Genomic DNA, 56,262 nt, shown 5'->3' with positions numbered 1-56,262 from the left:
GGTGTTGGCCGCCACGGGGACGACCTCGACGTCGGCCTCGGGCACCCAGCTCAGGTCGCGCAGCTTGCCGTCGGCGTCACGGACGACCACGATCGCGTCCGGCGTGCCCCGCCGCGGCAGCCCGGCCTCGCCGACCGCGGCGCCGGCGCTGGTGCCGGCAGGCACCTTGATCGGGCGCTGCGGCGATCGGTCTGCGGGGGCGCTCATCGCGTTGGGTCTCCAAGGCTCAGTTGTGCGGGGGGTGACTAACGATCCGTGAATAGTCGTTGCCATGCTATCGGGGCGCGCAGGCGAGGGCCCAAGCCATTACCGGCCGGCAGCGATTCAGGGCTGGCCGGGCTTGAGCCGCACGAACAGGGCGTCGGCCTCGGTCAGCAGCGTGTCGCCGTCGGTCAACCGGCCGGACACGAAGATCTTGCGCCCGTCGACCCGGTCGACGCCGGCGTCGAACTGCAATTCCTTCTCGATCGGCACGATGTGGCGGTAGTCGATCTTCAGGTATGCCGTGCGCTGGCGCCGGCTCCCGGTGAGAAGGACTGCCGTCAGCCCGAGCACGGTGTCGAACAGCATTCCCAGGCATCCGCCGTGCACCGCGCCGTTGCGGCCGAGATGAAACCGGGCGAAGCGGGCCGAGCCGTGGATGCGGCCGTCCTCACCCCTGCGCGCCGACATGGGCACGGTCAGGATGTTGCCGCGCATCGGCAGGTCCATCCGGCGCCCCGACGGGGAGTGCCACTCGTCGGCGTCGAATGGGCTGAGCAGCGCCGACACCTTGTCCAGTAGGTCGGCGGCCTCGGTGATCACCGCGTCGGGCGCGTCGACGGCGCGGGCGTGGTCCTGCAGGGTGCGCACGGCGTCGATGAACCTGCCGTAGTCGGGGCCGCCCTTGGTCGTCGGCTCCGGCGGGTTGAACCCGCCGCCGGGATGCCCGGCCTGTTCGCTGGTCACCCGGACACCGTATCGGCCCGGGGCGGTCAGACGGTCTTTTGACCTGCGGCGGTCGACAGCGCCTCGAACTCGTCGTCGCTCAGCTCGATCTGGGCGGCGGCGACGTTCTCCTCCAGGTGCGCCACCTTCGACGTGCCCGGGATCGGCAGCATCACCGGCGACCGCTTCAGCAACCAGGCCAGCGCCAGTTGCGACGGGGTCGCGCGGTGCTCGGCGGCGATGCGCTGCAGCGGGCCGTCGGCGGCGGCCAGCGGGCCGGCGGCCAGCGGGAACCACGGGATGAAGCCGATGCCCTGCTCGGTCGCGGCGTCCAGCAGCGGTTCGGCGCTGCGGGCGGACAGGTTGTACATGTTCTGCACGGACACGATCTCGGTGATCCGCCGGGCCTCGGTGAGCTGGTCGATGTTGACCTCGGACAGGCCGATGTGGCGGATCTTGCCTTCGTCTTTCAGCGCCAGCAGCTCGCCCACCTGGTCGGCCAGCGGGAAGTCGCGGTCGATGCGGTGCAGCTGGAACAGGTCGATGGTGTCGACGCCGAGGCGGCGCAGGCTCATCTCGCATTCCTGGCGCAGATAGCTCGGGTTGCCCAGCGGGATCCAGACGTCCGGCCCGGTGCGCAGCAGCCCCGCCTTGGTCGCGATGACCAGCCCGTCGTACGGATGCAGCGCCTCGCGAATGATGTCCTCGGCGATGTAGGGCCCGTAGGAGTCCGCGGTGTCGATGAAGTTCACGCCGAGCTCGACGGCGCGCCGCAGCACCCGGACGGCCTCGTCGCGGTCGGCGGGCGGGCCCCACACGCCCTTGCCGGTGAGGCGCATGGCGCCGAAGCCGAGCCGGTTGACGGTCAGGTCACCGCCAAGCGTGAACTTTCCGGAAGCTTCTGCAACGGTTTTCGAGTTTTGTGCGGTCACTTTTACGACCGTACGCCGGAAATGCCACTGCGCATCGCGGCGTGGCAAGCTGATCGGGTGGACTTGGCAGCGCTCGAGGAACTCCCGTTGACGTACACCGAGGTGGGCGCGACCGCGTCCGGCGCGCTGCCCGCGGGATACGGCCACCTGCACACCGAGACCCAGATCGGCACGGGCCGGCAGCGCTTCGAGCGGGCCGCCGAGGCCGTCATGCGCTGGGGCATGCAGCGCGGGGCCGGGCTAGGGGTGCGGGCCAGCTCCGAGGTGGCGGAGGTCGACACGGTGGTGGTGGTGCGGATGGGTTTTCTGCCCGCGCCCTGCCGGGTGGTGTACGTCGTCGACGAACCCGACATGCGCGGATTCGCCTACGGCACCCTGCCGGGACATCCGGAGTCGGGTGAGGAACGCTTCGTCGTCCGGCGCGACCCCGTCACCTCCGCGGTGTTCGCGGAGGTGACGGCGTTCTCGCGGCCGGCGACCTGGTGGAGCAAGGCGGCCAGGCCGGTGGTGTCGGTGGCCCAGCGCGTGATGGCCAAACGCTATCTGCGCGGCGTCTGAGCCGAACGCTACGAACCCCAGCCGGCAAGCAATCGCTCTGCGCCCGAACACATTTCGTCGATCACGTCGGCCACCGAGGCGTCGTCGCGAATCATCCCGACGCCCTGACCGGCGTCCACGGGGGCGATGCGGCGATCGTCGGCGGCGATCGATGCCACGAGTTCGTCGCAGGCCTGCGGATTGAGCGCGTCCTCGTTGCCCGTCCAACGCTCCACGAAGTCGTTGGTCAGCACGCGCGACGGGAATCGCGCGGGCCACGGCCGGGCCTGGGCGACGTCGAAGGCCCGCGTGACCGCGGTGTCGGTGGCCCGGGCCGCGATCAGCGCGCGGCGGCTGCCGTCGCCGGAGAGCGCCTCCGGACAGGCCGCCAGGCGGGTGCCCACCCACGCCCCGCTCGCACCGGCGGCCAGCACGGCGGCCAGGCTGCGCGCCGACGCGATGCCGCCACCGGCGAGCACCGGCACCGAGACGGCGTCCAGCACGGTGTCGAGCAGGGGCAGCGTCGCGAGCTTCGCCTCCCCGTGCCCGCCGCCCTCCGCACCCCGGGCCACCAGAATGTCGACGCCGGCGTCGGCCGCCTCGCGCGCCCCGACGCCGTCGTATACCTGCGTGGCGGCGGGGATCCCCGCATCGTGCGCCTTGGCGACCCACGACCAGTCGGTGCCGAAACTGACCGACAGCAGCGCCGGCCGTGCGGCCAGGGCGTCCTCGAGCAGCCCCGCCTCGGTGCGCATCACCCAATCGACCAGGCCGATGCCGAACGTTCCCCGCACCTGCTGCAGCTGGGTGCGGAGCAGTTCCCTCGTCGCGACGCTGCCCATGCCGATCATGCCCAGACCGCCGGCCGCGGTGACCGCCGCGGCCAGCCGGCCGCCGGCGACCCCGCCCATCGGGGCGTTGACGATCGGCACCCGCAGCCCGAAGTCCCTTGACCAGGGCGTGGAAAGCATCGGCTAGTGAGCCGAGGGGATGGTCTTGAGCACGGTCAGCATGACCACCGAATCCTCGACCGCCTGCAGGGCGTGCCGTTCGGCGGGAATCGCGACATAATCGCCGGTTTTGCCGACCCAGGAGTCGCCGCCGGTGGTCAGGCGGACGTGGCCCTGCAGCACCTGCAGCGTCGCCTCACCGGGGCTGTCGTGTTCGGCGAGTTCGTGACCGGCAAGCAACGCCAGCACCGTCTGCCGAAGTTCGTGGGTGTGGCCACCGTGGATGGTGTGGGCCGCCCGCCCGCTGTGCGATTCCTTTGCCTCGGCGAGCTTTTCGGACGCGAGGTTGGTCAACGAGATCGATTCCATAGCTGAGTCCTTTGCGGTTGAGCGGACGCGATCAGGCCGTCAGTAGCAGTATCCCCGCCGCGACGAGCGCGCCGACCTTGACCACCTCCAAGGCCACGTACACGTAGTGGGCCCGGGAGCGGGGTCCGTCCGACCCGGCAAGCACGCTGTCGGATCGGCGCGTCAATCGCGGGCGCACCGCGATCAACTGCAGGGCCAGCGCGCCGGTGGCGACGAAGATCGCCACCGCGATGTTCGCCCTGATCGGGCCGGCGACCACGATCGCCAGGACGACGAGGGCGAAACAGACCTCGACGGTGTTGAGGGCGCGAAACACCAGCCGGCCGATGCCGAGCCCGATCTGCAACGTCACGTTGGGCGCGCGGAACTTCAGCGGGGCTTCCAGGAACGAGATCGCCAGCACCATGCCGAGCCACACGAAGGTGACGGCGACGGTGATCGCCGGCCCGGTGCTCACGTGGCCGCTTGCTGCGGCGCCAGGTGCGCGACACACAGGTCCGGTTCGACGAACGCCTCGAGCCGCTCGACCGACACCGGCGCCCCCCAGGCCTCCATGGCGCCTTGCATGAGTCCCAGATGCACGGGGCAGACGACCGCCGTCCGGTTCTCCGCCAATTCCAGGAATGGGCAGTGCCGCAGCCCGACCTGCTGCTCCCCCTGCGCCGCCCGGCGTTCGGGCGCAAAACCGAGCTCGTCGAGCATGTTGACCAGATGGTCGATGGCGTCGTCGGCGCTCGCGGGCCCGGTCGGCACCGCTTCCACACTGGACTCGAGCTTGCGCCCCCAGGCCCGGCCCGCGGCCACCGCCTTGGCGCTGGCGTCCGGCTCAGCGGCGAACGCCGTCGCCAGCACCTCGGCGAGCAGGCGATAGTGCCGCGTGCCGCCGCGGTCCATCTGGCGGACCGCGCAGAACATCAGCGGAGGGCGGCCCGGCCCCTTGCGGCCCGGTTCGACGTGCTCCACCTGGCCGTCGGCGACCAGGCTGTCAAGGTGGAACCGCACGGTGTTCGGGTGCACGCCCAGCACGTCGGCGATCGCGGCGATGCTCATGGGATCGGGCGACCTCCGCAACACCCGCAGCACCTCGCGGCGTCGGCTGGCGGATTCCCCGATCGACGAGGGCGGCAACTTCACGGGACCCTCACGCTCCTTCCGCTTGGTCGGCCCTCGGCTGAGCGGCCACCAAAGGCGTGTCTACACCGAGCGGACCGATCTTGGCCGCCCCACCCGGAGATCCCAGGGGAACGTCGCGGCCCGGCAGCGTTTCGGCGAAGAACGCCTCATTGTCGGCCAGGTACGGTCGGAGTTCCTCGGGCAGGTCGTCTTCGTAGTAGATCGCGTCGACCGGGCACACCGGCTCGCACGCGCCGCAATCCACGCATTCGTCGGGATGGATGTAGAGCGCCCGGCCGCCCTCGTAGATGCAGTCGACGGGACACTCGTCCACACAAGCGCGGTCCATCACGTCGATGCATGGCTTCCCGATCACGTACGTCATGCGGTAGAGTTTACACAACATCACTTGTAAAAACGAGTGCCATGGGAGAGCCGGTGCAACAGTTCCTGAAAAGCCCTGCGGGGCGGGCATTTTGATGATCAAGCCACGGGCCGAGGTGCGGCCTCCCCTGCCTTCAGCGAGTCGCGCCGACGACACGGTGGCGGGCCATTGGCTGTTGGCCCGCCTGGGCAAACGCGTTCTTCGCCCCGGGGGCGCCGAGCTCACCCGCGCATTGCTGGGCCGCGCCGAGGTGGCGGACGCCGACGTGGTCGAGCTGGCTCCGGGCCTGGGCCGCACCGCCACCGAAATCGCGGCCCGCCGGCCACGGTCGTATGTCGGCGCCGAGGCGGACCCCGACGCGGCCAACGTGGTCCGCGGCGTGCTCACCCGGCTCGGCGTCAAGAACTGCGACGTCCGGGTCGCCGACGCGGCGGCGACCGGATTACCGGACGCCGGCACCGATGTCGTCATCGGGGAGGCGATGCTGACCATGCAGGGCGACGCGGCCAAGCACGCCATCGTCGCCGAGGCGTCGCGATTGCTGCGGCCCCGCGGCCGGTACGCGATCCACGAATTGGCGTTGACACCGGACACGGTCTCGGAGGAGGTCAGCACCGACATCCGGCAATCGCTGGCCCGCGCGATCAAGGTCAACGCGCGACCGTTGACGGTCGCGGAATGGTCGGAGCTGCTGGCCGACCACGGGCTGGTGGTCGACCACGTCGCGACGGCCCCGATGGCCCTGTTGCAGCCGCGCCGACTGGTCGCCGACGAGGGGCTGCTCGGGGCGCTGCGGTTCGCCCGGAACGTGCTCGTCCACCGGGATGCCCGCACGCGGGTCCTCACGATGCGCCGCACGTTCCGCCGGCACCGCAAACAGCTGGCCGCCGTCGCCATCGTCGCCCACAAACCCTGACTTCGACTGCGCGGCCTAAATGGGCTGGGCCGAGGCCGGTTTCGCGTCGTCCGGGTGGGCGAGCCGGTACACCTCGATGAGCCTCGCCACATCGGTTGGGGTCACGATGCCGACCACCTGGCCGCCCTCGAACACCAGGGCGCGACTGCGCGGACCGGCGGGCGCCATCCGCTCCAGCAGGGCGGTCAGGGGCTCCTGCGGCGCGCCGGACGGCACCTCGTGCAGCGGTTGCGCGATCTCCCCGACGGTGGTGGTGGCGCGCCGCCCGGGCGCGACATCACGCAACTGCCGCAACGTGATCAACCCCGAAACCGACCCGTTCCGATCCACGACCGGGTACGCCGAGTGGCGATCACCGAGCACATAGCGCTGAACGAAATCGTCGACGGTGATCCATCCGGGGGCGGTATGCGGCCGGGCCGTCATCGCGTCGGCCACGCGCACCCCGGAAAACATCTGCCGAGTCGATATCCGCGTCTCCTCTTCGCGGCTTGCCGCGAATATGAACCAGCCGATGAAGGCCAACCAGACGCCGCCGACCAAGCCGCCCAACAAGAATTCGGCCAACCCCAACCCGATCAGGATGAACGCGACCACCCGTCCCGCGTGCGCGGCTCCGATGCTGGCGCGCACGCTGTCGCCGTGGCGGCGCCACAGGAACGCCCGCAGCACCCTGCCACCGTCCAAGGGTGCGCCCGGCAACAGATTGAACAGGCCCAGCAGCAGGTTGATGCCGGCCAACCAGGAGGCGACGCCGACCACGATGGGGGCGGCGCCCAGCGTCGGCAGCGCGGCGACCAGGCCACCGAAGAGGGCCGCCAGTGCCAGGCTGGTGGCCGGGCCGGCAATCGCGATCCGGAAGGCCGCCCGGGGCGTCTTCGCCTCGCCACCCAGGGTCGTCACACCGCCGAACAGCCAGAGCGTCACGCTTCCCACGGCCACCCCGGCGCGGCGGGCGACGACGGCATGCGCGAGTTCGTGCGCCACCAGCGAGGCCAGCAGCACCAGCGCGCCACACGCCCCGGCCGCCCAGTAGGCGACGGGCGAATATCCCCTGACAGTGCCGGGCAGGGTGCTCGCCAGGCTCCAGGTGAACAACCACAGAATGACCAGCACGCTCCAGTGGACATTCACCGGAAAGCCGGCGATCCGCCCCAATGGGATCGCATCGCGCACCTGAACCTCCAAAGTCGTCGAGGTGAGGCGGTTCGACGGCCGCCTCCTGTCCGAAGGTAGGGCGACGCCGCGGCCGTCACTAGGGCCGTTGGACCCCCGCGGGCGGCCGATCGGCCTCTTTGGACACGATCAAATTCGCACCCGCGGAATAGCTGAATTCCCGCGCGGCGCTGCGCCCTACAGATCGTGCGCACGCCCAAATGTCCTCGCCACAAACGTGATAAGGACTTCCGTCCCTACCGCGGCGCGGACTCACGTGGTCGGATCGAAGACGTCCGGAAAGACAAGAAACATCTCAGGAGAAGACAATGACCACCGCACTGCCCGCGACGCAGAAGCCGCACACGCTGTTCCCGGAGTTCTCGGAATTCCTCTCGGCGTTCCCGGCGTTCGCCGGAATCCGTCCGATGTTCGACACCCGGCTCATGCGGTTGGAAGACGAGACGGTTGACGGCCGTTACGAGGTGCGCGCCGAGATCCCCGGCATCGACCCGGTCAAGGATGTCGATATCACCGTGCGCGACGGCCAGCTCACCATCAAGGCCGAGCGCAGCGAGAAAAAGGAATTCGACGGCCGATCGGAATTCACCTACGGTTCATTTGTCCGTACCGTGTCGCTGCCGTCCAACGCGAACGAAGACGACATCAAGGCCACGTACGACAAAGGCATTCTGACTGTCTCCGTTCCGGTTTCGGAACCCGCGCCCGAGGAGAAGCACGTAAAAGTCGCCGCCAAATAGCCGGCGCAACCGAGGTCCCGGGCATCGGCGCCCGGGACCGCGTGCCGACTGCGGTAATGACTTTGGGCCCTATCCGCAATCTGGGCGTAACGCAATAATGGCGTCGTCTGACGTAATTTTGCGGTTGCGATTTGCGGCTGAACAAAGGAGCATCACGGCTATGGGTGGTAGCCCGACGATGTTGTTGACCGACTCTGACGTGGACGCCCTGGCTTCGGAATTCCTGCAGTCGCGGTATCTCGGCCCGATTTATGCCGACTGGTCCCCCGACCGGCGCCTCGACACGTTCCTGCGGCGCCGCGGCCTGTCTCGCGTCGCCGACGACGGCGATCTGGCCAATACCGTGTTGGAACGCATCATGGCCCACGTGGGCCGCGCATCCCGGCTGGCACGGGGCTGACCGCTCCGCTCGAAGCGGAATGTTGGCTCAGCGGCGGTCTTCCCGGCGTTCTTCCGAAGGAAGATAACGTTTCTCGACAGCTTCCACGAGTTGCCGACGGATGCGTTCCAGATCGGCGGCGCGACGGGCTTCCAGGTCGTCCTCCCAGGCGGCCACCCGCGCCGCGAGCTCTTTATCCGCGATGGTGCCTTCCAGCCAGCGGGAGAAGTCGCCCCGTTCGAGATGGTATTCGAGCGCTTGTTGGTCGAGCTGACGCAACGCGACCGAGAAGTCATGCATCGTCGCGGCCGGAGCGGTGGGCAGCCCTGTGGCGTGGAAGTAGAACCGCCGCTCCGCCGGCAGGTGAATGTCGGCGTATTTGTGGCGGTGGCGCACGTGCCTGGTATGGCGTTCCCCGATGGTGAACTCGCGCGGCGGTCCCGAGCCGAATCGTATGGTGGCGCGGCGCCGCGAGGCGAGGTCTGTCGCCGTGTCCGAGGACGTGAGCGCCAGCACGACGTCACTGCTGTCGGCCTCGTGGGCGGGCAATGACGCGGGGGCGAATGAGCACAACACGTAACCGCCGCGGCGTGCCCAGTGAGCTTCCTCTGCGTTGCCCAGCAGATGGGCCTCGTCGTAGATCACCCAGTGCGGGAACCCGTACTGTTCGCGGTGCGCCTCAGCGGTCGACCGCAGCCGATGCACGTAGTCGGTCTTGGTCGGTTCGGCCAGTCCCGACAGGTCCACCACCACGCCGGCGTTCGGACGCAGCGCGTTGACAAGCTCGGCCGGTTCCGGCAGGTGGTTGCCGCCGTCGACGACCTGCACGTGGCCCAGTTGCTGCAGCTGCAGGTGGTCGCCCTCGGGGTCGATGACGAGAACGCAATAGCCGGCCGAGATCCATCGCTCCGCCATCAGACCGACGAGGTAGCTCTTTCCGGACGCGGCCGGCCCGCCAATCAGGATGCGTGCCTGGCTGCCCGGCAACCTGGCAGGGCTTCCGTCCTCGAACGCTCCGATGTCCAGCCAGTGCCGCGGCGGGCACAGACGTTCTGCCCCGGAAAGATACGGTCCGGCCAGCAGTCCGGCCACGCCGGCTCCACCCGGCTCGTCCAAGACCACATCGGCAGATCGCCGAAGCGATCGGACCGCGTCTGACACGGCCGCACCCACCTCGGCTACCGCCAGTAATGACAAATCGTTCTCGGCGTCGCCCACGGCCACGGTGTTGTGTGGGGACAGATTGATCTTCTCCAAGAATGCGGTCAACCCGGTTCCCTTGGTGATGCCTGCCGGCAGCACCATCAGCGCGGTCCGATTTCGTATCTGCTGGTAGTCCATTCCCAGCTCACCGATCACCTCGGAGACGGCCGCCTGGTGTTTACCGTCGACAGCCACCAACACCTCGCCCCGCCGGTACGGGATTCCCCGCTTGGTGAGCGCTTCATCAAGGTCCGGACCCACCGGCGGCGCCAGCGCCTCTGTCTGTCCGGCGAACCACAGCACCGCGCCGTTCTCGAGTATCAGCGCGTCGACGTGCTCGGCCAACTGGGGGAACTCGCCGTGCAACTCGGCCCCGATGCGACCGGTGGCCACCACAATCGTCAGGCCGTCGCTTCGTGCCTGGTCGATCGCCCGCAGGACCGCTGGGTCCAGTTTGCCGCTCGACGTCAGGGTGCCGTCGAAGTCGGCGGCGACCACCTTGAAAAACGTCACAGCCCTACCCACCTGTACTCGCGGAACTGAGGTCGGAATGCGTGTGCCGGGACATCCCCAGGTATGTCCGATGCTCAATTTATGGCCCGCAGCGGCGACGCTCTAGGGCCGTTCGTCCCCGTTGGGCATTGGCGAGCGACCTCGCCGTATCACGGCGCCGCGTGTCAGCCGGCACCCAGGGCGTCCTCGAGCTCGGCCAGACACTGCTCGGTCAGCGGTATCAGCGACTCGATATCGGGCACCACGTCGCGGCCCGCGGCGTAGCCGAATCCGATCCGCTCGGCGTAGGAGCAGGTGGTGATGTTGAGTCCGTGGCCGTCGTAGACCGTGGACACCGGGTACATCTCCTCGATACGCGCGCCGTTCCAATACATTTCGGCCGCCGGGCCGCGAACGTGCGAGATCGGCAGGTTGTATCCGGTCCGGATTTTCGGCGTGAACGGCAGGAGCGGGCCGATCGCCGTCGCGGCGATGCTCCCGGCGTTCGTCAACAGTGACGCCGCCGCTCCCCGTTTGGCCACCCAGTGCTTTCCCTCCGACATAGCGCGATGGATTACGCTCAGTCGGGCCAGCGGGTCGTCCAGGTTGGTGCCCAACGGGCACATCCACAGCCCAAACTTGTTGGCGTGCTGATCGTTCGGGTCTTCGTGATCGGGGTCCCGCACCGTGATCGGGCATGCGGCCACCAGCGGCCGCTCGGGCAGTTCCCCGCGACCCAGCAACCAGCGCCGCACAACACCGGCCGCCATTGCGGTGAGCACGTCGTTGACGGTCACGCCGGCCGCCCGCCGGACGGCCTGGATGCGATCGTGTGCCCAGCTGCCCGCGGCCACCGCGCGCTCGGGGCCCAGGCGGTCGTTGAACCGGGTGTATGGCGCCCCCAGGGGCAGGGCGGTGGTGTGGCCGACCAGGGCGTCCAGCACCGTCGCGATTTCCCCGGTGGCCACCCGCCCGATCAACCCCGCACTCGATGCGGCCGCGCCGGTCACCGACCGCAGCGGCGACAGCAACCGAGACACCAGACCGCCCGTCGCCGGTGACCCGGGCGCCTCGCGACGGCAGTCGGCGTAAAACGGCCGCATCGACCGAAGTTTCGGGTCGTCGCTCAGCGCATCGGTGATCATCCGGAAACCGGCCACACCGTCCACCACGGTGTGGTGCACCTTGATGTAGAAAGCGAAGCGGCCCCCGTCGAGGCCATCGATCAGATACGACATCCACATCGGCCGCGACCGATCCAGACCCAGCGCATCCAGCTCGGAAATGAGCGGCCAGAACCCGTCCCCGGAAACCGTGCGACGCTGGCAATGTCGGCTCACATCAACGGGATCCATGTGTCGCCAAACCCACATCCCGCCGGTGTCCACACCGCGATGCGGATACTTGCACAGCCGGGGATCGATCGAGTCGCTCCCGGCCAGCGTCGTCCGATGCAGTTCGTCGACGTAGTCTGGCCCGGCGTCGTCGGGCGGCGACAGGATCAGCACGGCGCCGACGTGCATCGGGTTGGACACCCACTCCGCGGTCATCATCGCCGCGTCCAGCGGATCCAGCGGGTGCATCTTTGAAACCTCGGCGACTAAGCGGGAAGGTCGCGCTGGTCTGCGGCCCCGTTCAGCAGGCCCGACTGCTGCAAGGCCGCCTCGACGAACCGCTGTACCGGACGCGCGCGGAAGAAGCCGGTATGACCGCCGCGGTACCAGACGATTTCGGGCTTGCCCCAGTGTTCCCAGAGTCGGACCACCTGTTCCCGTGGATGCACCACCTGATCGGCGAGGCCGGCGTAGATGAAGCGGCCCGGCATGGGCACGAGCGGGGCCAGCGACAGGGGCGACGTCATCCGCCCGATCGGCCCGGCGAGTTCGATCGTCCGGCGGCGGGGATCGTCAGGGCCAAGCCCGGAATGCCGGCTCAGCAGGCCGACCAGGTCGGCCACCGGCACTCCGAGGATCGCGCAGGTCAGCCCCGCTTCGAGGCTGGCTACCAACGCGGTGATGTAACCACCCAGCGACAGGCCGTTCAACCCGATCTGCGATTCCGGCTCCTGCCGGCGTATCCAGGACAACAACCGGCGGATGTCCCACACCGCCTGCCCCGTCGCGTGCACGTCGTCGAGCACATCCTCCCCCGGAAACACCGCGCCCCTGGGGAGATTCCGGGCCCGGGGACCATGCATCGGGAGGACGGGCATCACGACGTTCAATCCGAGATCTTCGTGTAACCGCCAGGCCCGGAACAGGGCGAGATCCAAAGCGGCTCGGCCCATTTCGGTTCCGTGCACGCACACCAGCCAGGGCCGTGGTTGCGGGTGACGCAGCAACAGGGCGTACTCGCGGTTGTTTGCGGTGTAGCTCATCCACCGGTCCCCGCCCGGTTCGCCCGGCCGAGGCAGGTATCCGCTGTCGAAGACCATTCTGTAGAAGGAGCGCCTGCCCTTCTTGACCCTTCGGATCGTGACGTCCGTAAGCGGCGGCGGGGCACCGAAGAATCTTTTCGGGTGGTCGAGCCAACCGCGATCGCCGTAGAACTTCAGCCCCGCGACCACCTCGCTCGTGATGCGCTCGAACTCCTCGGGCCGGCTGACCGGGCGTCGCGCCTTAAGGCCCATCAGGACGACCTCGTCGCGGAACGCCTGCGCCGCCAGGGCGAGGGTGGGTCGCGCGATCGGAAGCTCGTCAGGCGCCTGGCTGAGGTAGTCGCGCCACGATTCGGCGACGTACCGACCGGTGCTGGTGAACGGTTTGACGGCACCGCCCAGGCCGACGCCCCCGGGCGGGCTCAATGGCAAAGGGGCGTGGCGCCGCGAATCGCCGTCGTTAGTCGGTACCGCCATGGTGGCAAGCTAGCAGGCGGGCAAATCCGTGTGTTAGGGCCTAACGGCCCGGCCGGGCCCGCGAAAGTCCTTGGCCGGCAAGCCGGGGGCGTGGTCCGAAGCGGTGGCGGTCCGGTGCGACGCCCTAGTCGAGTGCATGGATCACCTGGCGGGCCACCTGCCGGATCTGCTGATACATGCCGCGACCGAGGGGCAGATCACGAAAGCGCGGGATCGCCCCCGTCGTGGTCACCACGCCCGGTTCCTCGTGCGCCCAGCACGCGTCCACCTTGTCGCCCAACGCGCGCGCGGGCGGGTTGTCTGCCAGCACGCGGGCGTGGAACCGCTTGATGCCGTCGACGCGCGCCGCGACCGCCAGCGCGCCGAGCAGCATCGTGCCGATCCCGCGGCCCTGGTAGCCGTCCGCCACGGTGAGCGCAACCTCCGCCGAGGCGGGATCGTCTTGATCCCGGATGAATCGGGCATCCGCGACGACCGGCCCCGCCACGCCGTCGGTGACGACCCAGACGAAGTGGTCGACATAGTCGACCTCGAACAGGTAGGTCAGCCGGGCATCGGTCGGAGTGCCGCCTTGGTACCGCCGGTACAGCGTCTCCCGGGAGAAGGAACCACTGCTCTTGAACCGCTCAGCGTCGCCCGGCAGGACGGGACGCAGCGACAGCACGGCACCGTCTTTGGTCGATACCGGGATGGGGACGATGTAGGCGGCCAGCCGCTGCCGCGCGGTACGCAGCATCCGGTCGGCGACGGCCGGCATGGCCAGCATGGAGTCGAAAGCGGCGCTGTATCCGGTATAGCCCGACACCTCCCCCCGCGCGGTCACCGTCGCGTTTCTGGTCGCGTGGCGCAGCAACGCGATCTCGCCGACGATCGTCGCGCACGACAGCTCGGTGGTGGTGACCTGTCCCTTCGGGCCGACGTGCCTGACCACGACCGAACCGGACGCGATGATCGCGAATGACTCCGCTGGTTCCCCCTGCCGCATCAGCACCTCGCCGGCGGCGGCGTGCAGGGGCTCGAGAAGGGCGGCCAACCCCGCGAGGTCGTCGGCCGGGATGTCGGCGAACACGGGCACCGCCGCGAGCTCCTGCGCACTGACAGACATCACACCGGCCCACCCGTCGGTCTCGGACACCGACCCGAGTCACGCCCCGATTGCGAATCCATTGCTAATGCGGTCATCTCGCCGGTTTCGGAATTCGGGGGCATTGAAGCGAGTAACGTGGCGATGCACCCTCTCCGATGTACGGTACGCGACCGGCACCGGCATCGCCGGAGAAGTAAGTAGGTGACCACAGTGACAAAAGACCCTGCCGGACTGGGACCTCGGCAGGCCGCAAGTAGACCAAAGCCTTTCGGTAATCGTGCTCTTGGCCTCTACGGCCGGACCTTCGGGACTGGTCGGATGGATCGTTAAGGCTAATGGGGAGGGAACATGAATACAGCGAAGTGGCGGCAGCATTGGCCTCAGCGTAAGCCCACGGCCGCGATCTATCAGCTGACCGACCGCCTGCACGAGGGACATGTCGCCCGCGTGCCCGCCAATCAGATTCCCGCCACCGTATCCGCTTGGTTGGCCGAACTGGGTGCCCACAGCCCGTTGGTCGACGACCTCGAACGCGCCGTCCGCGGCGGCGACTGGCCCGCGGCGCACGCCCTCGGCGAGTGCCTGTCGATCGAGATAGCCCTGGCCGACTGACGGCCGCCGGCTGGCCCGACGCGGTCCCCGGGGACGTTTGCCTACTCCCGACGTGACTTTCGTCTCTATCGCCGGCCTACCCCGCTCCGCAGGATCTAACGGTATACCGGTGCATTACGGCATCGGTATCCGTTCGGCAGCAATGGATTCAAATCATGAAAGCAGCACTCGCCTCAACGGAGAGGCCGGATTTCCGCAAGATCGAGAACCGCGCGCCGTCGGTGGCGCGGATGTTCGTCAACCGGGTCGCCGCCACCCCGCAGGCGGAGGCGTTTCGCTACCCGCAAGACCACACCTGGGCGAGCGTGACGTGGCAGCAGGTCGGCGAGCGCGTCAACAATCTCGCCGCGGGCCTGATCTCGCTGGGGATCGAGCATGAGGATCGGGTCGCGCTCGCGTGCGCGACGCGTTACGAGTGGGTGCTCGTCGATTTCGCGATCATGTGCGCGGGCGCCGCGACCACCACGGTGTACCCGACGACGAACGCGACCGACGTCGCCTACATCGTCGCCAACTCGGGCAGCCGGGTGGTGGTCGCCGAAAACCAGACTCAGCTGGACAAGCTGCGCGAGCACCGGGCCGAACTGCCCGATGTGAGCAAGGTCGTCATCATCGACGGCAACGGCGACGACGACTGGGTGATCTCCCTTGCCGAGCTGGATCTGCTGGGCAAGCAGCTGCTCGCGGATTCCCCCGAGGCCGTCAACGAGCGCATCGCCGCCGTCGGCCCCGACCAGCTGGCCAGCCTCATCTATACGTCCGGGACCACCGGGCGTCCCAAGGGTGTGCGGTTGACGCACGGGGCGTGGACCTACACCGCGGCGGCCATCGATTCGCTGGGCATCCTCGGCCCCGACGACCTGAACTTCCTCTGGCTGCCGCTGGCGCACGCGTTCGGCAAGGTGATGCTGGCGTTGCCCCTGCAGATCGGTTTCCCCACCGCCATCGACGGCCGCGTGGAGCGGATCATCGACAACCTCGCGGCCCTGCGGCCGACCATCATGGGCGCGGCACCGCGCATCTTCGAGAAGGCGCACGCGCGCATCGAGGACATGGCCGCCGGGCAGGGCCGGGTCAAGAAGATGATCTTCGATTGGGCGATCGGGGTCGGTTTGAAGGTGTCGGAGGCCCGGCAGGCCGGCAAGAAACCCTCGTTGGTGGCGTCACTGTCCTACAAGGTCGCCGACCGCCTGGTGTTCACCACGATCCGGGAGCGGTTCGGCGGACGCCTGCGATTCTTCGTCTCCGCGGCCGCGGCCCTCGACCGCGACGTCGCGCAATGGTTCGACGCGGTCGGCATCATCGTGCTCGAGGGCTACGGGCTGACCGAAACGGCCGCCGCGTCGTTCATCAACCGCCCCCACGCATACCGGTTCGGGACGGTAGGCCGGCCGTTCCCGGCCACCGATGTGAAGATCGCCGACGACGGCGAGATCCTGCTCAAGGGGCCGGGTCTGATGACCGCCTACCACGACCTGCCGGACGCCACCGCCGAGGCACTCGACGGGGACGGGTGGTTCCACACGGGCGACATCGGACAAATCGACCCCGACGGGTTCCTGCGGATCACCGACCGCAAGAAGGACATGTTCAAGACGTCACAAGGCAAATACGTGGCGCCTTCGGCGATCGACGCGCGATTCAAGGGCCGTTGCCCGTACGTGAGCGAAATCGTCGTCTACGGGGAGGGCAAGCCCTACTGTGTCGCCCTGGTCAGCCTCGACACCGAGGCGATCACCGACTGGGCCGACAAGAACGGTCTGGCGGGCAAGTCGTTCGCCGAGGTCGCGCGTGACGACAAGACACACGAGCTGATCGCCGGATACATCGACGCCTTGAACGCCGACCTGAACCGTTGGGAACAGATCAAGAAGTTCACCATCGCCGACCGCGAATTCACCGTCGAGTCCGGCGATCTGACGCCCAGCATGAAGCTGCGCCGCAAAGTGGTGATCGGAAAATTCGCCGACCGTCTCGACGCCCTGTACGGGTGAAAGGCGTCTTTCCTTCCGCCCCAGCCTCGTTCGGCGGAACGCGGCGCTGCAAAGCTACGGCTGGACCGACAAGACGGTGACGGTTCCCGACCAGTAGTCGCCGACGTAGAGCCGGTCGCCGTCGGCGCTCACCGCCAGCGCTTCGGGGTGACCGTCGACGCCGACGGTGTCGGACACGCATTCGGCGATGGTGTCGACGATCGACACGGTGCCCGCCCCGAAGTTGCTCACGTAGGCGTATTTGCCGCTCGGGCTGATCCGCACGCAGCGGGGCAGGTCGCCGACCGGGATTCGCTCCGCTTGCCCGGCGACCGTGTCGATCACCGACAACGAGCCGCTGTTGATGACATACGCGCGTAAGCCGTCGGGCGTGATTTGCGCCTCAATCGGTTTGTCGCCCAACGTGATCAACTTGACGTCGAAGGACGCGAGGTCGATCGCCGAGACGCAGGAATGGTCGTAATGCGTCGCGTACACCATCGACCCGCCGAGGGTAATGGTGTCGGGCGCGCCGAGCAGGCCGACGGTATGGATCACCACATCTGTTGCGGTGTCGATGACGGCGAGCGAACCGGCGTCGTGTTGGTGGTGGTAATCGCTGCGCCGACGCAGCCCCACGTACAAGCGTTGGCGTTCGGAGTCTGCCGCGAACCCGGTGACGGCGCGGCCATCGAACGCGGCCACGGCGGTGCCGGCGACGGTCCCCTCACCCAGCGCCCACACTCGCCCACAATTCGTGGCATTGCCCGCTGCGTAGATCAGTGCCCCGTCCGGGGTGTCGACCTGCTGGACGCAGCACGCGCCGGGAATGACACCGACGCGGTGGTCGGAGATGTCGATCACCGAGACCGAGCCGCCGTGGTTCACGGTGTACAGCCGGCTTCCGTCGGCGCCGACGGTCAGCGCCCTCGGATGCCCGCCGACCGGGACCACGCACAGGACCTCATGCCGACTGCCGATGAATGCCACCGAGTCGCTCAGCGCCGCGTAGGCAACGGAATTGCCCGGGTTGGCAGTGAGGTCGTGCAGTCGGTCGTCGAGTGTCACGCGTGCGGTGACCGAGCCCCCGGATCGTCGTTCCACCCGTCCCATCGTTGGCGTGCCGGCGGCGACGAAGTAGGGAAGAAAGTCCTCTAAACGGCCGCTCAGGTCCGGGACGCGGCCGTCGAACCGGGACCTTAGACCCGCAGTCGAGGGCCAACGACTCTCGTGGCGTCACCGTCGCGATTCATACGGTGGGGCGAACGGCAACGACGACGTAACCAGTGGAGGCACGGCATGCACTCAGATCGCCTTAAGGGGTTGGCGAAGGCGCAAGGCCCCTTCGCCTCGGTGTACTTCGACGACTCACACGACACTCTGGACGCCGCCGAGCAGCTCGAAGTGAAATGGGGCGACATCAGCAGGCAACTCGAGGATATGGGCGCGGGCGCGACGCTCCTGCGCACGCTCGAGCAGGCCGTGCTGCACCATCGGCCCGCCGTCGGTCGGCAAGGCCGCGCCGTGATCGCGACGAGCGATCGGGTGCTGGTCAACGAGCACCTGATCACCCCCCCGCCGGCCATGGTGGTGCGCCTTTCGGACTACCCGTATCTCGTGCCGTTGATCGGCATGCAGGTGCAGCACCCGACGTACGTGTTCGCCGCGGTCGATCACGCCGGGGCGGACATCCGCCTCTATCAGGGGGGTGCCGTCACCTCGAAGACCGTCGACGGCGGCGGCTACCCGGTGCATAAGCCGGTCACGGCCGGGTGGAACGGGTACGGCGACCTCCAGCACACCACCGAGGAGGCGATCCGGATGAACAGCCGCGCGGTCGCCGACGAGCTCACCAGGCTGGTAGACGAGGCGAACCCCGAAGTGGTGTTCCTTTGCGGGCAGGTGCGCTCGCTCGCGGACGTGACGGCCGAGCTGCCGGAGCGGGTGGCCGCGCGGGTCGCGCAGCTGCACGCCGCCGCCCGCAAGACCGGCATCGACCAGGACGAAATCGGCGAACTGACTGCCGCGGAGTTCGAACGCCGTCGAATCGCCAAAATCACCGGCGCCGTCGAGCGATTCGAAGCCGAACAGGGCCGTGACTCCGGGCTGGCGGCCGACGGCCTGGCGGCTGTGTGTGCGGCGCTGCGCGATGGGAACGTCGACACGCTGATCGTCGGCGACCTGGGCGACGCGACCGTGGTTACCGGCAAGGCGCTGACCACGATCGCTGCCGATGCCGATGCCCTGTCCGAGCTGGGCGAACCGGTGCAGCGGGTGGCCCGGGCCGACGAGGCTTTGCCGTTCTGCGCGATCGCGGTCGGCGCCTCCTTGGTGCGGGCCGACGACCGGATCGCGCCCGAGGCCGGGGCCGGGGCGTTGCTGCGGTATGTCGCGACCGACAGGGTCGCCGGTCGCCGATCGTAGGGAGCCCACCATGAGGCGATTCATCGACCGCGCCGACGCGGGACGCCAATTGGCTTCGCGCATGGGATATCTGCGCGGGCAGGATGTGGTGGTGCTCGGCCTGCCACGCGGCGGAGTTCCGGTGGCCTTCGAAGTCGCCAAGGCGCTGCGGGCCCCCCTCGATGTGCTGATGGTGCGCAAGCTGGGAGTGCCCTACCACCCCGAACTTGCCTTCGGCGCAGTCGGCGATGGCGGGGTGCGGGTTTACAGCGACACCGTGGTTCGCGAGGCGCGGCTCACCCACCAGGAGATGGCTGCGGTCGAGGCCCAGGAGCTGGCCGAGCTGCGACGGCGGTCGGAACGCTTCCGCGGCGCCCGCCAACCGATTCCGCTGCGCGGCCGGATCGCGCTGATCGTCGACGACGGTATCGCGACCGGCGCCACCGCGAAGGCCGCCTGCCAGGTGGCGCGCGCCGAGGGGGCCGGCCGGGTCGTGTTGGCCGTTCCCATCGCGGCAACCGGGGCCGCCCAGCAGTTCGCTCAATACGCCGACGAGGTGGTATGCGTGGAAACGCCGGTGCCGTATCTCGCCGTCGGCCAGGGATACCGTCACTTCCCCCAGACCTCGGATGACGAGGTGGTTGCCTTGCTCGAGAGCGCCCGAAACGATTTCGGAGTGCCCGCCGCCCATACCGACGATCCCCCGCTGCGCGATGAGGAAATCTGGGTGCCGGCCGGATCTGTTTCGGTGGCCGGGCACCTGACCATTCCCGAGCACCCGAAGGGCGTCGTGGTATTCGCACACGGCAGCGGCAGCAGCAGGCGCAGTCCGCGTAATCGCTTTGTCGCCGAGGTGCTCAACAACGCCGGCTTCGCCACGGTGCTCTTCGACCTGCTCACCCCCGAGGAAGAACGCAACCGCGCCAACGTATTCGACATCGCGCTGCTCGCCGGTCGCCTGGTCGACGTGACGAGCTGGCTGGCCGCGCAGCCCGACACCGCCGCATTGCCGGTCGGTTACTTCGGTGCCAGTACCGGAGCGGGCGCGGCGCTGTCCGCGGCCGCCCATCCCGGGGTCAAGGTCGCGGCGGTCGTGTCGCGCGGCGGCCGGCCCGATCTGGCCGGCGAAGCGCTGCGCTACGTCCACGCCCCGACCTTGTTGATCGTGGGCGGACGCGACGAGATGGTGCTGGCGCTCAACCGGCAGGCCCAAGCGGCGATCCCGGTCGAGTGCGAGGTCGCCGTGGTGCCGGGAGCCACCCACCTCTTCGAGGAGGCGGGCGCCCTCGCGCAGGTCGCTGTGCTCGCGCGCGAGTGGTTCATCGATCACCTCGCGCAGCTGGAGCGCTGAATCCGTTCACAAGCCCCACGATTGGGGCGGCGGTCCCGGACGGGGGGATGCCGGGACCGCCGCGGATTCAGTTGGCCTATCGGTGTTCAGCCCGCCGGTGCGATCAGACCGTAGTGTCCGTCGTAGCGGTGATAGAGCACGCTGCCACGGTCACGGGCGGTGTCAACGAAGAACAGGAATGGCAGCCCGAGCAAGCCGATCCGCTCGATGGCCTGCTCGACGTCCAGCCGCGGGGCCGGCTGCGCGCTGATGGTCAGCGGCAACTCGAACGGCGCCAACTCGTCCGCGCCGGCCGGATTGACTTGTGCCAGGCGGTATTCGGTCGGCCCTTCGCGGTAGAGCACGCTGTCCTGCCGCGTGCCCTGCTCGGTGAAGAGGTGGAAGTCGTAGTCGAGCTGTTCCATCTCCTCCGCGGCCTGCTGCACCGTGCAGGTCGGCAGGCTGTACGACTTGTGCCGCATGATTCGGCGTTCGCTTTCCGGCCGCGGGAAGTACTTCGGCCGGTGCGTCGGCTCGGTCTCGTGCCGCCATTCATGCGGACCGCGGCGGGGTATGCCGCCTCGCTTGGCTTCCCAGTGTTCGGCGGCGCGCTCCAGTTGGCGACGCAGTCGCGCCTCGAGTCGGTCGATCGCTTCCCGCGCCGTGACGCCTTCGACCTGCGCACGCACCGGCCGGCCGTTGACGTCGAGGGTCGCCTGAGCGACCACCCGGCGAGCCACCGCCGGGTCGCCGTGCTCGCTCAACCTGACGTGGGCATGCAGCACCGGCTCGTGGGTGAGGTGTCCGAGCTCACCGATCTTCGTCCGTGCGTAATCCTCGGCGCCGGGCAACTGACCGTGCGTCGTCATCTGGACATCGAGGGCGGCCGGTAGATCGGGGCGTCGTCTCATGGTCACTTTCGTATTTCGTCGCCGTCGCTCAGTGATGCAGACCCGTAACGGGTTCGTGCGTACTGGCTTGGATATCGATGGAGGTCGCAGCCAGCAGCTGGTTGGCCAGATCCGACAGCGCACGGGCGATCGCCAGCTCGTCGCCGATGGTGGCGACGGGCGGGTCGGCCGGGTCGAGTCGCGCCAGGCCAACGCCCACGAGGGTCTTGCCCGCCCAGGACAGCCGCGCCTTCGCCCGGGTCTTCTCGTCGCGCTCTTCGACCAGCACGTCGACCTGGCATTGTTTGGTGCCGTCGTCGCTCTTCGTCATCGCCCGATCCCCTCGTATTGCCGGTCGTTTCGCCGGCGCTATTGATGCGACCATTTCGCACATGGGCCGGAGTAGGGGCGGAAGTCCCGAATCGCGAGGTCGTTCGTCGGCCGCACCGCGGGGCCGGGCGAACCGTTGCGGGGAGGGCAGCAAACGTGCGGATGCCCGACGAAGAATGCGCCGACTTAATCGACATTATTGCTGGGCTTAATCAACCGTTTCGGTCGCGTATATCGGCGTGCCCAACAGTAGCGGGCGTGTCCGACCTTCCGACACAGACCAAGTACCCGCATGCCTCGCGGGGCCGTCGGTCGTCGCCTCATTCGGGCGACGACCGCGAACAGGCGATTCTGGCCACCGCCGAGCGACTGTTGCAGGAGCGGCCGCTGGCCGACTTTTCCGTGGACGACCTAGCAAAGGGCGCCGGGATTTCTCGTCCCACCTTCTACTTCTATTTCCGATCCAAGAATGCGGTGTTGCTGTCGCTGCTCGACCAGATGAACGGCAAGGCCCATGCGGCGCTCAGGTCACTCGGGGGCATCTCGTCCGGCGACCCGGCGGAGCTGTGGCGGGCGCGCATCGAGGCGTTCTTCGAGGTGTCGGGCTCTCACCCGGCGGTCGCCGTGGCCGGCGCCTCGGCGAAGGCGACCAACCCCGAGGTGCGGCAGTTGTGGTCCACGCTCATGCGGCGGTGGATCTCGCTGACCACGGCGGCCATCAAGGCCGAACGCGGCCGCGGCGCCGCCCCCGACACCATCCCGGCGGAGCAGCTGTCGGTCGCGCTCAACATGCTCAGCGAGCGGGTGATGGCCGCGACGTTCACCGCCGAGGACGAGGCGATGCCGGAGGACCGGGCGATCGACACGTTGCTGCACATCTGGCTGGCCAGCATTTATCGGCGCTGAGCGAGCGCCCGCCGGGCCCGGTCCACGCTCTCGTCGATCAGTCGGTCGACCGCGCCGAGGTAGGTCGGCGACGGTGGCTTCCCCGCCAGCTCGGCGATGGCATCTTGTTCGCCCAGAACGTCGGCCGCGTCGAGGTTGACCGACATTTGCTCGGCGTGCACTGCCAGGCCCGCGAGCAGCTCGCCGCATTGGGATCCGGCGACGACCGCGCGCCGGGCCAGCGTGCGCAACGTGTCCCATTCGGCGTGCCAGGACCCGTCGGGCCGCTCGTCGTTGGCCAGCGCCGCGGCCGTGTGCAGGGTCGCCGCCAGCTGCGGCGCGGACAGGGCGGCCCGGCGAATGAGGATGGACAACACCGGGTTTCGTTTGTGTGGCATCGACGACGAACTCCCGCGATTCTCACCGCCCGGTTCGCTCAGTTCACCGATCTCCGGGCGGGCCAGGGTGACGATGTCGGAGGCGATCCGGCCCCACGAGTCGGTGCAGCCGACGAACGCGTCGGCGGCCGCGGTGACCGGCATCCGCGCCGTGTGCCAGGGCGATCGGGGCACCAAGCCCAAAGCCGTTGCGGCGCTTTGCGTGAGACCGATGGCAACCGCGGCGGGGTCGGGGCGGCCGGTGAGCAGCGCCGCCAACTCCGTGCCGGCGGCCAATGTCCCGGCGGCCCCCCCGATCTGGATGGGGCAGACCACCGCGGCCAACCCCTCGAAGGCATCGACGACGCCGTTCAGCCAGCCGGCTACCTTCGCCCCGAACGTGGTGGGCGCCGCGTGCTGGGTGAGGGTGCGCGCCACCATGGGCGTCCCCCGGTGCAGGGCGGCGAGCTCGGTCAGCGTCGATGCCTGCCCCCGAAGCTGTGCGGTCAGCTCCCCCACGACCTCCCGCACGCCGAGCATCAGGCCGGTGTCCAGGACGTCCTGGCTGGTGAGACCGCGATGGATCCACGGCGCGACGGGCGGCGCGGCCCGCTGCCGCAGCAGGCCGACGAGGCCGATGACCGGGTTGCCGCCGTCCTCGGCGGCAACCGCCAGGGCTTCACAATCGTTGGCGGTCAACAGCATCGGCAGGTCCGCTCCGGCGCACTCGGGCGGGGCCAGACCCGCGGCGACGAGGGCGTCCAGCCAGGCGGACTCCACCGCGACCATCGATTCCAGCAGGGCCCCATCCGTCATGTGGTCTCGGGCCCGATGGTCTCCGGGCCACAACAGGTTGGTCATCGCCCACCGCCCCGGTACGCCAGGAACACGGTCTCGCGTGGACCCTGCAGGTGGATGTCGAAACGATAATCCCGGCGATCGCTTTGGGTGACGCACAGCAGGGTGGCACGGCGCTCGGCGTCGAGGCTCGCCAGCAGCGGGTCGGCGCCCGGGTCGCCGCCGGGCAGGTAGGCGCGGGTGAACAGCCGGTCCAGCAGGCCCCGCGCGAACACGGTGAGGGCGAAGAACGGCGGCCGCCCGGCGCTCGCCGCAGCGGGCGCCACGGTGGTGAAGCCGTAATGACCCGCGGCGTCGGTCGCACACCGCCCCCACCCCGTGAACGCGGCATCATCGCGATGGTGTCGACCCGCCGCGCCCGGCGCCGGCGCGGCGCTTGCGATCGACATCCGGTCGCGGCGCAGCGAACCGGCCCGTCGCGGGACGCGGCCGGCGCCGTCGGGTTGCCACAGCTCGACCAGGCCGTCGGGTACGCCTTCGCCGGCGCCGTCGTAGACCGTGCCGTGCAGGCGCAGGGCACGCGGATCGTCATCGCCGACCAGCGCGCTCGCCCCGGGATACGGCAACCCGAGGTCGAGAAATGGCCCGACCGTTTGCCCCGGGGTGCAGAGACAATCACTCATCGTCGTCCTCGAGCGGAGTTCGGGCGTCGCCGGACAGCACGATGTCCCACCGGTACCCGGTCGCATACTCCGGCTCGGTGAGGTCGTGGTCGTAGCGGGCGATCAACCGTCGGCGCGCGGCGGGGTCCAGGACCGACTGAAAGATCGGGTCCAAATCGAACAACGGGTCGCCCGGGAAGTACATCTGAGTCACCAGGCGCTGCGGGAAAGCCGTCCCGAAGACGGAGAAGTGGATGTGCGCGGGGCGCCACGCGTTGTGGTGATTGCGCCACGGGTACGGGCCGGGCTTGATGGTCACGAACCGGTACGAGCCGTCCGGCCCGGTCAGACACCGGCCGGCGCCGGTGAAGTTGGGGTCGAGCGGAGCGGGGTGCTGGTCGCGGTGGTGGCGGTAGCGGCCGCCGGCGTTGGCTTGCCAGACCTCGAGGAGCTGGCCGGCCACGGGCCTGCCCGATCCGTCGACCACCCGGCCGGCGACGATGACGCGTTCCCCCAGCGGTTGGCCCGGATGGCCGGCCGTCAGGTCGGCGTCGAGCGGGTCGACGTCCTGGTGGCCGAAGCACGGCGCCCAGCGTTCGACCTCCTCGGGATCAACCGGCACCAGCGCGTGTTCGGGATGGCGCAGGATGGTGGCGCGGTAGGGCGGGTAGTCCAGCCGGGGCTGGGCTCCCCGGCCCCGGTATCGGGCTGCGATGGCGGCGATCTCGGCCGTGATGTCACTCTGAGACGCGACACGGTCGGGGCTCATGAGCCGTGACGCTACTCTCGCCGGCCGGGCCAACCCGGCAAGTCGGCGGGGTTACAGGGAGCCCACCAGCGCCGCCCGCCCCTTGGTGCGCATCTTGTACAGGGCCGACCCGCGGTACTGCTCCATCTTCGCGGCCATCTTGTCGCCGAGCTCCTCGAGTTCGGCGTCGGTGATCTTCACCTCGGGAGGAGCGGGGATCAGGTCTCGTTCCTCCTCGTCGGCGTGGGCCTCCAGCACCGTCTTGAACGAGTTCCATTCGTCTTCGTACCCGGGCGCGCTCTGCGGGGTCTTCAGCAGCACCGAAAGCTGATCGACCACCTGACGGTGCTCGGCGTGGGCCACCGCGATCAGCTTGGTGGCGTCCTTGAGGGCCGGGTAGTACAGGTCGTCCTCGATGCGGAAGTGGATGTCGAGTTCGATCAACATCTCGTCGAAAAGGGCATGCCGCTCCTCGCTGTTCACCGGCGCCTCGCTGACCTTGCGGCCCAGCCCCTTGATCACGATGTGGTGTTCTTTCAGCACGTCGTAGGCGTTCACTTGCCTTCCCCTTCTCCGATCCCCGCCGCTGCGCCGAGCGCGGGCTCGGGTTCTGATCGAACCTCTACCATTCCGTTGACCAACCTCGCCTGATAGCACGGCAGCGGGGCCGCCGCCGGGCCACGCAGCACGTCACCCGACTCGGCCGCGAACCATGAACCGTGCCAAGGACATACGAGCCGGCCCCGGTCGACCCAGCCGTCGGCCATGGGAGCCGCCAGGTGCGGGCACAACTCCCCGAACGCCGCGACCTCTCCTGGCCTGGTCTGGCAGACCACCAGGCCCACACCGTCGACCTCGACGCGCACCGGCTTGCCGTTCAGCGAACTCGCGGGCAGCACGGGCGTCCATTCCGTGGTGCGCAGCCGCGCGCCCGACTGGTCGATGCCGATGCCGGACTCGAACACCAGCGCCCCGCCGAGGTAGCTGCCCGCGGCGGTGATGCCGTAACCCAGTGCGGTGAGGGCGATGCCGCGGCCGTGGCGGCCCCGGCGGCGATCCCACCACGACTGCGCGTAGAGCGCGGTGGCGGCCAGGTTCACCAGGCCGTGCACGGCGCCGACCCGGCGGTCGGCCTCATGGGTGTGCTGCCAATCGGTGACGCCGGTGACGGCCGAGCCGATGCTGGCCAGGATCCCCAGGCCGAGCGCGCGGGACGCGAACTTCGACGCGTCGCGCACCTCGGTGGCGGGCTGGCCCGGCAGCAGGCTGAGTACGTCGAGCGCGACGGTGGTGCCCAGCGCGCCGCTCGTCAGCGACGCCAGCGGCGGGTGAACCGGGTGGCCGAGCCACACACCGTGCAGAGCGTTGGTGACGGTGTTGCGGGCGCCGCCCAGGCCGTTGAACGCGAAGCTCAACAGGTGTTCGAACCGATAGCTCGGCCGGTCTAGCCACTCTTGACGCCCGATGGCGGACACCACTCGCGATCCGAGCTTTTGCAATCGACCATCCGATGACCCAGCGGCCATGGCACCAGTCCTTCCTCAGATGCGTCGCCAATCGGCGAAGAACGCACGCAGAATCAAACGTTTTATCCCGTGGTTACCGCGCGCTCACATGCGCAGCGGGGCTGACGTGACCACCGTATCCCGGCCTTCTGGCCACATGATTGCTAGCAACCTGTGAATTACCACAAAGCCTTCTGGTGAAAAGCTGGCCGCGGGTCGGGCCCGGTGAGGCGCCCGCACACGGCCGATTGACCGGTGCAGGGTGAATGCGGGATTCTTCTTAGCGGAAGATATCTCTGCACAACAGACAGTCGACCGTGGGACGGGGGCACCGTGACAGTCCATCTCGACGCCTGCGACGGCCGTCTCGACCGGGCCGTCGCCAACATCCGCGAGGGCATGATCCCCGCCCACATCTACAACGACCGCGAGCTGTTCGCGCTGGAGAAGGAGCGGCTGTTCGGCCGGGCATGGACGTTCGTGGGACACCGGTCCGAGATTCCCCAGGACGGTGACTACGTGGTGCGCCGCGTCCTCGACGACTCCTTCATCATCAGCAATGCGGGCGGCGAGATCCGGGCGATGTTCAACATGTGCCTGCACCGCGGCATGCAGGTGTGCCGCGCGGAGATGGGAAACGCCTCCAACTTCCGCTGCCCGTACCACGGCTGGACCTACCGCAACGACGGCCGGCTCACCGGCTTGCCGTTCCACCGGGAGGCCTACGGCGGCGACGACGGGTTCGCCAAGGACGCCCAGAACCTGCTGCCCGCACCGAAGTTCGCGAGCTACAACGGGCTGCTGTTCATCAGCATGGACGCCGACGCCGAACCGCTGGAAGACTTCCTCGGCGACTTCAGGTTCTATCTGGACTTCTACACCAAGCAGAGCGCCCGCGGCCTGGAGGTGCGGGGGCCGCAGCGCTGGCGGATCAAGGCCAACTGGAAGATCGGCGCCGAAAACTTCGCCGGCGACATGTACCACACCCCCCACACCCACGCCTCGATCGTCGACATCGGGCTGTTTCGCGAGCCGAAAGCCCAGAAGCGCAAGGACGGCGCCACCTATTGGGCAGACCGGGGCGGCGGTACCACCTACAAACTTCCGCCCGGCGGTTTCGACGAGCGGATGCGCTACGTCGGCTATCCCGACGAGATGATCGGCCGGATCAAAGACGTGTGGACGCCGCGACAGCAGCGCATGGTCGGCGAGGACGGTTTCATGATTTCGGCCGCCACCTGCTTTCCGAACCTGAGCTTCGTGCACAACTGGCCCAAGGTGCGTGACGGCCGCGACGACGAGACGTTGCCGTTCATCTCGATCCGGCTGTGGCAGCCGATCAGCGAGAACGAAACCGAGGTGTGCTCGTGGTTCGCGGTGGACGCCGCCGCTCCCCTGCAGTACAAACAGGATTCGTACAAGGCGTATCTGATGTGCTTCGGTTCGACCGGCATGTTCGAGCAAGACGACGTGGAGAACTGGGTGTCGCTGACCACCACCGCCGGAGGTGCCATGGCCCGGCGGCTGCTGCTGAACAGCCGGATGGGCCTGCGCTCCGACGGCAGCCCGGTGATCGAGCCGCTGACCGCCGAGGCGTTCCACGGGCCGGGCCGCGCACAGGTCGGTTACAACGAGCACAACCAGCGCGCGCTGCTGAACCTGTGGGCGGACTACCTCTCATGAGAAAAACGCTGACATCACTGCCATTCAACGACGATCGCCATCTTCAAGCGCACCGGTTCCTGATCGACGAGGCGTACCTGCTGGACACCCAGCACTACGACGCGTGGCTGGACACGTTGACCGAGGACATCCGCTACGTCATGCCGGTGCGGGTCACCACCGCGCGCGGTGCCGGGTTCGACGCGTCGTCCTCAAGGGGCCCGGGAATGGCCCACTTCGACGAGGACAAGTACTCGCTGAGCCAGCGGGTCGCTCGCTTCGCCACCGAGCACGCATGGACCGAGGACCCGCCGTCGCGGCTGCGCCACTTCATCACCAACGTGCGCACTTTCGCCTGCGACGACGATGCGCACCTGTTGGTTGAATCGGCCGAGCTGCTCTTCCGCAGCCGCGGGGACGTCAACGAGAGCGCGCTGCTGTCCTGCGGCCGCGAGGACCTGCTGCGCTGGTGTGACGATCGATGGAAGCTGGCTCGCCGCACGATCTTTGTCGACGAGTCCGTGTTGCGGATGCAAAATCTGGCGGTGTTCTTGTGAACGAACCAATCGTGGTGGCAAACGAATTCGCCGAAGTCGAGGTGCGGCGGGTGGACACGCGCAACGGGTCGAGGCTCCTGATCAGCGCACCCAAAACCGGGCGGTCGATCAGCCTGGACGCGCTGGAATTGGAGGCACTGACGCGGCAGAACGCCCGCACGCTGGCGACCATGGTTGGCAATTCCCACGCGCCGCTGCTACCCGATGAAACCGAGGAGGGCGATGACCGGCTGGCTTGAGGGCAAGCGTGCTCTGGTCGTCGGCGCCGGTTCGGGAATCGGCCGGGCCGTGGTGGACGTGTTTCGCGGCGAAGGTGCGAAACTCGCTGTGCTGGAACGGGATCAGGAGAAATGCGAGAGCCTGCGCCGGCAGTTGCCCGACGTTGCCGTCGTCGAGGGCGACGCGACCACCCGAGAAGCCAATGAACGAGCGGTCGGCGCCGCGATCGATGCCCACGGCGGGCTGGACACTCTGGTCAACTGCGTCGGAATCTTCGACTTCTACCGGGGCATCGGCGACATCGACGCCGATGACCTTCCTGGCGCTTTCGACGAGATGTTTCGCACCAACGTGCTGAGTCACCTGCAGTCCGTCAAGGCGGCGCTGACCCGGCTGCGGGCCGGGACGGGATCCTCCATCATCCTGACCGAGTCCGCGTCGTCGTTCTATCCCGGACGTGGTGGAGCGCTGTACGTGTCGTCGAAATTCGCCGTACGCGGCCTGGTGACCGCCCTGGCCCACGAGCTGGCGCCGCAGATCCGGGTCAACGGGGTGGCGCCCGGCGGCACGCTGGGCACCGACCTGCGCGGGCTTGCCAGCCTGGGGCTCGGCGCCGTCCGCCTCGACGACACTCCCGGCCGGTCGCGGGAGGCGGCCGCGCGCACGCCGCTGAACGTCGCGCTCACCGGGGAAGACCACGCGTGGAGTTTCGTGTTCCTGGCCTCCGACCGGGCCCGCGGCATCACCGGCGAAACCATCCGTCCCGACGGGGGATTCGGGCTGGGCGCACCGCGATGACCTCCCTCGACGAGCAACGCGCGCTGGTGGCGCAAGGCTGCCGGGTGGCCGCGGCCCGCGGCCTGGTGGACGGCATCCTCGGCCACCTGAGTCTGCGGGTCGACGACGAGCACCTGCTCGTTCGCTGCCGCAGCGACACCGACGCCGGGGTGGCGTTCACCCGCACCGGCGACATCCGGCTGGTCACCCTCGACGGCCGCGCGGGCGCCGACGGCGAACTCGACGGGTACCGCGTGCCGAACGAACTGCCCATCCACGTCGAGACGATGCTGGCCAATCCGCGGCATCGTGCCGTCGCGCACCTGCACCCGCCCGCCGTCGTCGCCGCCGACCTGGCCGGCATCGCGATCCGGCCGATCTACGGCGCCTTCGACATTCCCGGCGCGTGGCTCGCGCGCGGCGGGGTGCCCGTCTACGAACGAGCCGTGCTGATTCGCACCCCGACGCTGGGCAAGGAGATGGTGGCGGCCATGCGCGGACGGCCGGTGGTGATCTGCCGCGGGCACGGGATCACCAGCGCGGGCGCCACCGTGCAGCAGGCGGTGCTGCAGGCGATCAGCCTCGACGCCCTGGCCCGAATGTCGTTGCGGGTGAAGGGCGCCGGCGGCGCCCTACGGGACATCGACGACGCCGACTGGGACGACCTGCCCGACCTGGGGCCGTCGTTCACCGCCGAGGCCGCCTGGCGGCATGAAGTGGCACGGCTGCCGGCCGACTAAGCATGCGATCTTCCCGACCGCGGTGAGGCAGCGCATTTATGCTGACCACGATGGCGAAAAACAGCCTTGACCCGACCACGCCGTTATGGCGTGCGGCGCAGGTGTTCCGGCTGCTGAGCTGCGTCTACGCCACCGGGTTCCAAATAGCCATCAACCCGGATCTGCGTCGGCCCGCGCTGGGCTGGGCGCTGTTCGCGGTACTCATCGGCTGGAGCGCGGCGTGCGCGGTGGCTTACCTGCGCGGGTTCGGTCGCAGACCGGCATGGGTGCTCGCCGAGATTGCGATCGTCGTGCTGCTCATGTCGTCGAACACCATCGTCACCACCCCACAGTGGGCGGCCGACAATCAGACCTGGCCGACAACGCTATGGGCCAGCAATCCCACGATCTCGGCGGCGATCCAGTTCGGACCCGCGGGCGGCATGTTGACGGGCCTGGTGGTGATGGCCGCCAATTTCGCGGTCAAGAACTATCTCGCCCTCAACCTGGGGCATAACGCCACCGTCATCATCGAGCTGGCGATCGGCATGGCGATCGGTATGGCCGCCCAAACCGCGCGGCGCGCCCACGATGAGCTCCAGCAAGCGGCCCGATTGGCGGCCGCGGTCCAAGAACGGGAACGCCTGTCCCGCCAAGTCCATGACGGAGCCATCCAGGTGCTGGCGCTGGTGTCCAAGAGGGGCCGCGAAATCGGCGGCGCCACAGCCGCACTCGCCGACCTGGCCAGCGAGCAGGAACGCGCGCTGCGGCGCTGGCTGGCCAGCACCGACGCCGACCAGGACACCGACGGCGCCACCATCGACCTGCGCACCCTGTTGCGCCGCCGGGAATCCGACCGCGTGTCGCTGAGCCTGCCCGCCACACCTGTGCCCGTGGGCCGCCGGGTGGGCGCCGAGCTCGACGCGGCGGTGGGCAACGCCCTGGACAACGTGGGCGCGCACGCCGGGCCCGGTGCTCACGCGTTCGTGCTGGTCGAAGACCTCGGCGATTCCGTTGTGGTCAGCATCCGCGACGACGGTGTGGGAATCGCCGCCGGCAGGCTCGAGGAAGCGGCCGGCCAGCGGCGCCTGGGCATCTCCCATTCGATCGTGGGGCGGCTGACGTCGCTGGGCGGCAGCGCCCACCTGCGCAGCGAACCCGGAGAAGGCGCCGAGTGGGAGTTGTGCGTGCCACGCGGAAAGCCACGCCATGGCCGATGACCCCACGACGGTGATGGTCGTCGACGACCATCCCATCTGGCGTGACGCGGTCGCCCGCGACCTCGCCGACGACGGGTTCACCGTGGTCGCCACCGCCGACGGCGTTGCCGCCGCGCGCCGGCGGGCGGCCGTGGTCAAGCCCGACGTGGTGGTGATGGATATGCAGCTGCCCGACGGTGACGGGGCGCAGGCGACCGCCGGAGTGCTCGCGGTCTCCCCCTCGTCTCGGGTGCTGGTGCTCTCGGCCTCCGACGAGCGAGACGACGTATTGGAAGCCGTCAAGGCCGGCGCGATCGGTTATCTGGTCAAGAGCGCATCCAGATCGGAACTGGCGCAGGCCGTGACGGCGACCGCCGAAGGCCGCGCCGTGTTCACCCCGAGTCTGGCCGGGCTGGTTTTGGGTGAATACCGGCGCATGGCGCAGAGCAAGGACGACGGTCCCGCTCGGCCCCGCCTCACCGAACGCGAAACAGAGGTCTTGCGCCACGTGGCAAAGGGCTTGTCCGCCAAGCAGATCGCCCAGAAGCTGTCGCTGAGCCACCGCACCGTCGAAAATCACGTGCAGGCAACCTTTCGCAAACTCCAGGTCGCCAACCGGGTGGAGTTGGCGCGTTATGCCATCGAGCACGGCCTCGATGACGAACCATGACCCGCGGAGCAGCCGCCTGACTGCGCCGCGGGCCATGGAATCCCCGCTCTAACTGCGCGCCGCTGTGAGGCGCTGTGCCGGTGCCGCCACCACACGGGCACCGACCAAGGCGGCCACCATCACGGCCATGCACACCAGGCCGTCGTCCTTGAGTCCCCACCTGATGGCGGCGAGAATCGCCACGCCCGCGACGCACAACAGGGCACCGACGGCCGCTCCCCGCCCGCGCCCCGTCACGGTCGGGGCGCCGTCCCAGCCGGACAGCGGATTGTTCTCCAGCGGCCGCAGCGCGACGAAAAGCACCGCCACGGCGCCGATTACGACGATCAGCTGCGCGAGGCTGATAACGAGGAAATCCGGTGCGCCGGGGTAACGCGGGGCGCCGAGGCAGTCGAAGACCAGATGCACACCCAGCAGTACGGGCATGTGCCACAAATACAGGGTCATGGCTCCAGAGTTGCCGATAGCCGTCCACCACCACACCCGTGGCCGCTGGGCCCAGCGTGCGATCACCGGCGCCGCGGCGATCGCCAAGGCGCTCAGGATGATTGTGTGCCCGGCCAACAGCAGCGAGGGTGGGCTGGTGTTGGACAGGTGGTGATCACCGGTGCCGACCATGCTGATCTGGTACGGACCCCAGTGCACCAGCGCGACGTCGACGGCGAACCCGACGGCCGCGATGACCAGTGCGGCGCGCCCGGTGAGCAGCCGCCGGCGGTAGGCGATGCCGAACATGGCGGGGATGAGCCAGACGACCAGGTTGAGGTAGCCCAGGGGCATCATGGCCGGCCAGTGCAGCCGAATGGCGTCGATCGCCGCGATGGCGCCGTAGACGCCGGCCACACCCGCGGCGAGACGCCCCGCGGTGGTGATGCGGTATAGCACCGGCATCGCGGCCAGCACCAGCACGTAGGCCCCCAGGAACCACAGCAGCTGCGTACTGACACCGGCCACCGGCTCGTAGATGTGTTGCCGCAGAACCCGATACAGCACCGTCAGCGCCACCGCCCAAAACGCCAGGTAGTAGAACACCGGCCGGAACAGTCTGGTGCAGCGTTTCATCAGCCAGTCACCCCAGTTCGTGCCGGCAGACCACGACGACAGGCAGGCCGCGGCGCCGGCGAAGAAGAACAGCGGCATGATCTGCAGCATCCAGGTGGCTGCCTGAAACACCACCGAGGCGGTCAGCAGGTTATCCCAGATCAAGACGTGGTCGCGGATGATGCTGATGGCCATCACGGTGTGGCCGAGCACCACGCCGATCAGCGACGTGATGCGGATGACGTCCACGACGCGATCACGGTCGGCCGGAGTCGCCGCCGCCACCTGCGCGACGTCGGGGAATCTCGCAAGAGCTGCCATGGAATGTCCTTTCGGGATCTATTGGTGAAGAACGGGATTGGCGGCGATGCCTTCGGGAAGTACGGCGGGATGCCAGGACAAGCTTCGCCGATCGCGCAGGGCCTGCACCCGCGCAGATCTACGCGTCAGGCCTGAGTGGAACTACTCAGTTTCGCGGCGGCGGCATTGAGCGGGTCGTAGTCGGCCAGCAGTTTCTCGATGCGCGCCTCGTCGAGTCGCACCCGCACGGTGGCCGCTTCCTGTTGGTCGCGAATCACCTTGGCCAGGCTGAACGCGCTCGACACCAGGAACAGGAAACTGATGCCGAGGAAGGATCGCTGCCACGCGTCCAGCGGAAGGAAGTAGATACCGCCCAGCGCGGTCACAAAGCTGATCGCGAACGCGACAGCGGCTTGAACGAAAAACGCGGCGGTGGTCTTGGACATGCCATTGGGAACGGTCATGCGAAACAGCCTGCGGCAGCGCGCCGCTCCCGGCATCCGTAGGACTACTCAATGACTCGGGCACCCGCGCGGTCGCCAAGCGGGCCGGCCGGGGTTGGGTCACAAGTTCATATCGGCGCGCGAACACTCGCCGGACCTGCCCGGATCGCGATAGCTGCGCGCCTAGTCTGTCCAGCTAGCAGACCCGAACTAGTTTTGCGGCGCCCGGATGCGCCGACCACCGAGGAGTACCCCCGTGGCCGAACTGGACCGGCGCCGTTTCCTTGTCGCGCTGGCCGCGACGGTGGCTGCCGCCACCGGCGGGCTCGATGCGGCGGCGCGTGGCGACGTTCGTGGATCCGCCCCTCCCGGACGCCCTTCTTGCCGTTGTCACCCCGGACCCGCGATCGAGGGTCGCACTGCCCGACGGCGGCGTGCTGAACAAACTTCCGGGCAATGGCGATCTCTTGGCGTGGACGGTCGACGACGGAGCCAACACCGACGTGGTGCGGCTCTACACACAGTTCGCCAGGGACTCCGGGGTGCGGCTCACCTATTTCGTCACCGGCGGCTATCACTCGTGGACCGACAATGCCGGGTTGCTTCGACCGCTGGTCGAAGCCGGCCAGATACAGCTGGGCAATCACACCTGGACGCATCCCGACTTGACTAGGCTATCGAAGAGCCAAGTGGCCGAGGAGATCTCGCGCACACACGCGTTTCTGCGGAATACGTACGGCGTGGACGCCGCCCCCTACCTGCGGCCACCGTATGGCCATCACAACGCCGCGGTCGCGGCGGTGGCCGCCGATCTGGGCTACCAGGTGACCACGTTGTGGTCCGGCGACTTGCGGGACTCCGCGCCGGTTTCCGAGGACCAGATCGTCAGGATGGCGTACCAGTCGTTCATCCCGCACAACATCGTCATCGGCCACCTCAACCACCCACCGGTGACGCACGTCTACCCCCAGCTCATCGACATCATTCGGTCGCGCCGGCTGCGCACCGTGACGCTCGACGACGTTTTCCTGCGGCCGCAGGCCGGGCATAGCACCGGTAAGGCGCCTTAGCTCAGCTGATCGCCAATCTCCTTGGCCGCCTTGAGAAGTGCCGCCACCACCGCGGCGTACCGGGAGGTGTCCAGCCGGTTTACCGGCGCGGCGGCGTTCAGCGCGAGCCGCAGGCCCGGCGCCCGCGTCGGTATGGGCACCGCAACCGAGGCGACGCCCTCCTCGCTCTCTTCGCGGTTGATCGCGTACCCGCGCTCGCGGATGGCGGCGAGTTCGGCCTCCAATTCCGTCCGGCTGCCGATCGAGGAAGCCGTGATGCGTTCCAGCCGCTCGTCCGGCAGCAGCTGACGCAGCTCCGGCTCGGGCAGCTGCGCCAGCATGACCTTGCCGGTCGAGGTGCAATGCACCGGCATGGCGCGGCCCAGCCGGGATGCCACCCGCACCGCGGCGGGGCCTTCCACGGCGGCGACGAAGCGGACGCCCGCGCCGTCGAGCATCCCCACGTGCACGGTTTCGCGCAGCCGCTCGGCGAGGCCGCGCATGATCGGCATGGCCGAACGCTGGATGTCGATGCGGGCGAAGACCGCGAACGCCACACCGGTCAGCGACGGTCCGGGCAGGTAGGCCTTCGACACCGGGTCCTGTCGCACGAAGCCGCGGTAGGCCAGCATCGCCAGCAACCGATGCGCGGTGGACGACGCCACGCCCAGGTAGCGGGTGGCCTCGCTCAACCGGATCTCGGGTTGTTCACCCAACAACAGCAGCAGCTTGAGGGCGTTGTCGACCGACTCGATCGGATACTGCGGCGCAAGCGAATCGGCGGTGTCCTGCACCGTGGCCCGCTCGCGCTTCTTCGGCATGTGATCACGGTAGTCGCAGAAGCCACATCAGTCACCGAGCCGAGGGTGGCGCGCCAGTTGGGGCAGGACACCACGGGACGCTCACCCCGTACCCGCTCACCGAGATTGCCGCCACGGCTGCGCATCCGCGGTTCGGGGCGACCACCACGGCAATCTCGGCGCTTCGGGCTACACCACGTTCGGCCTTCGGCCCACCGGTACGGATCGGCCTCGCCGCGACGGCGGCGGCTGCGACAAGCGTCGTCCGCGGCCTCGCCGTCCGAAGACGGCGATGCCCCAACGGACCTCTCGTCACACGACGTCGTAGACGGCGATGCCGGAGAAGCGCGGCCTCGCGGCGAAGACCGCCTGACCTCGCGGCCCGCAGTTCGATCTGGCCATCGGCGTCGGGCCCGATCCCCGGGCGAGTGCCTGTCGATCACCGGGCCGGTCGTCCCAGCGGTATCAGGCGTTGCTGTGCCAGCCAACCATTCCGCGCTGACCACGACCGCGCCCGGGTTGGGGGCGAACCGGCCCGAGGCGTCCTGTGCGCGAGAAGAGACCTGACCCATCTGCGAGCCCGATTCCGACGCTCCCCCCGCGTCGAGGATCGTCAGCTGGGGCAGCAGTTCGAGGAAGCGCTTCTCGCCGGTGATCAGAATCAGCAGCCCGGACAGGTCGTACTTCCCGGCCTCGAGCGCCTCCAGCAACGGCCGCCCGAACGCGTCGCCGACCATCGACATCGAGACCACCCGTTCCCGGCTGGCCAGCGCCCAGGCCTCGGCCGGATCGAAGTGCGTGGTCGTCCCCGGCATCACGAATGGACGCCCCGCGCACAGGTTGATGAACGCGGCCCACTGCGCCGCCCCGTGCATCAAGGGGGCCACCGTCATCGAACCCGGGCTCTCGGGCCGCGACCGCTCCACGATCTCCTCCAGGCTGGTCACTTCCTCGCCCGTGCCAAAGTTGCGGCCGCCCATGGCATTCAGATAAATGTCGTGCTGCCGCCACAGCACCGCCTTGGGCATCCCGGTGGTGCCGCCGGTGTAGAGCACATAGAGGTCGTCGGGCGAGGGCGTGAGGTCGAGTGGCTCGTCGGACACCGACGCGAGTAGTTCCTCGTAGCGCACCGCCCCCGGCAGCGGGTCGTGCCCGGACCCGTCGTCGACGTGAATCAAGCGCACATCGGCTCCCATGGTCCGCAGCGCCGCGCCCAGCGTCGGCGCGAAGCGCGCGTGGTACATGACGGCCTCCGCGCGGGCGTTGCCCAGCAGGTACATCAGCTCGTCGGCGACGTAGCGGTAGTTGACGTTGAAGGGCGCGACGCGCGCCTTGTACGCGCCGAGCATGGCCTCGAGATACTCGTTGCCGTTGGCCAGGTACAAGCCGAGATGGCTTTGGCCAGATTCGTGCGGCGCCAACTCCGCCCGTTCGCGCCGCACTCCCAGTCCCCATTCGTGCAGGGCACGGGCGAATCGGCGGGCGCGTTCGTCGGTCTGCGCGAAGGTCAGGCGCCGATCGCCGAACACGATGCAGTCCCGGTCGGGGTTGGCCTCCGCGACCGCACCGAACACCTGAGCGAGGTTGAATTGCATTGCCGCCGCTCCTCCCGTCGAGCCAGCGCCACGCTACAGCGCTCACCTATTAGTCTCGGCTTCGTGTGCGGGGCTATTGGGACCGGATACAGCCGATACGTCGCCATCGGGGACAGCCAGACCGAGGGCCTATGGGACGGTGACGACGTCGTCGGCCTCCTGGGCTTCGCCGACCGGCTCGCGGCGCTGCTCGACTCGCTCTATCCCGGGTTGCACTACGCCAACCTGGCGATCCGCGGCAAGCTGGTGGCCCACGTGCTGCGCGAGCAGGTCCCGCAGGCGCTGGCCATGCGGCCAGACCTGATCACCGTGTGCGTCGGGATGAACGACGTCATCCAGCCGGGGCGATCCTTCGGCCGCGCCCTGGTCGACCTCGACGAGATCCACGCCGCACTGGCCGGATCGGGGGCGACGGTGGTGACGACGACGTTCCCCAACGTCGCGCAGTTCCTCCCGCTCGGCCGCCTCGTGTCCGGGCGCCTCGCCCGCGTCAACGATGCGATCCGAGCCGCCGCCGATCACTACGGCTTCCGGCTGGTCGACCTGTACAACGCGCCGTCGATGCGCGAGTTGGACACCTGGGCCATCGACCGTGTGCACGCGTCGGCCAAAGGGCACATGCTGTTCGCCGCCGCGGCCGCCGAGGCCCTGAATCTGCCTGGCAGCAACCATGATTGGGCCCACCCTGGCTCCGAGGCCAGGCGGCGGTCACTGAGCGGCGGCGCCTACGAACAGTTGCGCTGGACGCAGGACAGTTTCTTCCCGTGGATCTGGCGCCGGCTGCGCGGCATGTCGTCGGCCGACGGGCGGGAACCCAAACGTCCGCAGCTGGAACGCCTCAGCACGCCGAGCAGACCGGCGGACGCGAACCGGAGGGTTTAGGGCGCGTGTCCCCGGACGGTCAGGCATCCTGGACGCATGGATGTGGAGGCTTTGCTGCACGCGATCCCGCCGCTCGCGGTCTACCTGGTGGTCGGCGGTGTGGTCGGGCTGGAGAGCCTGGGCATTCCCCTTCCCGGGGAGATCATCCTGGTCAGCGCCGCGCTGATGTCGTCGCATGACGACTTGCCGGTGAACCCCGTCGGTGTCGGCGTCGCGGCGGTGATCGGCGCCGTGATCGGCGACTCGATCGGCTACGCGATCGGGCGCCGGTTCGGCATGCCGCTCTTCGACCGGCTCGGCCGGCGGTTCCCCAAACATTTCGGTCCCGGACACGTCGCGTTGGCCGAAAAGTTGTTCAACCGCTGGGGCGTTCGCGCCGTATTCTTCGGCCGCTTCATCGCGCTGCTGCGGATATTCGCCGGGCCGCTGGCCGGAGCCCTGAAGATGCATTACCCGCGCTTTTTTGGCGGCCAACGTCTCGGGGGGCCATCTGTTGGGCCGGCGGCACCACCGCACTGGTGTATTTCGCCGGGATGGCCGCGGAGCGCTGGATGGAGCGGTTCTCCTGGATCGCGCTCGTCATCGCCATCGTCTGCGGTCTGATCGCCGCCTTTGCCCTGCGTGAGCGCACCTCGCGGGCCATCGCCGAGCTCGAGGCCGAGCATTACCGCAAGGCCGGCAGCACCGCCGCCGACGCCGCGTGAGACGCGCGCCCTAACTGGCCGCCTCGCCGAGGTCCTCGGGTGCGACGGGCCGGTGCTCTTCGATGAGGGTGACGGCCATCCTGCGGGCACGCAACGCCGCGTCCAGGTCGCCCACGGCCGCCAGCACGATGGCGCCCTTCATCAGGATGTGCCAGGACGAGGCGAAGTCCTCGACGTCGGTCAGCCCGCCGCGACCGCCCGGTGGCGCACGATGTCGCGGACGTGGTCGATGTGGGTGATGCAGGCCCGGCCCGCGGGCGAATCGTGCCGAGCTCGAGCAGCACGTTGATGAACGAGCAGCCTTCATACCCGTCGCGCAGCTGGATCCAGTCGTGCATGACGTCGAAGATCGCGAGCAACTGCTCCTCGGGCGTCTCGCCGCGCTGTCGCGACTGCTCCTCGATCAGGCCGTGCGTCCACAGTTCTTCGCGCCGCTGCAGCACGGCCAGCACCAGGTCGTTCTTGGTGGCGAAATGCCGGTACAACGTGGCCCTGGCAACCCCGGCCCGGTCGATCACCTCTTCGGTGCCGACCGCGCGGATGCCACGCCTACTGAACAGGTCATACGCCGCGGTCAGAATGCGTTCACGCGCCGACACGGCGGGCCTTCCGACATCGGAAGTTGTCATAGCAACCCACAACATACTCTTAAGTCAGTTATGTAGACAGACTGACCTGTCTTGTTATAGAAATGAGATTCGCATTCCGCGAAGAGTCTGTCTTCAAACGGCAGGACGGGCATCCATCGCAGCGTCGTAGACGCCGGTCGATTAGGAGTCCACGATGTTGAGTTCGGCCATTGCAGAACCGATGACAACTACCCACCTGATGCTCAGCACCAAGCTGGTCTACGAGCTGGGCGATCCGAACAGCACGCTGCGCGCCACGGCCGATCGCAGCGGCCCGGCGGTGCTGATCTACGCGGGCGGGGAGCTCGACGCGTGCAACGAGCACACCTGGCGCCAGCTGGTCAGCGAGGTAGCCGGCATCGTCATCGCGCCCGGCCCGCTCGTGGTCGACGTCACCGGGCTGGATTTCATGGGCTGCTGCGCCTTCGCGGTGCTGGCCGACGAGGCGAGGCGTTGCAAGGATCGCGGCGTCGAATTGCGCCTGGTCAGCCGCGAGCCGATCGTCGCCCGCATCGTCGACGCGTGCGGCCTGTCCGCGCTGCTGCCCATCTACCCGACCGCCGATTCCGCGCTGGCGTCCGCGGCCCGTTGGTAACGGGGCGGCCCAGGCACTGATCGGCCGTTCCCGGCCGGATGAGCGAACCTCCCACCTTCGGCGCGGAGGAGGAATTTCTCCTCGTCGACCCGCGAACCGGTGAACCGGCTCCGCGGAACGCCGATGTGGCCGGCGAGGCCGCACGCCGCGGCGTCGAGCTGCAGCTGGAACTGAGCAGCTGCCAGGTGGAAACCACCTCTCATGTCGTGACGACCAGCTCGCAACTGGGCGAAGAACTGTCCCGGCTGCGGCGCGCGGCGGCGCAGGCGGCCGAGGGGACGGGGCTTCGGCTGCTCGCGGCCGGGCTTCCCCCCGCCACGCCGCACGCCTTTCCGGTCACCGACACTCCCCGATACCGTCGAATCGGCGCCGAATACGGGATGGTCGCGCACGAGCAAGGGATCTGCGGATGCCATGTGCACGTGCAGGTTCCGGACCGCGCGGCCGCCGTCGGAGTCAGCAACTGGCTGCGACCGTGGTTGCCGTCATTGCTCGCGCTGTCGGCGAATTCGGCGGTGTATCGTGGCGCCGACAGCGGGTACGCGAGCTGGCGCAGCGTCCTATGGCGGCGCTGGCCGGTGGCCGGCCCGCCGCCGTTCTTCCCGTCGCCCGACGACTATGACCGCACGGTGCGGATGCTGATCGACAGCGAAGTGATCCTGGACCAGAAGATGGTCTATTGGGACGTGCGCCCGTCGGAGAACTTCCCGACGATCGAGGTGCGGGTGGCCGACGTGCCGGCGACCGTTGCGGAGACGGTGTTGCTCGCCACCCTGGTCAGGGCGGCGGTGATGACGGCGCTCGAAGCGCCCGCGGACGAGCCCGGGCGGCTTCCGCCGGCGGCCCTGCGCGCGGCGTACTGGAAGGCCGCCCACGACGGGCTCGCCGGGCGCGCGCTCGACCTGGTCCACGGCCACGGAGCGGTGCCGGCGCGTGAGCAGCTGGGCGCTCTCGTGCAGCGCGTGCGGCCGGCGCTGGAATCGCTCGGCGAATATGACCGCGTCGCGGGCGAACTCGACCGTGTCGCCGCTCAGGGTAACGGGGCGATGCGCCAGCTGCGGGCGTGGCGCATCCGGGGCGAGGTGATGGACGTCATCGAAGCGGCTGCCGCCGCCACACTGAGCTGAATCCCTTGGGCTGCAGCGCTTTCCGTCACGCAACGGCGACGAGACGATACAGCCCGATCAGGCCCACCACCACGATGATCGCGCGCAGCGCGTTGCCCGACAGGCGGCGCCCGTAGCGGGCCCCGACCAGTCCGCCCGCCAGCGAGCCCGCCGCGATCAGCCCTGCGGCCGGCCAGCTTATCCGGTCGAAGGCCACCAGCGTATAGGCCACGGCCGCAACCACATTCACCACCAGCGTCAGCAGGTTCTTGGCCGCGTTCATCCGCTGCACCGACTCCGGGAGCAGCGCGCCCATCAGACCGACCAGCAGGATGCCCTGGGCGGCGGTGAAATAACCGCCGTAGACGCCGACGGCGAAGGTGCCGAGCACCAGGACGGCCATGCGGGCAGGGGTGATGTGCTCGGGTGACCGGCCGGCCACCTCCGCGCGCCGGCTCGTCCACGCCTGGATCCGCGGCCCGACGACCACCAGCGCCAGCGCCAGCACCAGCAGCACCGGCACCACCTCGGCGAAGACCTTTTCCGGCAGGTGCAGCAGCAGGAAGGCGCCCAGCACGGCGCCCGCCAGCGAGGCAGGCAGCTGCCAGCGGAGGCGATTCCACTGGCCGCGCAGTTCGGCGCGGTATCCCCAGGTGCCCGACACGCTGCCGGCGACCAGACCGGTCGCGTTCGACATGGTGGCGGTGACCGGCGGGAAGCCCAGGGCGACCAGTGTGGGGAACGTGATCAGGGTGCCGGACCCGACGAGCGCGTTGATGGCGCCGGCGCCGAACCCGGCCAAGCAAATCAGCAGCATGTGGGAAGGCGACACTGAAGAAAAACCTTAGCCTGCCGCCGGTTTCGCCGTGCGGGCGCGTGCCGGGTGCGGTTTATCGGTCAGGCGGGCGGGGCCTCGGCCCCGCGATCGACGCCGGTGCGGAGCTTGACCGACGCCGAGTACGCCAGCGTCCGGAAGCGCAGGACAGGATCGTCGGAGGGCTCGATGCCGTCGGTCACCCGCATCGGGTCGAACACGACGATGTCGCCGCCGTGCTCGCGCTCGGTCTCCGGGCCGGTGATCTCGATGGTGCCGACGGTCGCGATCTGCGTGCTCTGCCAGGGCGCCGACGGATCCACCGTCGAGTCGGTGGGCCCGCCGATCTGCACCCGGTATTCGAACCGCACCGGGCCGCTGTCCAGGCGGGCGTTGAGTTCGTCGGTGAGGAAATCCGGACCCTCCTTCTGGGCGGCCGGTGCCGACAGGTAGTTCTCCGCGGCGCCCGGAACCAGGTGGTAGCGAACGAATCTGGCGCTGCCGTCGGCCGCGACCCAGCGGAACGCGTGCAAGCCGTGGTACTCGATGGTGGCGTAGCTCGCCGGGATCTTGTTCGCGTCGCGCAGCACCGGCAGCGCGCCGAACAGCCGGGGGTGGGCGAGGAAGTACTTGGCCATGCGCAGCGGCGTGGTCAGACCGGGCCGCATCGCCTTGAGCAGGTCGACGAAGCCGTCCGGCGTGCTCGAGACGAACAGGCGCGCGGTCTGCGTCGACACGTCGGTGGTGGAGCCGTCGGGCAGGGTGAACTTCACCGCCATTCCGCGGATGCCCGGCACGTTGTCGCGCTGAGCGGGGTTGCCGGCGCCGTTGGAGAAGCGGATCAGCGCCGGGACCGTCGATCCGTCGAGATGCTTTGCGCGCGTGAGCATCACCGCATCGGCTGTCGCGGTGAACGTGCCGCGGTAGAGGGCGCCTTTGGCGTGCAGAGCGCGCGGCTGCGCGCCGCCGGCGCCGCGGATCGCCTCGATCGCCTCATCGGGAGTGACCATTCGCGAATCTTAAGGCGCTAGGAGGGAAAGCCGAAGAGTTTGACGACACCGTGATCGCGGCCCGCGGTGTAGCCACCGTCGACGGCGATGGCCTGGCCGCTGACGAACGAGGCGTCGGACGACAGCAGGAACGCCGCCATGGCCGCGACCTCCTCCGGCTGGCCGAGCCGTTGCAAAGCGTGCTCCTCGGTGATCGATTGCAGCGGCCCCTCCATGCCGGGCAGGCCGAAGACGCTCTGGGCCATCGGCGTTTCGATGAAGCCGGGACAGATGGCGTTGGCCCGGATGCCGCTGGGCCCGTAGTCGAGCGCGATGTTCTTGGTGAGCAACACGACGCCGCCCTTGGCCGCGTTGTACGAGCTGCCGCCCGCCGTGCCCTCCAGGCCCTCGACACTGGCGACGGTCACCAGGGAACCCGTTCGCCGTCGACGCGGGATTGCTCGATCATCCGCGCGAGCGCCGCCTTGGCGACCAGGAACGTGCCGGTGAGATTGATCCCGATCACCCGGTCCCATTCGCCCCGGTCGAGCAGGTGGACCGGGCCTCCCCCGGCGACCCCGGCGGCGTGCAGCACCCCGTCGAGGCGGCCGGGCACCGCGGCCAACACGTCGGCGATCGCGGCTTCGTCGGTGACGTCGGCGGCGACGAACTCGAACCGCGGCCCGAGGTCGGGTGGGGCGGCCAGGTCGGCGCCGACGACCGTGCCCCCCTCTGCCAGCAGGCGTCTCGCGGTCGCCAGGCCGATCCCGGATGCGGCGCCCGTCACGACGAAGGTGCGTGAGCGGGCACGGTCAGGGTTCACCACGCTTGGTCCCCTCTGTTGGAAGGTCTGTCGGGCCGCAGCCATGTTGACACACGGCGCCGCTCGCGCGAGGGCAAACTCTCCCGTCGGGCACCGCAGAAGGTCGTCTTGATGAGGGAGAGCTATCGGCAAATAGCGGCCCGGTCTTGGACACCGTCCGTTCGCGGGAACATGGTGAAAACCAGCGGGCGCATCGTCCCCTTCGCCCCGGACCAGGAGCCGACGCATGTTTCGACGACACCCAAGCCAATACGTCCACGGCGGTAACACGTCCAACCAACGGTCGGCCTTCATCGACTTCAGACAGAACAACAACGCGACCCCGCGGGCGGTCAGCGAGGGCGGCATGATGATCGAGTCGATGCTCTGATTCAGAATGGAGCACAGCGAACTCGGAGGGATCCATGCCACCAGCCGATGCCACGGCGCACACGACGGAGACGCTCGCCGGATTCGTCGACCGGCACGCACGACAGCGGCCCGACGCCGTCGCGATTCGCTACGGCGAACGCGAGTGGTCCTGGGCTGACTGGGCCGCACGGATCCGCCGCGCGGCCGGCGCGCTGCGCGCCGCCGGTGTGCGGCGCGGGCAGTCGGTGGCATTCCTGGACAAGAACCACCCCGCCTGCCTCGAGGTGCTTTTCGCCGCCGCGTCGATCGGGGCCGTCACGACCGTGGTCAACTGGCGCGTCATCGGCGACGAACTCGTGCACGTGCTGGGCGACAGCGGGGCGCGGCTGCTCTTCGTCGGCGCCGAGCTGCGGGCGGCGGCCGAGGCGGCCGCCGAACGCGTGCCCGGCGTGGAACGCATCGTCGTGGTGGGCGACGAATACGAATCCCTGCTCGCCGCGGCGGCGCCCACCGAGGGCGACCCGGGTCGACGAGCGAGACGGCGCTGGTGATCTACAGCTCCGGCACCACCGGGCGACCGAAGGGCGTGCTGCTGAGCCAGCGCGCGCTGGTCAATCACGCCGCGAACCTGGCGCCGGCGTTCCCCTTCGGCGACGGGGACGCGAACCTGGTGGCCATGCCGCTCTTCCACGTCGGCGGAATCGGGTACGCGCTCTTCGGCATTCGGGCCGGGTGCCCACGATCATGACCCGCGAACCCGACGCCGCCGCCCTGATCGGCGCGGTGCGGGCCGGCGCCACCCACGCCTTCTTCGTCCCGCCGGTGATCGCCCGGTTCCTCGACGGCGGCGAAGCGGCCCACGCCACCGTGGCCTGCCTGCGCTACATCGTGTACGGGGCGGCGCCCATGCCGCTGCCGCTGCTGCATCGCGCGCTGTCCACCTGGCCCGACACGCGTTTCGTCCAGGTGTACGGGCAGACCGAACTGTGCGGTGCGGTCACCGCGCTCAGCGACGCCGACCACCGCGATTCCGGCCGCCCGCACCTGCAGCTGGCCGCCGGAAAGGCGGTGCTGGGCACCGAGATTCGCGTGGTCGATCCCGAGACGGGCGCCGAGGTGCCCGCCGGGGAGCCCGGCGAGATCTGGGTGCGCAGCAACCAGAACATGAGCGGCTACCTGAACCGGCCCGACGCGACGGCCGAGACGATCACCGACGACGACTGGGTGCGCACGGGCGACATCGGGCGCCTCGACGCCGACGGCTACGTCTACATCGAGGACCGGCTGAAGGACATGATCATCACCGGTGGCGAAAACGTCTACGGGCCCGAGGTGGAAAGCGTGCTCATCGAGCATCCCGGCGTGGCCGACGCCGCCGTGATCGGGGTGCCCGACGACTTCTGGGGGGAATCGGTCAAGGCGATCGTGGCGACCACGGGCGAGGCCGACGTCGACGCGAGCGATGTCATCGAATTCTGTCGTCGGCACCTGGCCGGTTACAAGTGCCCGCGGAGCGTCGACTTCGTGGAGTCGCTGCCCCGCAATGCGAGCGGAAAGATCCTCAAAACGCAGCTGCGCGAACCGTATTGGCGTGACCGGACGCGAGCGGTGTGAGCGTTCCTCACTCCGTCGATGGCGCAGCCAGCAACGCCACCGCGATGTCGGCCAAGACGGTCCGGACTCCCGGAAGGCTCCGCAACCGCGGCATCACCACCACGTCGTTGATCATCATCTGGGCCGCCTGCACGCGGATCCGCGCCTCGGTAACCGTCCAGCTGGGATTCAGTTGTCGCGCCAGGTGGACCCATTCGTCGATATAGGCGCGCTGCGCGCTCCGGACACTGTGACTGTCGGACTCTGGGAGTTGAGCCGCCTCGGTAATGAGCAATTCGACGATGTCCGGATTGGCAAACGCAAAGGTCTGATAGCTGAGCACCACGCGGCGCAGGGCTCCGGCGACGTCGGGGGCGTCGGCGACGGCGCGATTGAAGTTCGCCCAGAGCAGTTCGTTGCCGCGGAACATGGCCGCTACCAGGATGTCGGTCTTGGCGGCGAAGTGGTTGTAGACGCTGGGTCCGGCGATGCCCACAGCGGTGCCGATGTCATCGACGCTGACCCCCGTGAACCCCCGCTGGGCGAACAGCGCGGCACCCGCGGACAGGATCGCCTCCCGTCGTGAGCGGGCGACCAGCGCGCCGCCCGACTCACCGCCGCCCGCCTCCCCGCGAAGCTCGGCGCCGGCACCGAGCGGTACCGCGATCAACCCGGCCAAGAGCGCCGAAAAGCCCGGCTCGGGCATCGAAAGGCGATGGAATGAAATGCTATTCGCGATGCCGAGCGCACACCATGCCAGCAGGTCGGCCTGCGCGGCCCCCAGGTCCGGTCGCCGGTATCGAATATGTTGAGCGAGTCGATCGCCGATCTGTCGGGCGACCCGCTGCAGTCGTTTCCGGTCCTGCTCCCTGAGGTGACGGCCTTCACGCCGCCACAACACGCCCACGGTGCGGTGATCCTGCACCAGTCGGGCCAGGACGGCGGCCAGGTCGGCGGAGGCGTCGGCCCCCTTCAATGCCTGGTCCAAAGTGCCGAGCGCATCCTCAATCACCGTCGCCAATAGGGCCTGTTTGCTCGGGAAGTGCCGGTACAGCGCCGACGCGCCGACAGCCACAGCGTCGGCGACATCGCTCATCGAGACATTGCCGTATCCCTGGTCGGAGAACAGGGTGGCCGCCGCATCGATGATCAACTGGCGCCGGTTCCCGGGCCGCGTCCCTCTGGCGGGTGGACTCGACAGGGATCGCCGCTCACTACCCATTATCGACTGTCCACGGGGCCCGATAGCGTTCGCGCAGCTCACGTTTGAGGACCTTACCCGCGCCGGAAATGGGTAGCTCGGTGACGAATTCCATGCTGCGCGGCACCTTATACCCGGCGATGAGTTCCCGGCAGTGCTCCCGTATCGATTCCTCGGTCGGATTGCTCCCCGGACGCGACACGATGACGGCGTGGACCCGTTCGCCCCATTGATCGTCGGGCACGCCGATGACCGCCGAGGCGGCGACCGTGGGTGGCCGGCGAGGGCGTTCTCGACCTCGGCCGAGTAGACGTTCTCGCCGCCCGTGATGATCATGTCTTTGAGACGGTCGATGATGAACAAGTAGCCCTGCTCGTCCATGCGCGCCACGTCACCAGTGTGCATCCAGCCGTCGCGAACCGTGGCGGCCGTCTCGGCGGGCCGGTTCCAGTAGCCGAGCATGACGTTGTCGCCGCGCACGATGACTTCCCCGATCTCACCCGCCGGCACCTCGTCGCCGTTCGGGTCCACGACCCGCACTTCGACATGAGGAGGGCCCGGCCGGCGGATCGCTGCAGTGCCGGGTTGTCATGGTCGGCCGGCGCGAGGAAGGTGGCCGCCGGGGCCAGCTCGGTCATCCCGTACGCCTGCGCCAAACCGGTGTTCGGAAACGCCTTTTGGGCACGGTCGACAAGCGCTTCGGAGATCGGTGAGGCCCCGTAGATGAGGTGGCGCAGCGAGGTGAGGTCGAACCCGGCGCAGTCCGGGTGGTCGATCAGCATCTGGATCATCGTCGGTACCAGCAACACGTCGGTGACGTGATGGTTGCTGATCGCTTCGGCCACGCCGCCGGGGGTGAACGACGGCACCATCACGTGGGTTGATCCCGCGACGTTGCCGGCGATCCACATGCCGATCGCCGCCAGATGAAACAGGGGCGCGGCGTGCAGGATTCGGCCGTGGTCGGTGAGGAACCGGCCGGTGGCCAGGCAGCCCAGCGCGGAGGTCATCACGTTGTTATGGCTGAGCATCACTCCCTTGGGATGCCCGGTGGTGCCGCCGGTGTAGAAGATGCCGTAAAGCTCGTCCCCACCGCGTCGTGGGTCGGGGATCGGCCGCGCGCTGTCGATCAGCGATTCGTAGTCGAGCATCCCCGGCGGGGGGCCCTCGCCGCAGTAGACGATCGTCGACAGCTCGGCGCCCGCGGCCTCCACCTGCGGGACGGTGGCGGCGAACGCATCGTCGACGAGCAGCACGGTGGTTTCTGAATCCCGTAGCGAGTAGGCGATTTCGGCCGGGCTCCAGCGGATGTTGACCGGGTTCACGGCCGCGTCAGCCCATGGCACCGCGTACATGTACTCGTGATAGCGGTCGGAGTTCAGGCCCAAGAAGGCCACCCGCTCGCCGCGGCGCACGCCCCGCGCCCGCAGAGCGCCGGCCAGCCGCGCGATGCGATCGGCCGATTGGCGCACCGTACGCCGGCGATCGGCGAACACCGTCAGCGGCATGTCCGGACACTGCTGGAGCATGCGGTGAAGCGACTGTGTCACATACATTTTCTCCGTGCGGGGACCGCGGTCACAGCGAACGCGCGACCAGTTCCTTCATGACTTCGTTGGTGCCGGCATAGATCTTCTGGACGCGCGAGTCGGCGTACATCCGGGTGATCGGGTATTCCAGCATGTAGCCGTATCCGCCGAACAGCTGCAAGCACCGGTCGATGACCGCACATTGCATGTCGGTAACCCACGCCTTGGCCATCGACGCCGTCGCGGCGTCGAGTTCGCCGCGCAGGTGCTTGACGATGCAGTCGTCGACGAAGGTTCGCGCCACTCTTGCGATGGTCGCGCAGTCCGCGAGTTCGAACCTGATGTGCTGCATGGAAAACAGTGGCGCCCCATAGGCGTGACGCTGCTTGGTGTAGGCAATGGTTTCGGCGACGGCGGTTTCCAGCGTCGACACGCCGATGATGGCGATGATCAAGCGCTCGTGGGCGAGCTGCTTCATCGCGTAGCCGTAGCCGGCGCCTTCCTCGCCCAGCAGGTTGCCGGCGGGGACCCGCACGTCGTCGAAGAACAGCTCCGCCGTGTCCTGAGCTTTCATGCCCAGTTTGTCCAGCACGCGCCCGACTCGGAAGCCCTGCGCACCGGCGGTTTCCAGGACGAGCAGGGAGACGCCCTTGGCGCCGGCCGCGGGTTCGGTCTTGACCACGAGCACGATCAGGTCCGCGCTGGCGCCGTTGGAGATGAACGTCTTGGACCCGTTCAGTCGGTAGTGGTCACCGTCTCGGATCGCGGTGGTGCGCAGGGCTTTGAGGTCCGAGCCGCCCCCGGGCTCCGACATCGCGATCGCGCCGATGTATTCGCCGGTCGCCATCTTGGGCAGCCACCGCTGTTTCTGTTCCTCCGTGCCGTAGGCGAGCAGGTAATGCGCCACCAGGCCGCTGTGCACCTGGTTGCCGAATCCGCTGTCGCCGCATTCGGCCTGCGCCTCGAGGATGGCGAAATCGTGGGCCAGCGTTCCGCCGCCCCCGCCGTACTCTTCCGGAATCGATGCGCACAACAGCCCCAATCGACCCGCGGCCAACCAGAACTCACGGTCGACGCACTTTTGCCGCTCCCAGCGTTCCCGGTTCGGAACGGCCTCGGCCTCGAAGAACTTGATCGCCATGTGTTTGAGGTCGGCGACCTCATCGTCGACCCATGGCGATCGGTGCGCCCACATCTTCTCCTAGATGTTGACTCCGCCGCCGCAGACCAGGGTCTGCGCGCTGACGTAGTCCGATTCAGGTAGACCGCGCCCGCGGCTTCGGCCGGGGTGCCGGCCCGTCCCAGTGGGATCAACTGTTCCATCGCGGCGAGCAGATCCGGGTTGACCCCAACCTGAATCTCCCTGCCTTGCACGGTGATCTTGCCGCCACCCGCTGACACCTCGGTGAGCCGAGTCTTGATGAATCCGAACGCCACCGCGTTGACGGTGACGTTGTAGCGGCCCCACTCCTTGGCGAGGGCCTGGTGAGGCCGAGGATGCCGGCCTTGGCCGAAGCGTAGTTGGCCTGTCCGGCGTTGCCGCCCACGCCGGCCAGCGAGGAGATGTTGACAACCTTGCGGCACGGCACCGGCTCGCCGGACGCCTTGGCCTGCTTGACCAGTCCGCTGATGACAGGCTGCGCGGCGCGCAGGATGTGAAAGGGCGCCTTGAGGTGGACGTCCAAAATCGCGTCCCACTGTTCGTCGGTCATCTTCTGGATCACCGAATCCCAGGTGTAACCGGCGTTGTTGACGATGATGTCCAGGCCGCCGAAGGTGTCGACGGCCGTTTGCACGAACCGCTTTGCGAAGCCGGCGTCGGTGACACTGCCGATGCAGGTGACCGCCGACCGCCTCGATGGCGGCGAGCGTCTCCGCAGCGGGTCGGCGTCGAGGTCACCACGACGTGGGCCCCTTCGGAGGCCAGCTTGACGGCGATTTCGCGCCCGATGCCGCGGCCAGAACCGGACACGATCGCGACCTTGTTGTCCAGAGTTCCCATGTTCGAAAGCGCCTTCGGTTATAGGGCGACAACGGCGTCGCCGGTGAGGGTGGTGGTGCCGTCGGGGAGCCGCACGGCCAGTTCGACGGTGGCGCGCCGTTCGCCGTCGACGTCGTCGATGTGCGTGACCCGGCCGGTGCAGGTCGGTTCGCCATGCACCGGGGTGATCGCCACGAAACGGACCCGATAGGCGCGGATGCGCTGCTGGGGAACCCAGTTCGTCAGCAGCCGGCCCAGGTAGGCCATGGACAGCATTCCGTGAGCGAACACGTCCGGCAGGCCGACCGACTTGGCGGCGTCGAGGTCGACGTGCATCGGGTTGTGGTCGCCCGAAGCGCCGGCGAACAACGCCAGCGTCAGCCGTGAGATCGGTGCCACGTTCAGCGGTGGCAGTTCGGTGCCGACGGTTACGGATTCGGCGAGTGTCATGGTGTGACTCCGAGGTTCTGGATGACGATGACCGATTGCAGTTCGGCGATCGCCGTTCCGTCGGCGCGGGTGATCGCGGTCTCCTTGACCACGAATTCGAGCGCGCCGCCCTTTTTGGCGTAGACGTCGGTGATGCGCGGCGTGGCGACGAGTTCGTCACCGGGGTAGGCGATCGCGTGGTAGGTGAAGGACTGCTCGCCGTGCAGAACCATCCGCAGGTCGACGCCCAGCGATGCGAGGAACGCGAACGGGTCCGGGTTCTCCAGTTCGACCGAGAACAGGAAGGTGGGGGGCGCCGGAATATCCGGGTGGCCGGCCGCTTTGGCGGCTTCGACATCGGTGTAGACCGGGTCGGTCTCGCCGATCGCCTTGGCGAAGAAGCGCAGCCGCGCTCGTTCGACGGTCAGCATGGTGGTCGGCAGGGTGGTTCCGATGACGGCCTTGTCGATCGCCACGGTCACGCGACCTTCTCGTAGAGGGTGACCACGCCCCACCCAGTCCGATGTTGTGTTGCAGCGCCACGCTGACATCGTCGACCTGCCGTGCCCCCGCCTGACCGCGTAGCTGCCACACCAATTCGGCGCACTGCGCAAGGCCCGTCGCCCCGAGGGGGTGTCCCTTGGAAAGCAGTCCGCCCGACGGGTTGGTCACCACGCGCCCCCCGTAGGTGTTGTCGCCGTCGAGGATGAATTTCTCCGCGGTGCCCTCTGGAGTCAGGCCCAGGCCTTCGTACGTGAGCAATTCGTTGGCGGTGAAACAGTCGTGCAGTTCCACGACCCGGATGTCTTCCGGCGCCACACCCGAGGCTTCGTAGACCTGATCCGCAGCAGCCTTGGCCATGTCGTAGCCCACGACCTTGATCATGTCTGCGCCTTCGAAGGTGGAGGGAAAGTCCGTCGTCATCGCCTGAGCCTTGATGGCGACCTGCGGCGACAACCCCCGCTTGCGGGCGAACTCCGAGCTGACCAGGACCGCGGCGGCGGCGGCAGGTCGGTGGGCAGCACTGCAGCCTGGTGAGCGGCCCGTAGATGTGCGGCGATGCCAGCACCTCCTCGACGGTGACCTCGTCCCGAAACACCGCGTAGGGATTGTTCTTCGCGTGCCGGCGCGCCTTGACCGAGATCCGGGCGAACGTCGCGGGGTCGGTGCCGTACTTGTCGGCGTACTGGCGGCCGGCACCACCGAAATACTGGGCGGCCATCGGCGCGGCATCGTCCCACCCCTGCGCGGCTCGGGTGACGTCGTCGAAGCGGGTGAACGGGCTGGGCCGGTCGGTCACATCGATCCCAGCGCGCCGCGCTGCATCTGCTCGAACCCCAACGCCAGGACGCAGTCGGCCGCACCGTTCTCGATGGCCTGGCGCGCCAACCACAGCGCGGTCGAACCGGTCGAACAGTTGTTGTTGACGTTGACGACCGGGATGCCGGTCTGCCCCTGCCGTACAAGGCCGACTGCCCTGATGTCGAGTCTCCATACACATAGCCGACATAGGCCTGCTGAATCGACGCGTACTCGACGCCCGCGTCGGCGAGCGCTGCTTGTGCCGCATTTTGGGCCATACCCTGGTATGTCTCGGATCGACTCGGGGTGGTGAAGGGAATCATCCCGACACCGGCTACCAGCACACGATGAGCCATGATTTCTCCGCTAGAGACTAGGAAATATTCACTTATGTCTAGCAGGAGACGCGGGCAGAAGCAAGATGGATTGCGCGACGGGGCGGGTGGGCGTGCCGGCCCCTAGAATTCTTGGCGGCTGACGGCTAGACGCTGCGGTGCGCGAAATGGGGAGGTCGACGGTGGACGCACAACGGCGTGACTGCGCGATCAGCGTGCTGGGCGGTCCGACCACGGTGGTCGACATCGCGGGGCACCGGATCGTGATGGACCCGACGTTCGACCCGCCCGGGGTGCATGCCTACCTGACGAAGCTGAGCGGTCCCGCCGTCAGCGCCGAAGCGCTCGGCCGGGTGGACGCGGTGCTGATCAGCCACGACCAGCATCCCGACAATCTGGACGACGAGGGCCGGCGGACGCCCGCGCACCGCTGGTGCTCACCACCCCGGCGCCGCCGGGCGGCTCGGCGCCGGCGGTGGGCCTGGCGCCATGGCAGACCTATGAGCTGTCCGAATCGCTTGCCGTGCAAGCCGTTCCGGCGATGCATGGCCCCGCCGACGGCCAGCGCGACGGCGGCGGCCACGTCAACTGCGAGGTGACCGGCTTCGTGCTGTCCGGATCCGGGCTGCCCACGGTGTATCTCAGTGGCGACAACGCCTCGATGGCGGTGGTCAAGGACGTGGCCGATCGGGCGGGCGACGTCGACGTCGCGGTGCTGTTCGCGGGGGGCGGCCCGGGTGCCCACCAAGGAGCGCGGGCGGCCGCTCACCCTGACCGCGGCGCGCGCGCGGCCGCCGCCGCCGAGGTTCTGGGCGCCCGGTTGGTCATACCGGCCCACGTCGACGGGTGGGCCCACTTCACCGAGGGCGAAGACGAGTTCGCCGCGGCGTTCGATCAGGCCGGGATCGGCGACCGGCTCCGGGTCGCGCCCCACGGGGAGTGGATCGACTTATAGCCGCCCCTCGACCCGCAGGTCGGGGTGCACCCAGTCGGGCGAGCGGCGCTCCTTGAAGGCGCGGAAGCCCTCGCGCCTCGGCGTCGCTCAGGCTGCTGGTCATGCCGATGCGGTCGTAGAGGCCCAGGTAGCTGTCGATGCTGGACTTGATGACGCCGCGGGCCCGCGGTGCGGTCCGACAACACTGGGCGAGTAGCTCTTTCGCCTCGGCGAGCAGATCGTCGTGCGGCACGACGCGGGTGACCAGCCCCCAGTCCAGGGCCTCCGCGGCGGTCAGCACCCGTCCGGTGAACATCAGGTCGCGGGTACGCACCGGCCCGATGACCCGGGCGAGCATCTGGCTGTAGTAGGTGTCGGCGTAGCCGCGGAACAGCTCGGGCACCCGGAAGGTGGCGCGGTCGCTGACCACCGACAGGTCGCTGCACAACGCGATCTGGAATCCGCCGCCCTGGCACAGGCCGTTGACCGCGGAGACGACGGGTTTGGCCGACGTGCGCACCGTGTCGAACGGCGTGACGTCCATGCCGAGCGCGCCGCCGAAGGTGATCCAGTTGTCCGAGGCTCCCCCGCCGCCCATGTCACCTCCGGGCGCGAAAACGTCCCCGGCCCCGGTGATGAGGAGCCCGGCCAGGTCCGGGTCCTCGACGACACGTCCGACGGCGTAACGGATCCCGAAGTACATCGCGGGAGTCAGGGCGTTACGCGCTTCGGGACGGTCGATGGTGCACACCGCGATCGACCCGTGGCGCTCGAAGGTGAGGTATGGCGTGCCGAGCCAATCCCTCCGGCGGGCGGGGGTGTCCTGCTGGGTGGGGAACCTGGGCCACGGGATTCCTCCGGGTCGGTCGCTACTGTCGCTCTTACCGTAGCGGCGACCTACCGATACGCCAGCGTGGCCGTCCCGGTCGTCACCGACGCGTCCGCGATCACCTCGGCCAGTTTCACCTGCAGCGTGGCCGTGGTGTCGCCCACCGGCTTGTCGCAGTGCCTGCACTGCGCGTTGAACTGCGGCTGGTCATCTTCATCCGGCCAGAACCGGCGAGGCCCCACCATCGCGCCGGGATCGTATTGAACCGCCTGATGCGGGGCGTCTTGAGGATCCGGCCCACCGGATGGCCTTGCGGGCATTCGAGTTTCAGGATGCCGATGCCTTCCTGGTTGCTTGCCATTCCACCGTCCTTTCGTGTTCTGCCGTCAACCGAGGCCCGCGTCGATGAGCAGCCGCGGCAATCCATGCTGGGTGCACAGGGCGCGCACCGCCGCGATGTCGTCCTGCGCGTCCGCGCGGCGGTGCGGATTTCGACGAGCAACAGGCGGGCTTGCAGGGCGGCCAGCGGCCGGGCGGGCGGGTCGATTCCGGCCAGCAGGGCGCGGCGGCACGCTTCGTCGCGGTCGTCGCCGGCGTGGCTCCGGGCGAGCAGCCGGATGCCGGAGGCGGCGTCGAGTTCGGCGGTGAGGGTGGCGATGCCGTCGCCGGCGCGGGGAATGCCGCCCCCGGCCCGCAGCCGGGCGGCCTCGGCGGGGTCGATCGGTAGCCCCTGCCTGACCCGCTCGTGGGTGATGGCGGCGGCCAGGCGCGGCAACCGCAGCTTCTCGGCCACCGCCATGCCCGCGTCCAGCCGGCCGGCGGCGGCCTCGCGATCGCCCTGCGCGGCTTTGGCGCCGACGACATAGCGTTCGGGGCCGAGGTGATAGCTCTCCTCCAGTAGCTCCGCCGCCTCGTCCAATTCGCCGGTCTCATAGAGCATTTCACCGAGTACCGCGCCCGCGATCCGGGCGCATACGAGTGGGGCCCCGCCGCGGCCCCGGTCTCGAACGCCTCCCGGAAACGGCGCAACGCGAGCGGAACGTCGAGCTGCTGGCGGGCGGCGATGCCCGCCCAGCTGCGGGCGTAGACCGCGCCGACCGCGCCGACCTGCTCGTTGAAGGGCTCGACCCACCAGCAGCTGCGCGGCCGGGAGGTCGAAGCGGTGAATCGCCGCGAACGCCAGGGCGATGGCGGCGGCCTGGCAGCACCGGGCGCAGCTCCTGCGCCCGCGACATCACCTCGGCCAGCAGGTCCTCCAGCCCGTCGATCCGGTCGGCGTAGATCTCGGCCACCGCGCGCACCACGTTCGCTTCCAACGTCAGCTCGGCGCGCCTCGCTTCGGGCAGGTCGGCCCTGGCCAGGGCGGCGGTGAAGCGATCGAGCGCCGCCTCGGTGGCCTGCGTGCGGTGCAGCAGGATGTTCGCCCAGGCCACGGGGAGCAACAGTGGCCTCGAGATCACCAGCTGCGGGGCAGCTTCTCGACGAGGCCGAGGAAGGTGGTCATGCGTGACTGGTTGATCAACGATCTTGTCTGGATGTCCTCGACCAAGTCCACCGCCCGGGCGGTCTCCCCCGCCGCCAGCGCGTGGTCGACGGCCTCGCTGACGTAGCCGCGTTCGGCGAACCACGCCG

The 56,262-nt window shown here is 68.7% G+C and carries 54 protein-coding genes and 9 pseudogenes (1 of these 63 only partly in view); 24 read left to right on the top strand and 39 right to left on the bottom strand.

What is annotated here, in order from left to right:
• The 3 genes from thrS to G6N51_RS00310 form a co-directional block, all read right to left on the bottom strand.
• A protein-coding gene (gene thrS / locus G6N51_RS00320) for a threonine--tRNA ligase (protein ID WP_083173237.1) crosses the window boundary here: on the bottom strand, positions 1–207 show its start. 1,860 nt of this gene lie to the left of the window's left edge; the window shows 207 of its 2,067 coding nt (coding positions 1–207); it begins with the start codon at positions 205–207; its stop codon lies beyond the left edge, outside the window.
• A 117-nt stretch (positions 208–324) separates the two neighbouring features.
• Positions 325–948 carry a PaaI family thioesterase gene (locus G6N51_RS00315; RefSeq protein WP_174814275.1) on the bottom strand — a complete coding sequence of 208 codons (624 nt, stop codon included), beginning with the start codon at positions 946–948 and terminating at the stop codon, positions 325–327.
• A gap of 26 nt (positions 949–974) precedes the next feature.
• Positions 975–1,859: an aldo/keto reductase gene (locus tag G6N51_RS00310; RefSeq protein ID WP_083173238.1), complete on the bottom strand. Its 885-nt coding sequence runs from the start codon at positions 1,857–1,859 to the stop codon at positions 975–977.
• Positions 1,860–1,916: 57 nt separating this feature from the next.
• Between G6N51_RS00310 and G6N51_RS00305 the strand changes: the two genes are divergently transcribed.
• The gene (locus tag G6N51_RS00305; protein ID WP_083173290.1) at positions 1,917–2,417 is read left to right on the top strand and encodes a DUF1990 family protein; all 501 of its coding nucleotides are present in this window, start codon (positions 1,917–1,919) and stop codon (positions 2,415–2,417) included.
• Between the two features lie 8 nt (positions 2,418–2,425).
• Here the strand turns inward: G6N51_RS00305 and G6N51_RS00300 are convergent, their stop codons facing one another.
• The 5 genes from G6N51_RS00300 to fdxA are packed head-to-tail and all read right to left on the bottom strand — an operon-like array spanning position 2,426 to position 5,213.
• Positions 2,426–3,367 (bottom strand): NAD(P)H-dependent flavin oxidoreductase, encoded by a 942-nt coding sequence (locus tag G6N51_RS00300; protein ID WP_083173239.1) that lies wholly within the window; start codon positions 3,365–3,367, stop codon positions 2,426–2,428.
• Between the two features lie 3 nt (positions 3,368–3,370).
• Positions 3,371–3,715, bottom strand: a complete 345-nt coding sequence (locus tag G6N51_RS00295; protein WP_083173240.1) for a cupin domain-containing protein — start codon at positions 3,713–3,715, stop codon at positions 3,371–3,373.
• A gap of 31 nt (positions 3,716–3,746) precedes the next feature.
• Entirely contained in the window at positions 3,747–4,172 is a 426-nt protein-coding gene (locus G6N51_RS00290) for a hypothetical protein (protein WP_083173241.1), read from the bottom strand.
• Positions 4,169–4,849 (bottom strand): helix-turn-helix transcriptional regulator, encoded by a 681-nt coding sequence (locus G6N51_RS00285; RefSeq protein ID WP_083173242.1) that lies wholly within the window; start codon positions 4,847–4,849, stop codon positions 4,169–4,171. The genes G6N51_RS00290 and G6N51_RS00285 overlap by 4 nt, the downstream gene beginning before the upstream one ends.
• A gap of 7 nt (positions 4,850–4,856) precedes the next feature.
• Positions 4,857–5,213, bottom strand: a complete 357-nt coding sequence (gene fdxA / locus G6N51_RS00280) for a ferredoxin (protein ID WP_083173243.1) — start codon at positions 5,211–5,213, stop codon at positions 4,857–4,859.
• 94 nt (positions 5,214–5,307) lie between these two features.
• On the opposite strand from fdxA, the gene G6N51_RS00275 reads away from it, so the two are divergent.
• Complete coding sequence (locus G6N51_RS00275) at positions 5,308–6,129, top strand: class I SAM-dependent methyltransferase (RefSeq protein WP_083173244.1); 822 nt, start codon at positions 5,308–5,310, stop codon at positions 6,127–6,129.
• A gap of 15 nt (positions 6,130–6,144) precedes the next feature.
• Here the strand turns inward: G6N51_RS00275 and G6N51_RS00270 are convergent, their stop codons facing one another.
• Positions 6,145–7,305: a site-2 protease family protein gene (locus G6N51_RS00270; protein ID WP_083173291.1), complete on the bottom strand. Its 1,161-nt coding sequence runs from the start codon at positions 7,303–7,305 to the stop codon at positions 6,145–6,147.
• A gap of 308 nt (positions 7,306–7,613) precedes the next feature.
• Between G6N51_RS00270 and G6N51_RS00265 the strand changes: the two genes are divergently transcribed.
• Positions 7,614–8,045: an Hsp20/alpha crystallin family protein gene (locus G6N51_RS00265; RefSeq protein ID WP_083173245.1), complete on the top strand. Its 432-nt coding sequence runs from the start codon at positions 7,614–7,616 to the stop codon at positions 8,043–8,045.
• 184 nt (positions 8,046–8,229) lie between these two features.
• The gene (locus G6N51_RS00260; protein ID WP_174814353.1) at positions 8,230–8,445 is read left to right on the top strand and encodes a hypothetical protein; all 216 of its coding nucleotides are present in this window, start codon (positions 8,230–8,232) and stop codon (positions 8,443–8,445) included.
• 27 nt (positions 8,446–8,472) lie between these two features.
• Here G6N51_RS00260 and G6N51_RS00255 read toward each other — a convergent pair whose 3' ends face one another.
• The 4 genes from G6N51_RS00255 to G6N51_RS00240 all read right to left on the bottom strand — a co-directional run bounded on the left by G6N51_RS00255 (position 8,473) and on the right by G6N51_RS00240 (position 14,078).
• Positions 8,473–10,140, bottom strand: a complete 1,668-nt coding sequence (locus G6N51_RS00255; RefSeq protein WP_083173247.1) for an HAD hydrolase family protein — start codon at positions 10,138–10,140, stop codon at positions 8,473–8,475.
• A 164-nt stretch (positions 10,141–10,304) separates the two neighbouring features.
• Complete coding sequence (locus G6N51_RS00250) at positions 10,305–11,702, bottom strand: wax ester/triacylglycerol synthase family O-acyltransferase (RefSeq protein ID WP_083173248.1); 1,398 nt, start codon at positions 11,700–11,702, stop codon at positions 10,305–10,307.
• Between the two features lie 17 nt (positions 11,703–11,719).
• Positions 11,720–12,973 carry an alpha/beta hydrolase family protein gene (locus G6N51_RS00245; RefSeq protein ID WP_083173249.1) on the bottom strand — a complete coding sequence of 418 codons (1,254 nt, stop codon included), beginning with the start codon at positions 12,971–12,973 and terminating at the stop codon, positions 11,720–11,722.
• Between the two features lie 124 nt (positions 12,974–13,097).
• A complete protein-coding gene (locus G6N51_RS00240) occupies positions 13,098–14,078 on the bottom strand; it encodes a GNAT family N-acetyltransferase (RefSeq protein ID WP_083173292.1) in 981 nt (326 codons plus the stop codon).
• A 330-nt stretch (positions 14,079–14,408) separates the two neighbouring features.
• Between G6N51_RS00240 and G6N51_RS00235 the strand changes: the two genes are divergently transcribed.
• On the top strand, positions 14,409–14,672 hold the full coding sequence (locus G6N51_RS00235; RefSeq protein WP_083173250.1) for a hypothetical protein: 264 nt from the start codon (positions 14,409–14,411) through the stop codon (positions 14,670–14,672).
• Between the two features lie 155 nt (positions 14,673–14,827).
• On the top strand, positions 14,828–16,666 hold the full coding sequence (locus tag G6N51_RS00230) for an AMP-dependent synthetase/ligase (RefSeq protein ID WP_083173251.1): 1,839 nt from the start codon (positions 14,828–14,830) through the stop codon (positions 16,664–16,666).
• A 54-nt stretch (positions 16,667–16,720) separates the two neighbouring features.
• Here G6N51_RS00230 and G6N51_RS00225 read toward each other — a convergent pair whose 3' ends face one another.
• Positions 16,721–17,749 (bottom strand): YncE family protein, encoded by a 1,029-nt coding sequence (locus G6N51_RS00225; RefSeq protein WP_158086238.1) that lies wholly within the window; start codon positions 17,747–17,749, stop codon positions 16,721–16,723.
• A gap of 195 nt (positions 17,750–17,944) precedes the next feature.
• On the opposite strand from G6N51_RS00225, the gene G6N51_RS00220 reads away from it, so the two are divergent.
• Both G6N51_RS00220 and G6N51_RS00215 read left to right on the top strand, forming a co-directional pair.
• On the top strand, positions 17,945–19,069 hold the full coding sequence (locus tag G6N51_RS00220; protein WP_083173253.1) for an Rv2629 family ribosome hibernation factor: 1,125 nt from the start codon (positions 17,945–17,947) through the stop codon (positions 19,067–19,069).
• A gap of 10 nt (positions 19,070–19,079) precedes the next feature.
• Positions 19,080–20,399, top strand: a complete 1,320-nt coding sequence (locus G6N51_RS00215) for a phosphoribosyltransferase family protein (RefSeq protein ID WP_083173254.1) — start codon at positions 19,080–19,082, stop codon at positions 20,397–20,399.
• Between the two features lie 86 nt (positions 20,400–20,485).
• Here the strand turns inward: G6N51_RS00215 and G6N51_RS00210 are convergent, their stop codons facing one another.
• A complete protein-coding gene (locus G6N51_RS00210; RefSeq protein ID WP_083173255.1) occupies positions 20,486–21,289 on the bottom strand; it encodes a ribosome hibernation promotion factor in 804 nt (267 codons plus the stop codon).
• Between the two features lie 28 nt (positions 21,290–21,317).
• Entirely contained in the window at positions 21,318–21,599 is a 282-nt protein-coding gene (locus tag G6N51_RS00205; protein WP_083173256.1) for a DUF1876 domain-containing protein, read from the bottom strand.
• Positions 21,600–21,856: 257 nt separating this feature from the next.
• Here G6N51_RS00205 and G6N51_RS00200 point away from each other — a divergent pair, with 257 nt between their 5' ends.
• Positions 21,857–22,504, top strand: a complete 648-nt coding sequence (locus tag G6N51_RS00200; RefSeq protein ID WP_083173257.1) for a TetR/AcrR family transcriptional regulator — start codon at positions 21,857–21,859, stop codon at positions 22,502–22,504.
• On the opposite strand, the gene G6N51_RS00195 is transcribed toward G6N51_RS00200, so the two are convergent.
• From G6N51_RS00195 to G6N51_RS00175, 5 genes are read right to left on the bottom strand one after another with little or no spacing between them, the layout of a single operon-like run.
• A complete protein-coding gene (locus tag G6N51_RS00195) occupies positions 22,492–23,721 on the bottom strand; it encodes a lyase family protein (protein WP_083173258.1) in 1,230 nt (409 codons plus the stop codon). The genes G6N51_RS00200 and G6N51_RS00195 overlap by 13 nt on opposite strands.
• Complete coding sequence (gene pcaG / locus G6N51_RS00190) at positions 23,718–24,341, bottom strand: protocatechuate 3,4-dioxygenase subunit alpha (protein ID WP_083173259.1); 624 nt, start codon at positions 24,339–24,341, stop codon at positions 23,718–23,720. Before pcaG ends, G6N51_RS00195 begins: the two co-directional genes overlap by 4 nt.
• Positions 24,334–25,089 carry a protocatechuate 3,4-dioxygenase subunit beta gene (pcaH, locus tag G6N51_RS00185; RefSeq protein WP_083173260.1) on the bottom strand — a complete coding sequence of 252 codons (756 nt, stop codon included), beginning with the start codon at positions 25,087–25,089 and terminating at the stop codon, positions 24,334–24,336. Before pcaH ends, pcaG begins: the two co-directional genes overlap by 8 nt.
• Before the next feature lie 51 nt (positions 25,090–25,140).
• Entirely contained in the window at positions 25,141–25,626 is a 486-nt protein-coding gene (locus G6N51_RS00180) for a hemerythrin domain-containing protein (protein WP_083173261.1), read from the bottom strand.
• The gene (locus G6N51_RS00175) at positions 25,623–26,594 is read right to left on the bottom strand and encodes a Rieske 2Fe-2S domain-containing protein (protein WP_083173262.1); all 972 of its coding nucleotides are present in this window, start codon (positions 26,592–26,594) and stop codon (positions 25,623–25,625) included. Before G6N51_RS00175 ends, G6N51_RS00180 begins: the two co-directional genes overlap by 4 nt.
• A gap of 378 nt (positions 26,595–26,972) precedes the next feature.
• Between G6N51_RS00175 and G6N51_RS00170 the strand changes: the two genes are divergently transcribed.
• From G6N51_RS00170 to G6N51_RS00140, 7 genes are read left to right on the top strand one after another with little or no spacing between them, the layout of a single operon-like run.
• A complete protein-coding gene (locus G6N51_RS00170) occupies positions 26,973–28,256 on the top strand; it encodes an aromatic ring-hydroxylating dioxygenase subunit alpha (protein WP_083173293.1) in 1,284 nt (427 codons plus the stop codon).
• Positions 28,253–28,792: a 3-phenylpropionate/cinnamic acid dioxygenase subunit beta gene (locus tag G6N51_RS00165; RefSeq protein WP_083173263.1), complete on the top strand. Its 540-nt coding sequence runs from the start codon at positions 28,253–28,255 to the stop codon at positions 28,790–28,792. The genes G6N51_RS00170 and G6N51_RS00165 overlap by 4 nt, the downstream gene beginning before the upstream one ends.
• The gene (locus G6N51_RS00160; protein ID WP_083173264.1) at positions 28,789–29,031 is read left to right on the top strand and encodes a dihydrodiol dehydrogenase; all 243 of its coding nucleotides are present in this window, start codon (positions 28,789–28,791) and stop codon (positions 29,029–29,031) included. The genes G6N51_RS00165 and G6N51_RS00160 overlap by 4 nt, the downstream gene beginning before the upstream one ends.
• On the top strand, positions 29,015–29,809 hold the full coding sequence (gene hcaB / locus G6N51_RS00155) for a 3-(cis-5,6-dihydroxycyclohexa-1,3-dien-1-yl)propanoate dehydrogenase (RefSeq protein ID WP_083173265.1): 795 nt from the start codon (positions 29,015–29,017) through the stop codon (positions 29,807–29,809). Before G6N51_RS00160 ends, hcaB begins: the two co-directional genes overlap by 17 nt.
• Positions 29,806–30,528 carry a class II aldolase/adducin family protein gene (locus G6N51_RS00150; RefSeq protein WP_083173266.1) on the top strand — a complete coding sequence of 241 codons (723 nt, stop codon included), beginning with the start codon at positions 29,806–29,808 and terminating at the stop codon, positions 30,526–30,528. The genes hcaB and G6N51_RS00150 overlap by 4 nt, the downstream gene beginning before the upstream one ends.
• 38 nt (positions 30,529–30,566) lie before the next feature.
• Positions 30,567–31,727 (top strand): MacS family sensor histidine kinase, encoded by a 1,161-nt coding sequence (gene macS, locus G6N51_RS00145; RefSeq protein ID WP_083173267.1) that lies wholly within the window; start codon positions 30,567–30,569, stop codon positions 31,725–31,727.
• Complete coding sequence (locus G6N51_RS00140) at positions 31,717–32,376, top strand: response regulator (RefSeq protein ID WP_083173268.1); 660 nt, start codon at positions 31,717–31,719, stop codon at positions 32,374–32,376. Before macS ends, G6N51_RS00140 begins: the two co-directional genes overlap by 11 nt.
• 48 nt (positions 32,377–32,424) lie before the next feature.
• Here the strand turns inward: G6N51_RS00140 and G6N51_RS00135 are convergent, their stop codons facing one another.
• Both G6N51_RS00135 and G6N51_RS00130 read right to left on the bottom strand, forming a co-directional pair.
• On the bottom strand, positions 32,425–33,738 hold the full coding sequence (locus G6N51_RS00135) for an acyltransferase family protein (protein WP_083173269.1): 1,314 nt from the start codon (positions 33,736–33,738) through the stop codon (positions 32,425–32,427).
• A 125-nt stretch (positions 33,739–33,863) separates the two neighbouring features.
• A complete protein-coding gene (locus G6N51_RS00130) occupies positions 33,864–34,181 on the bottom strand; it encodes a YiaA/YiaB family inner membrane protein (protein WP_083173294.1) in 318 nt (105 codons plus the stop codon).
• Between the two features lie 320 nt (positions 34,182–34,501).
• Here G6N51_RS00130 and G6N51_RS00125 point away from each other — a divergent pair, with 320 nt between their 5' ends.
• On the top strand, positions 34,502–35,230 hold the full coding sequence (locus G6N51_RS00125) for a polysaccharide deacetylase family protein (RefSeq protein ID WP_408632570.1): 729 nt from the start codon (positions 34,502–34,504) through the stop codon (positions 35,228–35,230).
• On the opposite strand, the gene G6N51_RS00120 is transcribed toward G6N51_RS00125, so the two are convergent.
• Positions 35,227–36,003, bottom strand: a complete 777-nt coding sequence (locus G6N51_RS00120) for an IclR family transcriptional regulator (RefSeq protein ID WP_232078499.1) — start codon at positions 36,001–36,003, stop codon at positions 35,227–35,229. The two genes, G6N51_RS00125 and G6N51_RS00120, sit on opposite strands and share 4 nt — an antisense overlap.
• Positions 35,898–37,604 (bottom strand): AMP-binding protein, encoded by a 1,707-nt coding sequence (locus G6N51_RS00115; protein ID WP_232078140.1) that lies wholly within the window; start codon positions 37,602–37,604, stop codon positions 35,898–35,900. The genes G6N51_RS00120 and G6N51_RS00115 overlap by 106 nt, the downstream gene beginning before the upstream one ends.
• Positions 37,605–37,667: 63 nt before the next feature.
• On the opposite strand from G6N51_RS00115, the gene G6N51_RS00110 reads away from it, so the two are divergent.
• Positions 37,668–38,486 (top strand): SGNH/GDSL hydrolase family protein, encoded by an 819-nt coding sequence (locus tag G6N51_RS00110; RefSeq protein ID WP_163750589.1) that lies wholly within the window; start codon positions 37,668–37,670, stop codon positions 38,484–38,486.
• 36 nt (positions 38,487–38,522) lie between these two features.
• Positions 38,523–39,190 (top strand): annotated as a pseudogene (locus G6N51_RS00105) (DedA family protein).
• 10 nt (positions 39,191–39,200) lie between these two features.
• On the opposite strand, the pseudogene G6N51_RS00100 reads toward G6N51_RS00105, so the two are convergent.
• Positions 39,201–39,819 (bottom strand): annotated as a pseudogene (locus G6N51_RS00100) (TetR/AcrR family transcriptional regulator).
• Between the two features lie 199 nt (positions 39,820–40,018).
• Between G6N51_RS00100 and G6N51_RS00095 the strand changes: the two are divergent.
• Together G6N51_RS00095 and G6N51_RS00090 are read left to right on the top strand one after the other, a co-directional pair.
• On the top strand, positions 40,019–40,414 hold the full coding sequence (locus G6N51_RS00095; RefSeq protein ID WP_083173275.1) for an anti-sigma factor antagonist: 396 nt from the start codon (positions 40,019–40,021) through the stop codon (positions 40,412–40,414).
• A gap of 38 nt (positions 40,415–40,452) precedes the next feature.
• Positions 40,453–41,541: a glutamate--cysteine ligase gene (locus G6N51_RS00090; protein WP_083173276.1), complete on the top strand. Its 1,089-nt coding sequence runs from the start codon at positions 40,453–40,455 to the stop codon at positions 41,539–41,541.
• A 25-nt stretch (positions 41,542–41,566) separates the two neighbouring features.
• Here G6N51_RS00090 and G6N51_RS00085 read toward each other — a convergent pair whose 3' ends face one another.
• The 3 genes and pseudogenes from G6N51_RS00085 to G6N51_RS00075 all read right to left on the bottom strand — a co-directional run bounded on the left by G6N51_RS00085 (position 41,567) and on the right by G6N51_RS00075 (position 44,191).
• Positions 41,567–42,352 carry a sulfite exporter TauE/SafE family protein gene (locus G6N51_RS00085; protein WP_083173277.1) on the bottom strand — a complete coding sequence of 262 codons (786 nt, stop codon included), beginning with the start codon at positions 42,350–42,352 and terminating at the stop codon, positions 41,567–41,569.
• A gap of 65 nt (positions 42,353–42,417) precedes the next feature.
• A complete protein-coding gene (locus tag G6N51_RS00080; RefSeq protein ID WP_163750588.1) occupies positions 42,418–43,344 on the bottom strand; it encodes a catalase family peroxidase in 927 nt (308 codons plus the stop codon).
• Between the two features lie 17 nt (positions 43,345–43,361).
• Positions 43,362–44,191, bottom strand: a pseudogene (locus G6N51_RS00075) (SDR family NAD(P)-dependent oxidoreductase).
• 181 nt (positions 44,192–44,372) lie between these two features.
• Here G6N51_RS00075 and G6N51_RS00070 point away from each other — a divergent pair.
• Both G6N51_RS00070 and G6N51_RS00065 read left to right on the top strand, forming a co-directional pair.
• Positions 44,373–44,516: a hypothetical protein gene (locus tag G6N51_RS00070; RefSeq protein WP_158086239.1), complete on the top strand. Its 144-nt coding sequence runs from the start codon at positions 44,373–44,375 to the stop codon at positions 44,514–44,516.
• Between the two features lie 34 nt (positions 44,517–44,550).
• Positions 44,551–46,111, top strand: a pseudogene (locus G6N51_RS00065) (long-chain-fatty-acid--CoA ligase).
• A 7-nt stretch (positions 46,112–46,118) separates the two neighbouring features.
• On the opposite strand, the gene G6N51_RS00060 reads toward G6N51_RS00065, so the two are convergent.
• The 7 genes and pseudogenes from G6N51_RS00060 to G6N51_RS00030 form a co-directional block, all read right to left on the bottom strand.
• Positions 46,119–47,243, bottom strand: coding sequence for a TetR/AcrR family transcriptional regulator (locus G6N51_RS00060; RefSeq protein WP_158086240.1), 1,125 nt, complete (start codon positions 47,241–47,243; stop codon positions 46,119–46,121).
• Positions 47,244–47,304: 61 nt separating this feature from the next.
• Positions 47,305–48,847 (bottom strand): annotated as a pseudogene (locus G6N51_RS00055) (acyl-CoA synthetase).
• Between the two features lie 22 nt (positions 48,848–48,869).
• Complete coding sequence (locus tag G6N51_RS00050; protein WP_163750586.1) at positions 48,870–50,015, bottom strand: acyl-CoA dehydrogenase family protein; 1,146 nt, start codon at positions 50,013–50,015, stop codon at positions 48,870–48,872.
• 6 nt (positions 50,016–50,021) lie between these two features.
• Positions 50,022–50,822, bottom strand: a pseudogene (locus G6N51_RS00045) (SDR family NAD(P)-dependent oxidoreductase).
• Positions 50,823–50,840: 18 nt separating this feature from the next.
• Positions 50,841–51,251 carry a MaoC family dehydratase gene (locus G6N51_RS00040; RefSeq protein ID WP_083173284.1) on the bottom strand — a complete coding sequence of 137 codons (411 nt, stop codon included), beginning with the start codon at positions 51,249–51,251 and terminating at the stop codon, positions 50,841–50,843.
• Entirely contained in the window at positions 51,248–51,706 is a 459-nt protein-coding gene (locus G6N51_RS00035; RefSeq protein ID WP_083173297.1) for a MaoC family dehydratase N-terminal domain-containing protein, read from the bottom strand. Before G6N51_RS00035 ends, G6N51_RS00040 begins: the two co-directional genes overlap by 4 nt.
• Positions 51,707–51,708: 2 nt before the next feature.
• A pseudogene (locus G6N51_RS00030) lies at positions 51,709–52,888 on the bottom strand (lipid-transfer protein).
• Between the two features lie 412 nt (positions 52,889–53,300).
• On the opposite strand from G6N51_RS00030, the gene G6N51_RS28940 reads away from it, so the two are divergent.
• On the top strand, positions 53,301–53,822 hold the full coding sequence (locus tag G6N51_RS28940; protein ID WP_232078138.1) for an MBL fold metallo-hydrolase: 522 nt from the start codon (positions 53,301–53,303) through the stop codon (positions 53,820–53,822).
• Here the strand turns inward: G6N51_RS28940 and G6N51_RS00020 are convergent.
• The 3 genes and pseudogenes from G6N51_RS00020 to G6N51_RS00010 form a co-directional block, all read right to left on the bottom strand.
• Positions 53,817–54,649 (bottom strand): annotated as a pseudogene (locus tag G6N51_RS00020) (enoyl-CoA hydratase/isomerase family protein). The gene G6N51_RS28940 and the pseudogene G6N51_RS00020 sit on opposite strands and share 6 nt — an antisense overlap.
• 49 nt (positions 54,650–54,698) lie before the next feature.
• Positions 54,699–54,991: pseudogene (locus G6N51_RS29520) on the bottom strand (hypothetical protein).
• Between the two features lie 580 nt (positions 54,992–55,571).
• On the bottom strand, positions 55,572–56,090 hold the full coding sequence (locus G6N51_RS00010) for a hypothetical protein (RefSeq protein WP_163750584.1): 519 nt from the start codon (positions 56,088–56,090) through the stop codon (positions 55,572–55,574).
• Between the last annotated feature and the right edge of the window lie 172 nt (positions 56,091–56,262).

Origin of the sequence: Mycobacterium paraseoulense (assembly GCF_010731655.1) — a bacterium.
Lineage (GTDB): Bacteria > Actinomycetota > Actinomycetes > Mycobacteriales > Mycobacteriaceae > Mycobacterium > Mycobacterium paraseoulense.
The sequence above is the reverse complement of the archived record's forward strand: the minus strand, read 5'-3'. Positions and strand labels throughout refer to the sequence as shown.

Coding starts and splice junctions, on each gene's coding strand:
- G6N51_RS00040 (WP_083173284.1), bottom strand. CDS start 51,251: ATGACACTCGCCGAATCCGTAACCGTCGGCACCGAACTGCCACCGCTG.
- G6N51_RS00250 (WP_083173248.1), bottom strand. CDS start 11,702: ATGCACCCGCTGGATCCGCTGGACGCGGCGATGATGACCGCGGAGTGG.
- G6N51_RS00295 (WP_083173240.1), bottom strand. CDS start 3,715: ATGGAATCGATCTCGTTGACCAACCTCGCGTCCGAAAAGCTCGCCGAG.
- macS (WP_083173267.1), top strand. CDS start 30,567: ATGCTGACCACGATGGCGAAAAACAGCCTTGACCCGACCACGCCGTTA.
- G6N51_RS00070 (WP_158086239.1), top strand. CDS start 44,373: ATGTTTCGACGACACCCAAGCCAATACGTCCACGGCGGTAACACGTCC.
- G6N51_RS00220 (WP_083173253.1), top strand. CDS start 17,945: ATGCACTCAGATCGCCTTAAGGGGTTGGCGAAGGCGCAAGGCCCCTTC.
- G6N51_RS00135 (WP_083173269.1), bottom strand. CDS start 33,738: ATGGCAGCTCTTGCGAGATTCCCCGACGTCGCGCAGGTGGCGGCGGCG.
- G6N51_RS00235 (WP_083173250.1), top strand. CDS start 14,409: ATGAATACAGCGAAGTGGCGGCAGCATTGGCCTCAGCGTAAGCCCACG.
- G6N51_RS00215 (WP_083173254.1), top strand. CDS start 19,080: ATGAGGCGATTCATCGACCGCGCCGACGCGGGACGCCAATTGGCTTCG.
- G6N51_RS00170 (WP_083173293.1), top strand. CDS start 26,973: ATGATCCCCGCCCACATCTACAACGACCGCGAGCTGTTCGCGCTGGAG.
- G6N51_RS00195 (WP_083173258.1), bottom strand. CDS start 23,721: ATGACCAACCTGTTGTGGCCCGGAGACCATCGGGCCCGAGACCACATG.
- hcaB (WP_083173265.1), top strand. CDS start 29,015: ATGACCGGCTGGCTTGAGGGCAAGCGTGCTCTGGTCGTCGGCGCCGGT.
- G6N51_RS00275 (WP_083173244.1), top strand. CDS start 5,308: ATGATCAAGCCACGGGCCGAGGTGCGGCCTCCCCTGCCTTCAGCGAGT.
- G6N51_RS00205 (WP_083173256.1), bottom strand. CDS start 21,599: ATGACGAAGAGCGACGACGGCACCAAACAATGCCAGGTCGACGTGCTG.
- G6N51_RS00130 (WP_083173294.1), bottom strand. CDS start 34,181: ATGACCGTTCCCAATGGCATGTCCAAGACCACCGCCGCGTTTTTCGTT.
- G6N51_RS00265 (WP_083173245.1), top strand. CDS start 7,614: ATGACCACCGCACTGCCCGCGACGCAGAAGCCGCACACGCTGTTCCCG.
- G6N51_RS00300 (WP_083173239.1), bottom strand. CDS start 3,367: ATGCTTTCCACGCCCTGGTCAAGGGACTTCGGGCTGCGGGTGCCGATC.
- G6N51_RS00245 (WP_083173249.1), bottom strand. CDS start 12,973: ATGGCGGTACCGACTAACGACGGCGATTCGCGGCGCCACGCCCCTTTG.
- G6N51_RS00080 (WP_163750588.1), bottom strand. CDS start 43,344: ATGGTCACTCCCGATGAGGCGATCGAGGCGATCCGCGGCGCCGGCGGC.
- G6N51_RS00230 (WP_083173251.1), top strand. CDS start 14,828: ATGAAAGCAGCACTCGCCTCAACGGAGAGGCCGGATTTCCGCAAGATC.
- fdxA (WP_083173243.1), bottom strand. CDS start 5,213: ATGACGTACGTGATCGGGAAGCCATGCATCGACGTGATGGACCGCGCT.
- G6N51_RS00140 (WP_083173268.1), top strand. CDS start 31,717: ATGGCCGATGACCCCACGACGGTGATGGTCGTCGACGACCATCCCATC.
- pcaH (WP_083173260.1), bottom strand. CDS start 25,089: ATGAGCCCCGACCGTGTCGCGTCTCAGAGTGACATCACGGCCGAGATC.
- G6N51_RS00115 (WP_232078140.1), bottom strand. CDS start 37,604: ATGCAATTCAACCTCGCTCAGGTGTTCGGTGCGGTCGCGGAGGCCAAC.
- pcaG (WP_083173259.1), bottom strand. CDS start 24,341: ATGAGTGATTGTCTCTGCACCCCGGGGCAAACGGTCGGGCCATTTCTC.
- G6N51_RS00095 (WP_083173275.1), top strand. CDS start 40,019: ATGCTCAGCACCAAGCTGGTCTACGAGCTGGGCGATCCGAACAGCACG.
- G6N51_RS00050 (WP_163750586.1), bottom strand. CDS start 50,015: ATGTGGGCGCACCGATCGCCATGGGTCGACGATGAGGTCGCCGACCTC.
- G6N51_RS00240 (WP_083173292.1), bottom strand. CDS start 14,078: ATGTCTGTCAGTGCGCAGGAGCTCGCGGCGGTGCCCGTGTTCGCCGAC.
- G6N51_RS00165 (WP_083173263.1), top strand. CDS start 28,253: ATGAGAAAAACGCTGACATCACTGCCATTCAACGACGATCGCCATCTT.
- G6N51_RS00210 (WP_083173255.1), bottom strand. CDS start 21,289: ATGAGACGACGCCCCGATCTACCGGCCGCCCTCGATGTCCAGATGACG.
- G6N51_RS00150 (WP_083173266.1), top strand. CDS start 29,806: ATGACCTCCCTCGACGAGCAACGCGCGCTGGTGGCGCAAGGCTGCCGG.
- G6N51_RS00175 (WP_083173262.1), bottom strand. CDS start 26,594: ATGGCCGCTGGGTCATCGGATGGTCGATTGCAAAAGCTCGGATCGCGA.
- G6N51_RS00090 (WP_083173276.1), top strand. CDS start 40,453: ATGAGCGAACCTCCCACCTTCGGCGCGGAGGAGGAATTTCTCCTCGTC.